At 54.3% G+C, this 57,671-nt stretch carries 51 protein-coding genes, 3 tRNA genes and 2 pseudogenes (1 of these 56 running past the window's edge); 11 read left to right on the top strand and 45 right to left on the bottom strand.

The annotated features are described in order from the left end of the window. The 3 genes from topA to fadB form a co-directional block, all read right to left on the bottom strand. Positions 1–1,673: the 5' portion of a type I DNA topoisomerase gene (topA, locus tag IBX51_RS03215; RefSeq protein ID WP_291828638.1), read on the bottom strand. The gene continues 967 nt to the left of window position 1, outside the view; only the first 1,673 of its 2,640 coding nucleotides appear in the window; it begins with the start codon at positions 1,671–1,673; its stop codon lies beyond the left edge, outside the window. Positions 1,674–1,938: 265 nt separating this feature from the next. Continuing rightward, a complete protein-coding gene (fadA, locus tag IBX51_RS03210; protein WP_291828636.1) occupies positions 1,939–3,114 on the bottom strand; it encodes an acetyl-CoA C-acyltransferase FadA in 1,176 nt (391 codons plus the stop codon). Positions 3,115–3,147: 33 nt separating this feature from the next. Further along, positions 3,148–5,295: a fatty acid oxidation complex subunit alpha FadB gene (fadB, locus tag IBX51_RS03205; protein WP_291828634.1), complete on the bottom strand. Its 2,148-nt coding sequence runs from the start codon at positions 5,293–5,295 to the stop codon at positions 3,148–3,150. A gap of 314 nt (positions 5,296–5,609) precedes the next feature. On the opposite strand from fadB, the gene IBX51_RS03200 reads away from it, so the two are divergent. Continuing rightward, on the top strand, positions 5,610–6,428 hold the full coding sequence (locus IBX51_RS03200; RefSeq protein WP_291828632.1) for a hypothetical protein: 819 nt from the start codon (positions 5,610–5,612) through the stop codon (positions 6,426–6,428). Positions 6,429–6,556: 128 nt separating this feature from the next. Continuing rightward, positions 6,557–6,988, top strand: coding sequence for a universal stress protein (locus IBX51_RS03195; RefSeq protein ID WP_291828631.1), 432 nt, complete (start codon positions 6,557–6,559; stop codon positions 6,986–6,988). 39 nt (positions 6,989–7,027) lie between these two features. Here the strand turns inward: IBX51_RS03195 and IBX51_RS03190 are convergent, their stop codons facing one another. The 5 genes from IBX51_RS03190 to IBX51_RS03170 form a co-directional block, all read right to left on the bottom strand. Continuing rightward, entirely contained in the window at positions 7,028–7,696 is a 669-nt protein-coding gene (locus IBX51_RS03190) for a hypothetical protein (protein WP_291828681.1), read from the bottom strand. Continuing rightward, entirely contained in the window at positions 7,693–9,630 is a 1,938-nt protein-coding gene (locus IBX51_RS03185; protein ID WP_291828629.1) for an ATP-binding cassette domain-containing protein, read from the bottom strand. Before IBX51_RS03185 ends, IBX51_RS03190 begins: the two co-directional genes overlap by 4 nt. A 5-nt stretch (positions 9,631–9,635) precedes the next feature. Further along, entirely contained in the window at positions 9,636–10,433 is a 798-nt protein-coding gene (locus tag IBX51_RS03180; protein WP_291828627.1) for an MOSC N-terminal beta barrel domain-containing protein, read from the bottom strand. Between the two features lie 129 nt (positions 10,434–10,562). Beyond that, positions 10,563–10,638, bottom strand: a tRNA-Gly gene (locus IBX51_RS03175). Positions 10,639–10,772: 134 nt separating this feature from the next. Further along, positions 10,773–11,375 (bottom strand): DUF924 family protein, encoded by a 603-nt coding sequence (locus IBX51_RS03170; protein ID WP_291828626.1) that lies wholly within the window; start codon positions 11,373–11,375, stop codon positions 10,773–10,775. Between the two features lie 95 nt (positions 11,376–11,470). Between IBX51_RS03170 and IBX51_RS03165 the strand changes: the two genes are divergently transcribed. The 3 genes from IBX51_RS03165 (at position 11,471) to IBX51_RS03155 (ending at position 12,942) form a co-directional block, all read left to right on the top strand. Further along, the gene (locus tag IBX51_RS03165; protein ID WP_291828624.1) at positions 11,471–11,848 is read left to right on the top strand and encodes a CbiX/SirB N-terminal domain-containing protein; all 378 of its coding nucleotides are present in this window, start codon (positions 11,471–11,473) and stop codon (positions 11,846–11,848) included. Between the two features lie 27 nt (positions 11,849–11,875). Further along, the gene (locus IBX51_RS03160) at positions 11,876–12,781 is read left to right on the top strand and encodes a TIGR01777 family oxidoreductase (RefSeq protein WP_291828622.1); all 906 of its coding nucleotides are present in this window, start codon (positions 11,876–11,878) and stop codon (positions 12,779–12,781) included. Between the two features lie 85 nt (positions 12,782–12,866). After that, positions 12,867–12,942 (top strand) — tRNA-Glu (locus tag IBX51_RS03155). A gap of 87 nt (positions 12,943–13,029) precedes the next feature. Here the strand turns inward: IBX51_RS03155 and ccoM are convergent. Continuing rightward, positions 13,030–13,122, bottom strand: a pseudogene (gene ccoM / locus IBX51_RS15055) (cytochrome c oxidase subunit CcoM); the annotation flags it as partial. A 253-nt stretch (positions 13,123–13,375) separates the two neighbouring features. Between ccoM and IBX51_RS03145 the strand changes: the two are divergent. The 3 genes from IBX51_RS03145 to pta are packed head-to-tail and all read left to right on the top strand — an operon-like array spanning position 13,376 to position 19,190. Then, the gene (locus IBX51_RS03145) at positions 13,376–15,796 is read left to right on the top strand and encodes an EAL domain-containing protein (protein WP_291828619.1); all 2,421 of its coding nucleotides are present in this window, start codon (positions 13,376–13,378) and stop codon (positions 15,794–15,796) included. 24 nt (positions 15,797–15,820) lie between these two features. After that, positions 15,821–17,008 carry an acetate/propionate family kinase gene (locus IBX51_RS03140; protein WP_291828618.1) on the top strand — a complete coding sequence of 396 codons (1,188 nt, stop codon included), beginning with the start codon at positions 15,821–15,823 and terminating at the stop codon, positions 17,006–17,008. A gap of 28 nt (positions 17,009–17,036) precedes the next feature. Continuing rightward, positions 17,037–19,190: a phosphate acetyltransferase gene (gene pta, locus IBX51_RS03135; protein WP_291828616.1), complete on the top strand. Its 2,154-nt coding sequence runs from the start codon at positions 17,037–17,039 to the stop codon at positions 19,188–19,190. A gap of 38 nt (positions 19,191–19,228) precedes the next feature. On the opposite strand, the gene der is transcribed toward pta, so the two are convergent. The 13 genes and pseudogenes from der to trmJ all read right to left on the bottom strand — a co-directional run bounded on the left by der (position 19,229) and on the right by trmJ (position 31,906). Then, positions 19,229–20,644, bottom strand: coding sequence for a ribosome biogenesis GTPase Der (gene der, locus IBX51_RS03130; RefSeq protein WP_291828613.1), 1,416 nt, complete (start codon positions 20,642–20,644; stop codon positions 19,229–19,231). Between the two features lie 65 nt (positions 20,645–20,709). Then, positions 20,710–21,876, bottom strand: coding sequence for an outer membrane protein assembly factor BamB (gene bamB / locus IBX51_RS03125; RefSeq protein WP_291828612.1), 1,167 nt, complete (start codon positions 21,874–21,876; stop codon positions 20,710–20,712). Then, the gene (locus tag IBX51_RS03120; RefSeq protein WP_291828610.1) at positions 21,876–22,532 is read right to left on the bottom strand and encodes a tetratricopeptide repeat protein; all 657 of its coding nucleotides are present in this window, start codon (positions 22,530–22,532) and stop codon (positions 21,876–21,878) included. The genes bamB and IBX51_RS03120 overlap by 1 nt, the downstream gene beginning before the upstream one ends. A gap of 47 nt (positions 22,533–22,579) precedes the next feature. Further along, positions 22,580–23,854, bottom strand: a complete 1,275-nt coding sequence (gene hisS, locus IBX51_RS03115; protein WP_291828608.1) for a histidine--tRNA ligase — start codon at positions 23,852–23,854, stop codon at positions 22,580–22,582. Positions 23,855–23,898: 44 nt separating this feature from the next. Continuing rightward, positions 23,899–25,017: a flavodoxin-dependent (E)-4-hydroxy-3-methylbut-2-enyl-diphosphate synthase gene (ispG, locus tag IBX51_RS03110; RefSeq protein WP_291828607.1), complete on the bottom strand. Its 1,119-nt coding sequence runs from the start codon at positions 25,015–25,017 to the stop codon at positions 23,899–23,901. Between the two features lie 34 nt (positions 25,018–25,051). Further along, entirely contained in the window at positions 25,052–25,999 is a 948-nt protein-coding gene (locus IBX51_RS03105) for a RodZ domain-containing protein (RefSeq protein ID WP_291828606.1), read from the bottom strand. Next, positions 25,989–26,795, bottom strand: a complete 807-nt coding sequence (gene pilW, locus IBX51_RS03100; RefSeq protein ID WP_291828605.1) for a type IV pilus biogenesis/stability protein PilW — start codon at positions 26,793–26,795, stop codon at positions 25,989–25,991. Before pilW ends, IBX51_RS03105 begins: the two co-directional genes overlap by 11 nt. A gap of 37 nt (positions 26,796–26,832) precedes the next feature. Further along, complete coding sequence (gene rlmN, locus IBX51_RS03095) at positions 26,833–27,942, bottom strand: 23S rRNA (adenine(2503)-C(2))-methyltransferase RlmN (protein ID WP_291828603.1); 1,110 nt, start codon at positions 27,940–27,942, stop codon at positions 26,833–26,835. A gap of 62 nt (positions 27,943–28,004) precedes the next feature. Continuing rightward, complete coding sequence (gene ndk / locus IBX51_RS03090; RefSeq protein ID WP_044385262.1) at positions 28,005–28,433, bottom strand: nucleoside-diphosphate kinase; 429 nt, start codon at positions 28,431–28,433, stop codon at positions 28,005–28,007. Between the two features lie 3 nt (positions 28,434–28,436). After that, a pseudogene (locus IBX51_RS03085) lies at positions 28,437–29,663 on the bottom strand (IscS subfamily cysteine desulfurase); the annotation flags it as partial. A gap of 22 nt (positions 29,664–29,685) precedes the next feature. After that, on the bottom strand, positions 29,686–30,183 hold the full coding sequence (gene iscR / locus IBX51_RS03080; protein WP_291828599.1) for a Fe-S cluster assembly transcriptional regulator IscR: 498 nt from the start codon (positions 30,181–30,183) through the stop codon (positions 29,686–29,688). 78 nt (positions 30,184–30,261) lie between these two features. Continuing rightward, positions 30,262–31,041 carry a serine O-acetyltransferase gene (cysE, locus tag IBX51_RS03075; protein ID WP_291828597.1) on the bottom strand — a complete coding sequence of 260 codons (780 nt, stop codon included), beginning with the start codon at positions 31,039–31,041 and terminating at the stop codon, positions 30,262–30,264. After that, complete coding sequence (trmJ, locus tag IBX51_RS03070) at positions 31,034–31,906, bottom strand: tRNA (cytosine(32)/uridine(32)-2'-O)-methyltransferase TrmJ (RefSeq protein ID WP_291828596.1); 873 nt, start codon at positions 31,904–31,906, stop codon at positions 31,034–31,036. The genes cysE and trmJ overlap by 8 nt, the downstream gene beginning before the upstream one ends. Before the next feature lie 206 nt (positions 31,907–32,112). On the opposite strand from trmJ, the gene IBX51_RS03065 reads away from it, so the two are divergent. Then, positions 32,113–32,913 (top strand): inositol monophosphatase family protein, encoded by an 801-nt coding sequence (locus tag IBX51_RS03065; protein WP_291828595.1) that lies wholly within the window; start codon positions 32,113–32,115, stop codon positions 32,911–32,913. Between the two features lie 99 nt (positions 32,914–33,012). Here the strand turns inward: IBX51_RS03065 and secF are convergent, their stop codons facing one another. The 18 genes from secF to IBX51_RS02975 form a co-directional block, all read right to left on the bottom strand. Then, positions 33,013–33,966 (bottom strand): protein translocase subunit SecF, encoded by a 954-nt coding sequence (gene secF, locus IBX51_RS03060; RefSeq protein WP_291828593.1) that lies wholly within the window; start codon positions 33,964–33,966, stop codon positions 33,013–33,015. Then, complete coding sequence (gene secD, locus IBX51_RS03055) at positions 33,959–35,833, bottom strand: protein translocase subunit SecD (protein WP_291828591.1); 1,875 nt, start codon at positions 35,831–35,833, stop codon at positions 33,959–33,961. Before secD ends, secF begins: the two co-directional genes overlap by 8 nt. A gap of 94 nt (positions 35,834–35,927) precedes the next feature. Then, the gene (gene yajC / locus IBX51_RS03050) at positions 35,928–36,230 is read right to left on the bottom strand and encodes a preprotein translocase subunit YajC (protein ID WP_367166334.1); all 303 of its coding nucleotides are present in this window, start codon (positions 36,228–36,230) and stop codon (positions 35,928–35,930) included. Positions 36,231–36,328: 98 nt separating this feature from the next. Next, on the bottom strand, positions 36,329–37,450 hold the full coding sequence (gene tgt, locus IBX51_RS03045) for a tRNA guanosine(34) transglycosylase Tgt (RefSeq protein ID WP_291828678.1): 1,122 nt from the start codon (positions 37,448–37,450) through the stop codon (positions 36,329–36,331). Between the two features lie 14 nt (positions 37,451–37,464). Beyond that, positions 37,465–38,565 carry a tRNA preQ1(34) S-adenosylmethionine ribosyltransferase-isomerase QueA gene (gene queA, locus IBX51_RS03040; protein WP_291828590.1) on the bottom strand — a complete coding sequence of 367 codons (1,101 nt, stop codon included), beginning with the start codon at positions 38,563–38,565 and terminating at the stop codon, positions 37,465–37,467. A 40-nt stretch (positions 38,566–38,605) separates the two neighbouring features. Then, positions 38,606–38,692 (bottom strand) — tRNA-Leu (locus IBX51_RS03035). A gap of 83 nt (positions 38,693–38,775) precedes the next feature. Beyond that, positions 38,776–40,017 (bottom strand): flagellar hook-associated protein FlgL, encoded by a 1,242-nt coding sequence (gene flgL / locus IBX51_RS03030; RefSeq protein WP_291828588.1) that lies wholly within the window; start codon positions 40,015–40,017, stop codon positions 38,776–38,778. A gap of 16 nt (positions 40,018–40,033) precedes the next feature. Beyond that, a complete protein-coding gene (flgK, locus tag IBX51_RS03025; RefSeq protein ID WP_291828587.1) occupies positions 40,034–42,064 on the bottom strand; it encodes a flagellar hook-associated protein FlgK in 2,031 nt (676 codons plus the stop codon). 6 nt (positions 42,065–42,070) lie between these two features. Next, positions 42,071–43,066: a flagellar assembly peptidoglycan hydrolase FlgJ gene (gene flgJ / locus IBX51_RS03020; protein WP_291828585.1), complete on the bottom strand. Its 996-nt coding sequence runs from the start codon at positions 43,064–43,066 to the stop codon at positions 42,071–42,073. A gap of 8 nt (positions 43,067–43,074) precedes the next feature. Then, entirely contained in the window at positions 43,075–44,169 is a 1,095-nt protein-coding gene (locus IBX51_RS03015) for a flagellar basal body P-ring protein FlgI (RefSeq protein WP_291828583.1), read from the bottom strand. Further along, positions 44,166–44,867: a flagellar basal body L-ring protein FlgH gene (flgH, locus tag IBX51_RS03010; RefSeq protein ID WP_291828581.1), complete on the bottom strand. Its 702-nt coding sequence runs from the start codon at positions 44,865–44,867 to the stop codon at positions 44,166–44,168. The genes IBX51_RS03015 and flgH overlap by 4 nt, the downstream gene beginning before the upstream one ends. 3 nt (positions 44,868–44,870) lie before the next feature. Beyond that, a complete protein-coding gene (flgG, locus tag IBX51_RS03005) occupies positions 44,871–45,659 on the bottom strand; it encodes a flagellar basal-body rod protein FlgG (protein ID WP_291828579.1) in 789 nt (262 codons plus the stop codon). 78 nt (positions 45,660–45,737) lie between these two features. Continuing rightward, positions 45,738–46,490 (bottom strand): flagellar basal body rod protein FlgF, encoded by a 753-nt coding sequence (locus IBX51_RS03000; protein ID WP_291828577.1) that lies wholly within the window; start codon positions 46,488–46,490, stop codon positions 45,738–45,740. Positions 46,491–46,563: 73 nt separating this feature from the next. Further along, a complete protein-coding gene (locus tag IBX51_RS02995; RefSeq protein ID WP_291828575.1) occupies positions 46,564–48,465 on the bottom strand; it encodes a flagellar hook protein FlgE in 1,902 nt (633 codons plus the stop codon). Positions 48,466–48,493: 28 nt separating this feature from the next. Continuing rightward, entirely contained in the window at positions 48,494–49,171 is a 678-nt protein-coding gene (locus IBX51_RS02990) for a flagellar hook assembly protein FlgD (protein ID WP_291828572.1), read from the bottom strand. Positions 49,172–49,188: 17 nt separating this feature from the next. Then, on the bottom strand, positions 49,189–49,638 hold the full coding sequence (gene flgC, locus IBX51_RS02985) for a flagellar basal body rod protein FlgC (protein ID WP_291828570.1): 450 nt from the start codon (positions 49,636–49,638) through the stop codon (positions 49,189–49,191). 32 nt (positions 49,639–49,670) lie between these two features. Beyond that, positions 49,671–50,069: a flagellar basal body rod protein FlgB gene (flgB, locus tag IBX51_RS02980; RefSeq protein WP_291828569.1), complete on the bottom strand. Its 399-nt coding sequence runs from the start codon at positions 50,067–50,069 to the stop codon at positions 49,671–49,673. A 239-nt stretch (positions 50,070–50,308) separates the two neighbouring features. Further along, positions 50,309–50,884, bottom strand: a complete 576-nt coding sequence (locus tag IBX51_RS02975) for a nitroreductase (protein WP_291828567.1) — start codon at positions 50,882–50,884, stop codon at positions 50,309–50,311. 157 nt (positions 50,885–51,041) lie between these two features. Between IBX51_RS02975 and IBX51_RS02970 the strand changes: the two genes are divergently transcribed. Together IBX51_RS02970 and IBX51_RS02965 are read left to right on the top strand one after the other, a co-directional pair. Continuing rightward, positions 51,042–51,353, top strand: coding sequence for a DUF962 domain-containing protein (locus tag IBX51_RS02970; protein WP_291828565.1), 312 nt, complete (start codon positions 51,042–51,044; stop codon positions 51,351–51,353). Position 51,354: 1 nt separating this feature from the next. Further along, complete coding sequence (locus IBX51_RS02965; RefSeq protein WP_291828563.1) at positions 51,355–52,782, top strand: adenylate/guanylate cyclase domain-containing protein; 1,428 nt, start codon at positions 51,355–51,357, stop codon at positions 52,780–52,782. 30 nt (positions 52,783–52,812) lie between these two features. Here IBX51_RS02965 and queF read toward each other — a convergent pair whose 3' ends face one another. From queF to IBX51_RS02940, 5 genes are all read right to left on the bottom strand, one after another. Further along, positions 52,813–53,631, bottom strand: coding sequence for an NADPH-dependent 7-cyano-7-deazaguanine reductase QueF (gene queF / locus IBX51_RS02960; RefSeq protein ID WP_291828561.1), 819 nt, complete (start codon positions 53,629–53,631; stop codon positions 52,813–52,815). A gap of 18 nt (positions 53,632–53,649) precedes the next feature. Next, on the bottom strand, positions 53,650–54,423 hold the full coding sequence (locus IBX51_RS02955; protein WP_291828559.1) for an ABC transporter permease: 774 nt from the start codon (positions 54,421–54,423) through the stop codon (positions 53,650–53,652). Further along, positions 54,420–55,370 carry an ABC transporter ATP-binding protein gene (locus tag IBX51_RS02950; RefSeq protein WP_291828558.1) on the bottom strand — a complete coding sequence of 317 codons (951 nt, stop codon included), beginning with the start codon at positions 55,368–55,370 and terminating at the stop codon, positions 54,420–54,422. The genes IBX51_RS02955 and IBX51_RS02950 overlap by 4 nt, the downstream gene beginning before the upstream one ends. Positions 55,371–55,766: 396 nt before the next feature. Next, the gene (locus IBX51_RS02945; protein WP_291828556.1) at positions 55,767–57,074 is read right to left on the bottom strand and encodes an HD-GYP domain-containing protein; all 1,308 of its coding nucleotides are present in this window, start codon (positions 57,072–57,074) and stop codon (positions 55,767–55,769) included. A 252-nt stretch (positions 57,075–57,326) separates the two neighbouring features. Then, complete coding sequence (locus IBX51_RS02940) at positions 57,327–57,605, bottom strand: PilZ domain-containing protein (protein ID WP_291828554.1); 279 nt, start codon at positions 57,603–57,605, stop codon at positions 57,327–57,329. Positions 57,606–57,671 lie beyond the last annotated feature (66 nt).

Genomic DNA, 57,671 nt, shown 5'->3' with positions numbered 1-57,671 from the left:
AGTCGTGCAGTAAAATCGTAGTTCATCAGATTAGGAAACGATTCAGCCAGGCGCTCGGTGACAATCTCGCCCATTTTTTCGGCGTAAAACCGGCGATTCTGCAGCCGAACATAGCCTCGATCCTGGATCGTAGAAATGATAGATGCGTAGGTCGATGGACGGCCAATCCCCTGCTTTTCGAGTTCCTTTACCAAGCTCGCCTCAGTGTAGCGAGGTGATGGCTTGGTGAAGTGCTGAGTCGGATCCAGCTTTTTCAGATCCAGCACCTCATCGACCTTGATGTCTGGCAACGCCACATCTTCGTCTTTCTTGCTCGACTGGGGTGCGGCTTTCAGAAAACCTTCAAATTTGACGATACGACCACGGGTTCGCAATTCATAATCGCCGTTTGCCACCACAATAGACGTGCTCAGGAATTCTGCGTCCGCCATCTGACAGGCAATGAACTGCCGCCAGATCAAGTCGTATAGCTTCTCTGCATCTTTTTCGAGACCGGAGATGTCGGTAGGCCTGCGGTCAACATCGGAAGGCCGAATGGCCTCGTGCGCCTCCTGAGCGCCTTCCTTGCTACCGTATAAACGCGGGTTGTCAGGCAAATAGCGCTCACCAAACTGTTTCTCGACAAATTCACGACAGCTGGCCACGGCATCCTGGCTCAGATTGGTTGAGTCAGTACGCATATAGGTGATAAACCCGGCCTCGTACAAACGCTGCGCCAGCATCATGGTCTTTTTGACACTGAACCCCAAACGGTTACTGGCCGCCTGCTGCAACGTCGACGTAATAAACGGTGCCGAAGGTTTAGAGCGAGTCGGTTTATCCTCACGTTTGGCAACCTTGAATCTGCCTGCCTCAAGACGCGCTACGTGCTCACTACTTTGGATTTCGTTGACCGGTCGATACGGTTTGTCATCGTGCCGCGTCACTTCAAACCGAACAGGATCCTTTGTGCCAGTCGCAGTTAAGTCGGCATGCAATTGCCAGAATTCTTCTGGTACAAATTTACGAATTTCGCGCTCACGCTCGACAATCAACCGGACAGCAACAGACTGCACGCGCCCCGCCGACAGCCCTCGGGCAAGCTTCGCCCACAGTAACGGAGAAACCATATAACCGACCACGCGGTCGAGAAATCTTCTGGCTTGTTGTGCATTTACACGGTGATTGTCCAGGCTACCGGGATCTTTGAATGCATCCTGAATCGCGCGCTTGGTGATCTCATTAAACACCACGCGGCGGTACTTTTCAGGCTCGCCGCCAATGGTTTCCTGGAGGTGCCAGGCAATGGCCTCCCCTTCTCTATCCAAATCCGTTGCCAGATAAATATGGTCGGCAGATTTGGCGAGCCGCTTCAATTCACTGACGACTTTTTCCTTGCCGGGCAGGATCTCATAACGAGCACTCCAATCCTGATCCGGATCAACTCCCATACGGGCGACAAGCTGCTCCCTGGCTTTACGTTTCTTGTGAGCTGCCTTTTCTTCCGGGTTAAGTTTGCGAGTAACGGCAGCCTGCTTGGCGCGTTCTTTCGGGTCAGACTGACTGCCACTGCCACTGACTGGCAGGTCACGAATGTGGCCAACGCTGGATTTAACGATAAAATCCGAGCCCAGGTACTTGTTGATGGTCTTCGCTTTCGCTGGCGACTCGACAATAACGAGACTTTTACCCATATCGGAGATCTGTATCCTTGGCGATAATTCGGTTAGGAGCTGTACAAACCGCAAACTCGCATAAAAATCAGGCAACTGGAAAACATTAAGGTTGCCATTGTGTATAGGCTCACTGTTTTACAGGGTCAAGAATAGCAAGACAACCCATTCTTTGACTTCAGTCCTCCTTTTTTTACAATTCCCGCACATTCTAGCGCCACTACAAACAGGAAGGCCCGGCAAAAGCCGGGCCTCCTGAGCAAGCATCAATGACCGTACCAGCGGATCAGAGACGCTCCCACACAGTGGCAATGCCCTGACCAAGACCAATACACATGGTAGAAACACCCAGTGTGCCGCCTTTGGCCTGCATAATGTGCAGCAGTGAGGTCGAGATACGGGCACCGGAGCAACCCAGCGGATGGCCAAGGGCAATCGCGCCGCCGTTCAGGTTAACCTTCTCTTCCATAACACCCAGCAGTTTCAGGTCTTTCAGAACCGGCAGGGACTGGCCAGCAAAGGCTTCGTTCAGTTCCCAGAAGTCGATATCTTCAACTTTCAGGCCTGCACGCTTCAGCGCCTTCTTGGTGGCCGGAACCGGACCGTAACCCATAATCGCGGGATCACAACCGGCAACGGCCATGCTGCGAACTTTCGCCATCGGGGTCAGACCCAGCGCCTGAGCACGCTCTGCAGACATCAGCAGCATCGCGGATGCGCCATCAGTCAGCTGCGAGGAGGTGCCGGCAGTGACAGTTCCGTTCTTCGGATCAAACGCCGGGCGCAACTGGCCGAGGGACTCAGCCGTGGTCTCCGGACGAATGGTTTCATCTTCTTCGATCAGCTTCACAAAGCCGTTTTCATCGTGGCCTTCAATCGGAACGATTTCGTTCTTGAAGCGCCCTTCGACGGTAGCTTCGTGAGCCAGGCGATGAGAACGTGCACCGAACTCGTCTTGCTGCTCACGGGTAATCCCGTGCATTTTCGCCAGCATTTCCGCGGTCAGGCCCATCATGTTGGACGCCTTGGCGGTGTACTTGGACGCAGCCGGGTTGTGGTCGAAGCCGGCAGTCATGGGCACGTGACCCATGTGCTCAACGCCACCCACCATAAACACGTCACCATTGCCCGTCTGGATAGCCTGGGCAGCGGTGTGGATCGCACTCATGGCCGAGCCACACAGACGGTTAACGGTCTGGGCTGCAGACTCGTGAGGGATACGGGTCAGCAGAGAAATCTGCCGCGCCACGTTAAAGCCCTGTTCTTTCGTCTGGTTTACACAGCCCCAGATCACATCTTCTACTTCTTTCGGGTCGAGCTTAGGGTTGCGCTCGAACAGTGCGTCGATCAGCGCAGCCGACAGCGTCTCCGCACGCACGTTGCGGAAACAACCGTTCTTGGCACGACCCATCGGAGTCCGCACGCAATCGACGACGACAACGTCTCTCGGATTAAGGCTCATAGATCTTTCTCCGTTCGGAAATCTCGTTCAGGGTTAGCCAAAGAACTTTTTGCCAGTCTTGGCCATTTCACGCAGCTTCTCGGTCGGGTGATACAAAGGACCAAGGTCTGCAAACTTGTCTGCCAGTTCAACGAACTTGTCTACACCCAAGTCATCGATGTAGCGCAGGGCACCACCACGGAACGGCGGGAAGCCGATACCGAAGATCAGACCCATATCCGCGTCGGCCGGATCTTCCACGATGCCATCTTCAAGGCAACGTACAGTCTCCAGACACAGCGGGATCATCATGCGAGCGATGATGTCTTCTTCGCTGAACTCATTCTTGCCCTGAACAACCGGCTCAAGCAGCTTGTAGGTTTCTTCATCAACAACCTTGTTCTGCTTGCCTTTGCGATCCAGTTCGTACTTGTAGAAACCAACGTTGGTCTTCTGACCGTAACGGTTGTTGTCGAACATCACGTCAATAGCAGTGGTTTCTGCATGCTTCATACGATCCGGGAAGCCGTCAGCCATGACATCGCCGGCGTGCTTGCCAGTATCCATGCCGACAACGTCCAGCAGGTAGGCGGGGCCCATCGGCCAGCCGAACTTTTCCATCACCTTGTCAACTTTCTGGAAGTCGGCACCGTCACGAACCAGGCCGACAAAACCGCCGAAGTAAGGGAACAGTACACGGTTAACCAGGAAGCCCGGACAATCGTTGACAACGATTGGGGTCTTACCCATTGCCTTGGCGTAAGCCACAGTGGTCGCGATAGCACGATCACTGGTCTTCTCGCCGCGGATAACCTCAACCAGCGGCATCATATGCACCGGGTTAAAGAAGTGCATGCCACAGAAGTTTTCCGGACGCTTCAGGTTTTTGGCCAGCAGGTCGATGGAAATCGTGGAGGTGTTGGAAGTGATGATGGCGTCATCGCGAACCATTTCTTCGGTTTCACGAAGAACCGCGTCTTTCACTTTCGGATTTTCAACAACCGCCTCAACAACCAGGTCTACGTTTTTGAAATCACCGTAGTTCAAGGTTGGCGTGATATTGTTCAGAACGTCGGCCATCTTGCCGGCATCCATCTTGCCCTTGTCGACGCGCTTGGTCAGTAGCTTCTTGGCTTCACTCAGGCCCAGCGTGAGGCCGCCCTGATTGATGTCCTTCATGATGATCGGCGTGCCTTTCAGCGCAGACTGGAACGCCACACCGCCACCCATGATACCAGCACCGAGTACGGCAGCCAGTTTCACTTCAGACGCTTCTTTTTCCCAGGCGCTGGCTTTTTTCTTCAGGGCCTGGTCGTTCAGGAACAGACCAACCAGACACGCAGCCACGTTGGTTTTGGCCATCTTGGCGAAGCCTTTGGCCTCTACTTCGATCGCCTTGTCGCGGGTCATGCCGGCATGCTTCTGCATGGTCTTAATGGCTTCCACCGGCGCCGGGTAGTTCTTGCCAGCCTTACCGGCCACGAACGCCTTGGAAATCTCGAACGCCATCATGCTTTCCATGGCGTTCAGCTTGATCTTGCCCTTCTTCTCTTCACGACGGGCCAGATTGTCCAGCTTGCCTTCGTTGCACTGCTTGATAATGGCTACAGCAGCATCGACCAGCTTGTCGGCTTCAACTACCGCATCTACAGCACCAACTTTGAGGGCTGCATCGGCGCGGTTTTCTGTGCCGCCAGCAATCCACTCAACAGCGTTATCTACGCCCACCAGGCGGGACAGACGAACAGTACCGCCAAAGCCCGGGAAGATGCCCAGCTTGACTTCCGGCAGGCCAACTTTGGCCTTCGGCGCCATAACACGGTAATCCGTCGCCAGACACATCTCGAAACCACCGCCCAGTGCAATACCGTTGATGGCGGTTACGGTCGGGAACGGAAGGTCTTCGATGGCGTTGAATACTTCATTCGCCTTCAGATTGTTGGCAACGAGATCTTCCTCGGAACCCGCAAACAGCTCGGTAAACTCGGTGATGTCTGCACCAACAATAAAGCTGTCCTTGGAGCTGGTTACCACCAGACCCTTAAGCTTCTTCTGGGATTTGAGTGCTTCAGCTGCGGCGCCCAGCTCTTCGATGGTGAGGCGATTGAACTTGTTGACTGACTCGCCTTGCAAGTCAAAGTCCAACTGAGCAATCCCACCGTCGATCTCTTTAACCGTGATGGCTTTACCTTCGTAAATCATCAACTGATCTCCAGTCTGTGTTTGAAACTGCTGACAGCCATTCGACGTTATCTGTCATCCTGACTGCTTTTGCAGCGAGATTTCGGTCACTGCCCGATCTTTCCGATCCAAAATTCATACAGTCGTTTGAATCGTGAGGGGACACCATGAAAAAAAATGGAGCGTTTGTCAATTTGTTTCTTGATGAAGCTGACAGAAATTAGAGGATACAACCTGTGAGAGCCGGAAACTGCTTGATTAGCCGGCACAGTTACTTTAACTTCGGAGTGCGACTTTAGTCCACAATAATAAACAGCATTACGGAGACTCATCCGATGAAAAACGCTCGCCTGCGCACTCAGCCACTGCTTGCCTTACTGATTTTGTTTTCCCTGACCGCGTTTGGCGCCAAGGCTCAGGACACCGGATCGGAATTTCTCTCTGACCTGCATGATTTCCGAATCAACAACTACTTAGCACTTGATTCCTTGTACGCTTTCAGTGCGGCCGGCGATTCCGAAGCCTTGAATCGAATCGTAGAAAGCATTAATGCTTCCAACGATGCCATGAACTCGATTATCACCAGCACAAGCGGTGCATTGACTGAGCAGCAAGTTGAAAGCCTCAATCAGGAATTTGACGTGTTCAAAGACCTGATGCGCGGCAACATCAACGAGGTACGGGAACAGGGATACCCTGATCTGCGCCTGATGGCCGATCTGGCTGATAACGCTATGAAACTCAATATTATTGCCACCGATCTTTACAGCGTCGCCCTGGATAACAGCAACGCACCAACAGATGCCCGAATCGAGTCTGCAAGATCCGCAGCGGTCGTGATGGCACAGATGATGGCCAGATACTCTGCCCGCACCCACTCTTCTGTGGCCCAGACCTTTCAGGGTTCGTCGGACGAAGCACCGCTGGATCAGCAGGCATTACAGTTCGACAGCCTGCTGGCGCAACTTCAAACTGGCAGCGCCAACCGTCAACTGAAGTCAGCGATTGACGATGTAAGCTCCAAATGGCAGTTCATTCGCGGATCGTATATCAATTACAACGAGAACAACGTCAGCTTTGTCATCGACCGTTATTCAAAGGGCATTATCCGCGGACTGACAACCACCATTGTACTGCTCCAAAACAACGTGTAATTGTCGGCCGGGTAAGCTCAGCGCCTGCCCGGCCAATCCCTCCCCGTTGACGCCCGTCAGAATCCCTCGACACCTTTTGGTATAAACTGATAATACTGTTCCTACCCAATGCGCAAAGGAGTGACTGAATGTCCGCCTATACTAAAATGCTGGTCGCTATCGACCTTACTGAAGAAGCACCTCAGGTTCTGAACAAGGCGAAAGCAATTTGCGATGCCTACGGAGCCGAGCTACTGCTGGTGCACGTTGTTGAGCCGGTTGGTTACGCCTACGGGGGCGATATCCCGATGGATCTGACTGAACTGCAGGATCAGTTGGACAAAGCAGCCCGGGAGCAACTGACCAAGTACGGTGACGAGTACGGTGTTCCGAAAAGTCATCAGATCGTAACCGTTGGCCGGCCGGAGTCCGAGATTCACCGTATTGTAAAAGACCAGCAAGTGGACTTGGTCATTGTGGGCAGCCATGGCCGCAAAGGCTTCCAACTGCTGCTGGGTTCTACCGCAAACGGCGTGCTGCACGGCACCCAGTGCGACGTACTGGCCATTCGGATCCACTGATCACCACCACACAGTGAAGCAGCATGAGAAAAGGGAGGCTTACGCCTCCCCATTCATTCTTGACTGCAACTTCCTGAGCTGACTTTCCAACGATACGCTGACGCTCGACGCCATCGAGAAGAAACTCAGCAAGGCTTTAAGGTTACTGTCACCGCGGCACACGGCATGAATCCTCTGCCAGAGCGCCTGATTAACAAGCTGCAGTCTTTGATTACGCTCCACCAGCCCCTTGAGCTCCCAATCCGCCTGTTCTTTATTGCGCGCCGCAAACAATTGCTGAAGCAGATAATAGCCAACACTGCGCATTACAAATTCGTCGCTGTTGGCAAATGGCAGGTGATGAAGCGCCATCGGCTTAAGCTCCGACAACACCGGGCAACCACTGGTTGCCATCTTTAAACCGAGCAGCGATCGAAGCGCCTCTTCCAGCGTTGTCTGCTTGGCATATGAGCGGCGCTCGTCGGTCACCATCACATCGACCTTCTGATAGGCATCTTCTGCCTGAAACTCTTCGACCACCGGTAAAATCTCAATCGCTGCCGGGCAATAGACCGTCTCCCCGGATTTCAGGGGACAGTTGGAGCATTGGCAATGCTCCAACCTGGTCCATGCAGGCATTTGAGAAACCGGCGGCCTGATCGGCTCCCCGGTTACTTTGAAATCGATAGTGCGGCCATCCTGAAACTTGAAATTGTAATTAATGTTCATTGATTCGCCTGTTCTTCCAGCTCCATCCACCGTTCAATAACCAACTCCAGACGGGACTCCGTTTCCGCCAGCAAATCCAGAGCAGCTGATACTTCCTCCGGTGGGCCTGAATAAAAGTTGGGGGCAGCAACAGTTTCCCGAAGGTCTGCCACCTCTTGCTCCAGCGCCTCGATCTGGCCGGGCAACTGTTCCAGCTCCAGTTTAAGCTTGTAGCTGAGTTTTATGGGCTTTTGTTTTGCCGACTGCGCCACAATCTGTGCAACTGGTGCCTCTTCTTTTTCTGCAGGAGAAGCTTTATCCCGCTTGTCCTGCTTGTCCAGGCGGCTGCCCGAGATCTCTGCGGGGAAACGTCCGCCTTGTCGACGCCAGTCTGTATACCCACCCACGTGCTCCTGAACGTTACCCGAGCCATCCAGGAAGATGGTTTCCGTCACCACATTGTCCAGAAATTCCCGGTCGTGGCTGATCACAATGACGGTACCCTTGAACTCAGCCAGCTGCTCTTCCAGCAACTCCAACGTTTCGACATCCAGATCGTTGGTCGGTTCGTCCAGCACCAGGATGTTGGCAGGCTTGCTGAACAGCTTCGCCAACAATAGGCGCGCACGCTCACCACCGGAGAAAACACGCACGGGAGATCGGGAACGCTCCGGTGTAAACAAAAACTCCTGCAAATAACCCAAAACATGCTTGCTTTGACCGTTGATATCGATGAATTCACGGCCTTCTGCAAGATTATCCAGAGCGTTTCGCTCAAGATCCAACTCTCCTCTGAGCTGGTCGAAATACGCCACCTTTAGATTGGTCCCGAGACGAATATCACCTTCGGTCGGCTGCAACTCGCCGAGCAGCAAGCGGACCAGGGTCGTTTTGCCGGTCCCGTTCTCACCCACCAGACCAATCTTGTCGCCCCGGATAATGGTGAGATCCATACCTTGCACCACCCTGTGCCCATCCGGGTAAACAAAACCGGCAGCCCGGGTCTCTGCCACCAGTTTTCCGGACTTCGCGGCCTCTTCGACAGAGAAATTCGCGGTACCTCCCCGCACGCGACGTTGACGGTGTTCCTCTCTCATGGCTTTGAGCGAACGAACTCGACCCATATTACGAGTCCGCCTGGCTTTAATGCCCTGACGGATCCAGGTCTCTTCCTGCTTCAGTCGCTTGTCAAATAGCGCATTCTGACGGTCTTCATCTTCAAGTGCTTTTTCTTTAAGCTCCAGGTAGCGATCGTAACTGGCCGCAAAACTGATCAACTGCCCCCGGTCCAACTCAACCACCCGGGTCGCCATTCGGCGAATAAACGCCCGGTCATGACTGACAAACAACATGGCGCCACGAAACTGTGCGAGCGCTTCTTCTAGCCAGGCTATGGCCGGCACATCCAAATGGTTAGTGGGCTCGTCCAACAGCAGTATGTCGGGCTCGGCAACCAGAGCTTTGGCCAGAAGAACCCGGCGCTGCCAGCCTCCAGACAAAGTATTCAGGGTACGATCGGGGTCTATTCCATACTGGCCAAGAATCGTGGTGACCTTTTGATCAAGCCGCCAACCGTCCAGCGCCTCAATACGTTCCTGGGCCTTCATCATGGCATCCATGCTTGCCTCGTCAGCCAGCTGAGACAGCCGATGGAATTCCGCCAGAACCGCCCCGGTTTCAGGAAACGCCGACGCCACAACATCATAGGCGGTACGTGGATCATCAGATGGCAAACTCTGAGGCAATACCGACAAAACCGAACCTTCTTCCAGCCGAACCACGCCACCGTCAGGAACCACCTCGCCACTGACAATCTTCAACAGCGTCGATTTGCCCTCGCCATTGCGCCCAAGCAAGCATACCCGCTCCCCCGGATCGATCATCAACGTCGCGCCATCGAGCAACGGATGCATACCGAAAGACAAGGCTATTTTTTCCAGTGTTAACAAAGGCACTTTGGTTATAACTCCTGCTGAGAAAGAGTAACGGTATCGCCCACCGACAAACGGTGACCGTCAAGGTGAATGGCGTTCTGGCCGAAGATAACGCCATTCGATGTTTTTCTGTAGGTCGATAGTGTTCTGAGCGGCTCGATCTGGGGATGCCTGTTGCCCGAATCGGGATCTACTGTGGTCATCACGCACCGGGAGCAGGGCTTGGCGACAAGGAAGCGTGCCGTGCCGATAACCAGAGAATGCCAGCCATCCTCAGCCCAGGGTTCAGCACCTGAAACAACAATATTGGCCCGGAAGTGCCGCATGTCCACGGGCTTGTCGAGTCTGGCGTTAAGTTCGTCCAACGAAGACTGGTTGGTCACAAGAAACGGAAAGCCATCGGCAAAACCGACTCGCTTCCAACCTGGAACACGCTCGGGGTCTACGCGCCGAAAGCTGTCATCGGGCATGTAAACAAAGCGAAGGTTTTGCCCACAATAACGACTAACCGCCGGGTTGACCATGCCTGTACCAACCAGAGCATCGACTCGATCCTGCCATACCCCAACAGAGACAGGCTCCTTGCCTGGCACCAAATCAAACGGACCTTCACCGGGGATAAATACCTTTACGGCACGACCATCAAGGCAGGTACGGATTGTGGCGAGCATAGGTAATTGGCGCTGGGTTACAAATTCCCCACCGTCGTTCACCAGCATCCAGCGTCGATCGCCGGCAGGGCCGAATTCATCCAGATTAAAGGACGACACCTCAATGCCTGCGAGAGATTTTACCGGATAGAGGTAGAGGGATTGGACGCGCATAATGCCACCCTTTAATGCATCAGTTTTGGATGGAGGGTAACGAGTATAACTGACGAGCCGGGGCTCATGAGGGAGAAATCAGGAACCGGATACGAAAAACCCGACGCATAAGGTCGGGTTTTCAAAATCTGGAGCGGGAAACGAGACTCGAACTCGCGACCCCAACCTTGGCAAGGTTGTGCTCTACCAACTGAGCTATTCCCGCTGATGTTGAACATGGGCGTTGCCTCTCAACGGATGCGTATTCTACTGATAGGATGTCGGTCGTCAACCAATTTATTGAAAAAACTTCCGCTTGCCTGGCCATCAACCATTTTCCGGTAATCATACCCGACGGCATTACTGTCCGAAGGTTGAAGCGCCATTCAAATAAATAAGCTCCTGCTCAGTAGAAGATCGACCAAGCGCTCGGTTTCTATGGGGAAACCGACCAAATTGGCTAACGATCTCTTGATGGGCCAAGGCAGACTCCAAAAAGCTTTCAAGAAATTCGGCCAACACACCATCAGCGCTTTTTACCAACTGCTGATAACACTCGACCGACAGTGCCTGATCGCCTGGCCGTTCTGAATGCTGCATCGGCATGTAGAGAAATGCCCTCTGGATTGGCGGCAGCGCCTGATCCTGCCCCTTCTGCATCGCTCGCCTGCACAGCTTTCGAGCCAGCGGATCGTTATCAAAGGCCAACGCGCCACCCCTGAAGATATTTCGACTGAACTGGTCCAGTAGCACTATTTCTGCCAAGGCACCACCGGCGTGTTTACGCCAGTGGTCCAGGCCCTGTTCAGACGCAAACAACACCAACGAGAGAAAACGCCGACGGATTTCCTGGTCAAACTTGCGATCAGAGCGAAACCAGCGGCTCCGGTGATCGCTGTCTGGCAACCCCATGTCGTCCAATTTGCCAAACCAGAAATCCAGAAGGTCTTTCCAATCGAACATTTAGCAACTCCCTGTTACATTAAAATCAGCAGGTGTATGTGCATCGCCAACTCGGATACGACCGATTTGCCCTATTTGACCACTCTGGAGAGAACATGACTACGTCGCATCAAATCATTCTGCTGGCCCATGGCAGCAGTGACCCACGTTGGTGTGAAACCTTCGAGCGCCTGGCTGCACCTACGCTGCAGTCTGTCGAGCACTCAGCTATAGCTTACATGGAGCTTGCCGAACCATCACTTGAGACTATTGTTAGCCAGGGCAAGGCTGCTGGCACGCTCAGCTATACGGTGGTGCCACTATTTCTGGCTGCCGGCAGACATTTACGCAAAGACGTCCCGGCCATGATCGGTGAACTGGAAAGCCAACACGGAGTCAGCATCAAACTGGCCGAGCCCATTGGCAAGAACCCTCAACTCGGTGAGGCCATCCGCAACGTTGTACTCGAGGAACTTGCGAGCCCAAGCTGCTGAGCAAATTTGTCATCAAAGGAGAAGACCATGGACAAGCGGGTACTGATTACGGGAGGCACTGGCTTTATTGGCAAGGTACTTTGCCGGGATCTGATCAGTAAAGGTTATTCGCTGACCGTTCTGAGCCGGCAACGCCCGGATACCGTGCGAGCGCTGTGTGGACGAGTAGAGGTTTGCTCAGATCTGAAAAGCCTCGAAGGCCATCCTGGCTTCGAGGCGGTGATCAATCTTGCCGGAGAAGGCATCGCCGATAAACGGTGGACAGACGCCCGCAAGCAAGCCCTTCGCAACAGCCGGATAGGGTTAACAAACACCTTGGTAACCGTCATCAAAACCTGGGAGAAACTGCCGGATGTCCTGGTGTCCGGATCGGCTGTCGGCTTTTACGGTAACCAGGGGGCCCACCTGGTTACAGAAGACACCCAACCCAACCCGGAATTCACTCATGTACTGTGCCGGGACTGGGAGCAGGAAACTCGAACACTGATGCAGAGTGGCGTAAGAGTCTGCTTGTCTCGCACGGGCATTGTCGTCGGCTCTGCAGGAGGCTTTCTGCAGCGTATGATTTTACCCTTCAGGCTGGGTTTGGGGGGCCGGCTCGGCTCAGGACAACAGTTTATGCCCTGGGTACACAGGGACGACGTGGTGGCAGGACTGATCTGGATGCTGGAAAACGAACGAGCTCAAGGCGCTTACAATATGGTCAGCCCCAACCCCGTAACAAATCGAGAGTTCACCCAGACCCTGGGGAAGGTGCTACACCGGCCCACCCTGTTTCCGGCGCCCGCACCGGTTCTTAAGCTGGCACTGGGGGAAATGGCAGGACTTTTGCTCACCGGTCAAAAGGCCGTACCCATGCGCCTACAAAACGAAGGCTTCGAGTTTAAGTACCCGGAACTGGCAACGGCACTGACTGAAAGCGTGGCCAGGTAACTTTTTCAAAAAAAACGTTGACAGGTCTGAGGCCCTTACTTAATATACGCGCCACCTCGACGAGGCAAGTTGTTGAAAACGTTGCGTCCCCTTCGTCTAGTGGCCTAGGACTCCGCCCTTTCACGGCGGCAACAGGGGTTCGAACCCCCTAGGGGACGCCAATTTTCAAGAGCGGATTATAGTCTTCACTGTTTAGCTCCATACCCCTTGTGGCGCGTTTCAGTATGATCGCCACCGTGAGCTTTCTGATCTTTTACGATAAAAACCCCGACTCCTACAAAAAATCCAACCACCAGCAACACGGTTACGATACCTGCGATAACGACAGCATCCATATACATATCAACTTCTCCCGGCCGTTCTGAAACTTGACTAAGCTCAGGTTACGCCCCTGCCACGCCGTTAGTATTGATCTGCATCAAAGTCAACTATTCGATTCGTGAATTCGAAACTGAGAATCACGCTCCAGATTTGTCAGGCATTTCCTGCCTATACAGCGCATTCGTAATAAACAGCTGCTATAGTCGGATACAGGATAAGTTCTCATAGTTCCACCCCATGTCCGATATCCAATGTGATGGCGAAGTTCGTAACATGCCTGAGATTACGACCCGATTAAGGCGCATTCGGAAAGCCTCGCCACTGTCCTTCCGGCTCCTGGCGTGGATTCTTCTGTTCAGTACTGCCTTCACACTGCTCGCAGCGGCTGTACAAATCTATTCCGACTATCGAAAAGATCTGGGCTTAATTGAAGAGCGCATGCAGGTCATTGAGTCTGGCTATGCTTCCAGCCTTGCCAGAAGCCTATGGGCTCTCGATCAGAAACTTCTCCAGACACAAATGGAGGGCATTCTTAGTCTGCCAGACATCACCCACCTGCGACTCAGAATAGAACCCGATTCTGAGTTGGTCATGGGTGAAATCCCCAGGCAAGCCGACACCCTGTCCCACAGTTTCGAGCTTATTCAGCGCGACGGCGCAGAATTCCGGCTGGGCGAACTGGCCATAACGGCCAATCTCGACAGAGTCTATGCGGAGCTTCGCCGGAAGGTGGGCGTCACTCTCGCCACTCAGTTTCTTACCGTCTTTTTTGTGTCTGTCCTGATCCTGTGGATCTTTCAGCACCTGGTCACCCGCCACCTGACCGCTATGGCCGACTACACGAAAGACGTATCACTACGAAACTTGTCACGACCGTTGGTGCTTGACCGCCCAGACAGCGTGGCCAATAACAAAGATGAGCTGGGCATGGTCACGGACGCCATAAACGAGATGCGGGAACGTCTGAATCAGGACGTCGCACGGCGTGAACGGGACGCCGCAGATATTCTCAAGTTCTCCAAAGCCATTGACCAAAGTCCCTCCTCTGTCCTTATCTGCGATCGCCAATGGCGAATCGAGTACGCCAACCAAAAATTCAGCCAGCTTACCGGCCACGGCATTGATGACATCGTTGGAAAGCATCCATCCAACCTTATTGAAAACAGCATGGATGTGCAGGAAGCCCGACAACTTTGGCAGTCTATACGGTTACAGGTTCAGCGCGTTGGCGTGTGGCAGGGCGAGGTTAACAGTATCCGCCGTAATGGTGAGCGATACTGGGAGCAGCTGGTGGTTACTCCGATCCGCGATAACAACGGCGAGACTAACGGCTACCTGATATTGGGCGAAGACATCAGCATCCGAAAGCGTTACGAACAGCAATTGTTGCGCCAGGCCAACTACGACATTCTCACCGGGTTACCAAACCGAATGCTGGCGCTCGACCGTTTGAAACTTGCACTGGCTCAGGCCCGGCGCGACAACTCCCAGGTTGGCGTCATGTTCCTCGATCTGGACAACTTCAAGCACATTAACGACACCCTCGGTCATGATGCCGGTGATAACCTCCTGGTGGAGGCTGCGCGACGCATCTCCAGTTGCCTGCGGGGCACCAGTACGGTTGCCCGCCTCGGTGGCGATGAATTTCTGGTGATACTGCCGGGCCTTACCGGCCCTGAGGCTTCATGCCAGGTTGCGGAGCGAATCCTGAAAACGTTTTCAACCGCCTTCATGCTCAACAACCAGGAAGTGTTTGTCACTACCAGCATTGGCATCGCCACCTTCCCTTCGGATTCAGACAACAGCGGCACTCTCCTTCAGCACGCCGATGCGGCAATGTACCAGGCCAAACACCAGGGAAAAAGTTCTTACGCACGGTTCACACCTGAAATGACCGAGGTCTCTCACGAGCGCCTGCAAATGGAATCCCACATGCGCAAAGCGCTAGAGCTGGGAGAGTTTGAACTTTATTATCAGCCTATTATTGAAACAGCGTCTGGCCGCTTCATTGGTGCAGAAGCCCTGCTGCGATGGAACAATCCAGCGATGGGCCTGGTCATGCCAGACCGTTTTATTCCACTGGCTGAAGAAACCGGCCTGATTATTCCCATTGGCGAATGGGTGATCCATGAGGCGTGCCAGGCTGCGATAAGCTGGCAGGCAATCACCGGGCTTGATGACCTCTCGATTGCGGTTAACGTTTCACCACGACAATTCCGTGACTCCGGCTTTACCGATGCCGTCATGCGGTCGCTCAATGCCAGTGGGCTGCGGCCTGAGTTGCTCGAACTCGAAATCACCGAACGTCTGATACTGGATAACACCATCGAAACCGCCGACATCCTTCGGCAACTGGACCGGTCCGGTGTGCGGCTTTCGGTTGATGATTTCGGGACCGGCTATTCCGCACTCAGCTACCTGAAGAGCTATCCGTTTGATACCCTTAAAATTGACAAATCCTTTATTCAGGATGTATTGAAAGAAAGTGGCGACGCATCTCTGGTGCGCGCCATTATCAACATGGCCCACAGCCTCGGCCTGACAGTCATTGCTGAGGGTGTCGAACAAGAGGCGCAGACCCACTTTCTTCAAGCGGAAGGCTGCGACTATTCCCAGGGTTACTTTTACAGTCGCCCCCTGCCCGAGCAGGACTTTATGCATTGGCTTGAAACCAGCCATCGGGCAACTTCCTGAACCACTGGCACGGCATTATTTGGCATGGACGAAACGATACTGGTCGTAAACTGCGGCAGCTCATCAATCAAGCTGGCTCTGTTTGACATTCACTGTGAGAGGAAAGCATCCGCCCTGGCTGAACGCCTGAACAGCGCCGACGCCAGCGCGCGTATTTCCGGGGATGACAACCCTATTCCTCTGCCTGCCCACGCGTCCCATGAGCAAGCCTTACAGGCTCTGGTGCATGCATTTGAAGACCGCAATCTGATGAACGGCAAGCCAGTGTCGATCGGTCATCGGGTTGTTCACGGAGGTGAGTCATTCCGCGAGGCGGTGTTGATTGACGACATCACCGTTCAGGCCATTCACGAATGCGCGGCATTGGCACCGCTGCACAACCCAGTCAACCTGGTCGGTATACGAGCGACCAGAAATATGTTCCCCGAGAGCCCTCAGGTTGCCGTGTTTGACACCGCGTTTCATCAGACTCTGCCACCGCGCGCCTACCTGTACGCTCTACCTGAACGCTATTATCGTGAGTGGGCCGTGCGCCGCTATGGCTTCCACGGTACCAGCCATTACTTCATGGTTCAGGAGGCGGCGCGCCATCTGAACAGAACACCGGCAACCACGTCGATCATCTCTGCACACCTGGGCAACGGCTGCAGCATTACTGCAATAGAAGACGGTATCAGCAAAGACACCAGTATGGGGCTTACGCCGCTGGAGGGGCTTGTAATGGGCACCCGCAGTGGTGACATAGACCCGGGGTTGTTTGACTACCTTGCCAGTCGCGGCGTTAATGCAAGCGACGCCCACCGGGTCCTGAATCAGGAAAGCGGTTTACTCGGTCTCTCCGGTCAAACCAACGATATGCGCTCGCTGTGCGAACTGGCCGATCACGGCCATGAACCGTCAAGTTTGGCCATTGATGTCTTCTGTTACCGGCTGGCGAAATATTTTGGTGCGATGATGGCCTCACTCAAACGTCTTGACGCACTCGTATTTACCGGCGGCATTGGTGAAAACAGTGCCCGAGTCAGAGCCCAAACACTCCAGCACCTGACGCTCATGGGCATCACGCTTGATTCAGACCTGAACGCCCATCACGGCCAGTTCAGTGAGGGCTATATCAGTGACGCCGACTCCCGCTTCCCGGTGCTGGTAATCCCGACAAATGAAGAGCTGGTCATCGCCAGGGAAGCAGGCCGGCTCGCCAATCCTCAATAAATCCGCAAGGATGAAATCGGAACCGACTATGGCAAAGAGTCTCTTTATCGCGCCCACATCCCTCGACTCAGGACTGACCTCGGTGTGCCTGGGCCTGTTACGAGCCCTGGAACGTGAAGGCGTGAGTGTGGGTTTCTACAAACCCTTCAGCCAATCTGTCCATCGGGGTGAAGCCCTGCACAACGAGGGCAAGGATTCCTCGGTAGAGTTTGTAAGGGCACGCAGTCACCTTAAAACACCTGAACCAATACCGCTCAAGGATGCACAACAACAACTGAATCAAGGTAGAGCGGACCTACTTCTAGAAAACATCGTTGGCGAGTACCACAAGGTGGCAAAAGATTTCGATGTGGTCATCATCGAAGGACTGGTACCCGATCGAAGCGAGGCCTACATTGCCAGGCTGAATGTTGAAGTTGCCCGTAATCTTGGCTCTGAAGTGATTCTGGTCAGCACACCCAGAGCCTGTAGCGCACAACAAATGGATGAGGAACTGGATTTCTCAGCGCGGCTGTTTGCCGCGCCGTCTGATCCAGACGTAATCGCCGTCATTCTTAACAAAGTCGGTGAACCCGAAAAATCCGGTATGGCTCTGGATCATCAGCCGGGCCAAAGCAGTCCTGCCATCGACTACCAAAAGTCCTGCGAAGTGTTCCGTTCCAAACGTTTTCACCTGTTAGGTCAGATAGCTTGGCAGCCCGAGCTTCTGGCACCTCGGGTGTCTGATGTCGCAAGGGAACTTGAAATTCAGGTACTCCACGAAGGCCAGATGCAGCAACGGCGCGTTCAACACGTGTCGGTCTGCGCCCGAACCATTCGCAACATGACCGATACCCTAAGACCCGGGACTCTGTTGGTCACTCCGGGAGATCGGGACGATATCGTGGTAACCACTGCAGTGGCCGCACTGAATGGCGTACCGCTTGCGGGCCTTATGCTCACTGGCGGTATGATACCTGATGATCGGGTTATCGAATTGTGCCGGCGCGCACTCGGAACGGGTTTGCCAGTGTTAAGTTCGCCCAACAACACCTATGAAACCGCCCACATGCTGGCCAACTTCTCCGCCACGATCCCGATCGATGATCCCGATCGCATAGAGCAAGCCATGGAGTCTGTTGCCACCCGCATCGACACCGGCTGGTTACAGGAGCACCTGAAGGTGGCTCGGCAAAGCCGGCTATCGCCACCCGCGTTCCGCTACCGGTTATCAGAGCAGGCGCGGGCCGCGAATAAACGGATTGTACTGCCGGAGGGCAACGAACCACGAACAGTGCAGGCAGCGATTATCTGTCACCAGCGCAAACTTGCCCGATGCGTTCTGATTGGCAATCCCCATGAGATAAGGTCTGTGGCGAGCTCTCAGGGCGCCGACATTCCCGAAGACCTGGAGATTCTGGACCCACAATCGGTGCGAGAACGCTACATTGCGCCGATGGTAGAGCTTCGCAAGCATAAGGGGCTAACCCACGACATGGCCGAAGCCATGCTCGAAGACAACGTCGTTTTAGGCACCATGATGGTTGCCCTGGATGAGGCCGACGGCCTGGTCTCCGGTGCCATTCACACGACCGCCAACACCGTACGCCCGGCATTACAACTGATCAAAACCCATGACAACGCCAAAGTGGTGTCTTCGGTCTTTTTCATGCTGCTCCCCCAGCAAGTGCTCGTATATGGCGATTGCGCCATCAACCCGGATCCCAATGCAGAAGAGCTCGCCGATATTGCCATACAGAGCGCTGAATCGGCAGAAGCCTTCGGAATAGAACCGGTAATCGCCATGATCAGTTACAGCACCGGAGAATCCGGGACCGGCGTTGATGTCGACAAAGTTCGGGAGGCAACCAGAATTGCCCTGGAAAGGCGCCCTGATCTGCTGATTGACGGCCCCCTGCAATACGATGCAGCGGCCATTGAGAGCGTCGGACGAGCCAAGGCACCAGACAGTAAAGTGGCCGGTAAGGCGACCGTATTTGTGTTCCCCGATCTCAACACCGGCAACACGACCTACAAGGCCGTTCAACGAAGCGCCAACGTTGTGAGTGTCGGGCCGATGCTTCAGGGCCTGAGAAAACCTGTAAATGATTTGTCTCGCGGTGCACTGGTTGAAGACATTGTCTTTACCATTGCGCTGACGGCCGTTCAGGCCCAACAAGTGGAGACTTCAGGGTTGGTCTGAGCGCCGCCAACCCTGGATTGTATTGCAGCTCCGGCAAATCAGCGTTTAACGCTCTTTTGCCGGGTTTTCCGGACAGTCCTGCCTTTCTTGATGTCGTTGTCCTTTTTGACCTTTTGCCGTGGCGTCATACGATCCACCTTGGCAGCGAAGGGGTTGTCGCCAGATTTGAACTCAAACCGGATCGGTGAACCAACCACCTTCAACACTTTACGGAATGTGTTCTCAAGGTAGCGTTTGTAGGCCCCCGGCAATGAATCGACCTGGTTACCATGAACAACGACCACCGGCGGATTCGAGCCACCCTGGTGGGCATAACGCAATTTGATGCGCCTGCCATGAACCATCGGGGGCTGGTGCTGTGCCACTGCATCCTGCAGAATCGCTGTCAGCCGATTGGTTGGCCACTTTGACATCGCAGATTCGTAACACGCCTGGACAGATTCATACATGGAGCCCACTCCCGTGCCATGCAATGCCGAGATGTAATACTTATCTGCATAGTCCAGAAAATCCAGACGTCGTGCCACTTGCTCTTTTACCTTCTCACGATCTTCGGGCGCCATTCCATCCCACTTGTTGATGGCGATTACCAATGATCGACCTGCGTCCAGTACAAAGCCGATCAGGTGCATATCCTGATCCACCAAACCATCGCGGGCGTCAATCACCAGAATCACAACATGCGCATCGTCGATCGCCTGAAGCGTCTTGATAATGGAAAACTTCTCGACCACCTCGTGAACGTTCTTGCGACGACGTACGCCGGCCGTATCAATCAATGTATACTCATGACCGTGGCGCTCATAGGGGATGTATACGCTGTCTCGGGTCGTGCCAGGCATATCGTAAACCACCACCCGCTCTTCACCCAGCATCCGGTTTACCAGCGTCGATTTACCCACATTCGGACGCCCTACTACACCAATACGAATACCTGGGTAACGGTCGGCCTGATCCTGGTCTTCCAAATCTTCCGGCAGCAAAATCTCCAACATCGACCTGATACCACGGTTATGGGATGCGGCGATCTGAAACGTCGTGGCATAGCCAAGTGAATGGAAGTCTGCAGACGCAATATCCGGGTCCTGGCCATCGGTTTTATTCACAACCAGATGCGCCACCTTGCCAGATTTCCTCAGGTGATCCGAAATCATCTCATCGCCCGCGGTCAACCCCGAGCGACCATCAACGATAAACAGTACGATGTCAGCTTCTTCCACAGCCTGCATTGACTGGCGGGCCATTTCTGCATCCAGACCCACTTCATCGCCGGTGAGACCACCGGTATCGATGACAATAAACTTGCGCCCCTCGTAGTTGCCCTCACCGTATTTACGGTCACGGGTTAAACCCGGAAAGTTCGCGACCAAGGCATCACGGGATCGGGTCATTTGATTAAAGAGGGTGGACTTACCAACATTCGGGCGTCCTACCAGGGCAATAACTGGGGTCATAAGTGTCTGCTATGTAAAAGGTCAAAAGCCCGGCTAGGGCCGGGCTGTTCGATAAATTGGCGGCACTACTTTTTCGTTTTTAACGTAAAAACGGCCATGCGCCCACCATTTCCGTATATTAACAGGTTACCACCTTCGATGATCTGGACCGGTACGCGGATACCGTCACTGTCAAACTTCATCTGGCCCTGAAGACTGCCATCGCTCAGCGAGAGTGCGTGCAGATAGCCTTCAAAATCGCCCGTAACCAGATGTTCACCAACCACAACCGGTTGCGTCAGCTGGCGCCACGACAGGCGATTCTGTTGCCAGAGTTCCCTGCGGTCATTACCACGAAACGCAACAATATCCCCATTTGCGGAGGCCAGAAAAATATTGCCAGCGCCAATGCTCGGCGCATAGAAGCTGGACGCCCGGCGGCTCCAGATCTCCTGACCCGAGCGAATATCGATCAGCGCCAGTTTACCCTGATAGCCGGCAACCATGATCGCGGAATCGAGCACCAGCGGTTGACCGCCAATGTCCACCAAACGCTCAAGCTCGGTTCTACCCTGCGGCTGACCGACTTCATACTGCCAGATTGGCTGGCCAGCATCGGCCGTGAGCGCAATCACCCTGCCGTTGGCAAAAGAGGCAATCACCACGTCACCGCCAACCAGCGGAGCTGCTGCGGTTCGCATCGCCAACACCGGCACCTGACCATCGTATTGCCAGCGTCGCTCGCCGTCGCGCGCATCAAATCCTATAACCCGACCATCGGTGGTTTGAGCAACCACCAGAGCTCCGTTGGACTGCGGCGCAGCCAGGCCTTCGGTGGGCAAAGGTGAACGCCAGATCTCTTCGCTGGTTTCCCGCGACAATGCCACTAATTCTGCATTACGGGTGATGTAGTAGAGCTGACTGTTATCGCCACCGATACCCGCAAAGATGCGGTCTTTCGATCTCCGCTGCCAGCGTGCTTTGCCGTTCTCGGGCTCTACCGCAACCAGAAGACCATCAGCCGAAGCCGCATATATGACGTCACCGGCATACAAGGGCGCCAAGTGAAGGAATTGGTCATCATGCCCTTTGCCAACGGACATGGTCCAAACACGTTTGAACTCAACCGTTGCATCAATGTCCGGAACCGGCAACGGCTGCTCGAACGTGTCTTTGGTGCTGCAACCGGCAAGCAAAAGCAGCAACAAAGACGCTATCGGAAATGTAACAAACCTGTTGCGGACAAAGCGCATCAGGCCCCCTCCCCGACGCCAAGGTCAGAAAGCTTCAGCTCAAGAATACTGTTACGCCCCTGTTGGTTTTGCTCGCGTGCTGCCAGGTACGCCTCACGAGCACCGTCTGCATCGCCTTTAACCAGCAGGATGTCACCTCGCAGTTCAGAAAATATGCCGGCAAAGGCATCTGCTTTTCCAGCGCCATCGAGCGTTGCCAGCGCATCATCATAGTGCTCAGCTGCAAACTGAGCGCGGGCAAGTCTGTTGCGAACCACCAGGCTCAGCGCCGGGTAATCAGAAGCCTGTTTAAGCGCCCACTGAAGAGAATCAATCGCCCCCTCAACATCGCTGTCGAGCATAATCTGCTGGCGAGCAAGCACCAGATTGCCATAAATGGCATAAGCGCTCTTGCTGTAATCATCACGGAGGGTCTGAGCCACATAAGTAATGGTCTGGCTGGCATTCTCGTCGCTTTCATCAGAGAAGGCGTTAAGCAAGGTCGCAAATTGATTCGCCGCTTCGGCGCGTTGCTGCGCTTGGTTGCTTTGCCATGCCTGCCAGCCAAATACGATTGCCAAAGCGGCACCGATACCAATCATCAAAGAACTTCCGTTCTTCTTCCACCAGTCCTTTATCGCCTGGACCTGTTCCTCTTCGGTGCGCAACTCAGCCATGTAAACTCCTGTTAAAAAATAGTGTCACTGTTCTTATACAAAAATATTCAAAACTTGTTGATCAATGCCTGTGCCAATTCAGCTCGCGGTACGTCTTGCTGTGGTTCGTCGTCTCGCAGCGACTTCAAACCGACGTTACCACTGGCCAACTCATTTTCACCAAGAATAATCGCGTACCGGGCGCCGCTGCGATCGGCTTTCTTCATCTGGCTTTTGAAACTCCCAGCACCGCAATGCGCAACAACTACCTTACCCGGTAAAGCATTCCGCAACTCCTCGGCAATGGCCATCGCAGTCGCAATCACCTTATCGCCCATGACAGTCACATACACATCCGCTTGATTGTTCACGTGTTCAGGCACCAGGTCGAGCGTTTCAAGCAACAGGATCAAGCGTTCAAGCCCCATCGCAAATCCAACGGCGTCGGTCGCCTTGCCGCCCAACTGCTCAACCAGACCATCGTAACGACCGCCCGCACACACAGTACCCTGTGCCCCAAGACTGTCAGTGATCCACTCGAAAACCGTCTTACCATAATAATCGAGCCCGCGCACCAGCGCCGGGTTAACGGTATAAGTCACACCTGCGGCATCCAGAAGGAGCTTAAGCTGCTCAAAGTGCGCACGGGAGTCTTCGTCGAGGTAATCGTCAAGACTGGGGGCATCCTCAAGGATCTTACGAGTGGCAGCGTCTTTGCTGTCGAGAATCCGCAGAGGGTTTGTGGACAACCTGCGCTTGCTGTCGTCATCCAGCTGGTCTTTGAACTGCTCCAGGTAGTCAACCAGTGCCTGTCTGTAAACTTTACGTGCGCCACTGGTCCCGATCGAGTTTATTTCCAGGCGGGTATGACCGGCTAGACCAAGAGCAGCCCACAAGCGCGCCGTCAGTATCAGCAGCTCGGCGTCAATATCCGGGCCAGTCATGCCAAAACATTCCACTCCAATCTGGTGGAACTGGCGATACCGTCCCTTCTGCGGGCGTTCATGCCGAAACATCGGACCTGTGTACCACAAGCGACGGGTTTGGTTAAAAAGCAATCCGTGTTCTTCTGCGGCGCGAACACAACCGGCGGTGCCTTCAGGCCGCAGAGTCAGACTGTCTCCATTGCGGTCTTCAAAGGTATACATCTCTTTTTCAACGATATCGGTCACTTCACCGATCGAGCGCTTGAACAGCTCGGTCTGTTCAACCACTGGCATACGGATTTCCTGATAACCGTATTGCCCCAGAACCCGACGAACGGTTGACTCCACATACTGCCAGACGGGTGTCTGATCCGGCAGAATGTCATTCATTCCGCGAATTGCCTGAATCTTAGCCAAGTTAAAACCCTGATGCGTTGTTAAATGAGTGTCTGTCCAAGCGATCAATCAGTTGAGCGCGCGATCACAGATTCCTCACGCTCCTGACGCTTCTTCACTTGTTCCCGGATGAGGCGCTCCAGATCATCGGTCAACGTCATGTTGTCGAGCTTCTGGTTTGGTTTGCCATCAAGGTAAAACAGGTTCTTCGGGCTGCCGCCGGTTAGCCCGACATCAGCCTCTTTGGCCTCACCTGGACCATTAACGATGCAACCGATGATCGCAACATCGAGTGCCGTGTTGACATCTTCCAGGCGCTCCTCCAGATCATTCATCGTCTGGATAACATCAAAGTTCTGACGCGAGCAGCTTGGGCAGGCAATGAAGTTGATACCCCGGCTGCGCAGGCGAAGGCTCTTGAGAATATCGAACCCGACTTTGATCTCCTGCACAGGATCCGCGGCCAGAGACACCCGGATAGTATCGCCAATGCCATCCATCAGAAGCATACCAAGGCCAATGGCAGACTTGACAGTGCCCGACCGAAAGCCCCCCGCTTCTGTAATACCCAGGTGCAGTGGCTGCTCGATCTGAGATGCAATCTGGCGATACGCCGCGACCGTCATAAACACATCAGACGCCTTCAGACTGACTTTAAAATCCTGAAAATCGTGCCGATCAAGGATATCAATGTGCCTCATGGCCGATTCGACCAGGGCTTCCGGTGTCGGTTCGCCGTACTTACGCTGCAGGCTTTTTTCCAGCGAACCGGCGTTGACACCAATGCGGATAGGAATATTTCGATCCCGGGCAGCACTGATCACCGCGCTCACCCGGTCATCTCGACCAATGTTTCCCGGGTTGATTCGCAAGCAGTCAACACCCAGTTCGGCAACTCGCAATGCAATCTTATGATCGAAATGAATGTCCGCTACCAGCGGTAAAGACACGCGGTCACGAATCTGGCCAAAGGCCTCAGCTGCCTCCATGGAAGGCACAGATACCCGCACAATGTCAGCGCCGGCATCCTGCAGAGCTTCGATTTGATCGACCGTTGCGCTCACATCGCAAGTATTGGTATTGGTCATACTCTGCACGGCAATCGGCGCATCGCCACCAACAGGAACATTCCCGACCATGATCTGGCGGGATTTGCGTCTTTTAATCGGAGATTCGTGTTTCATGTGCTGGGACCAACAGTTTATTCAGGCGTTCGGCCTAGAGTTCGAGGGTAAATTCGGACCGGTTGTTCACAACGCGCAGATCGCCAATATTCAGAGCGTCACCCTGAAACTGGATAGATTCAACTGCACTGACTGCGCCGATCACGACCCGCAGCGGTGCCTCTCCGGTCACATCCAGCAGATCACCGCTTCGGCGCCGCGAACTGACTAACCGGTTTCCGCCGGCATCAGTTACCTGAACCCAGCAGTCATCAGAAAACGTCATTTGCAGTCGACCTTCGGTTACCTCAGCGGCCACTACCTGCTCTGGCTCTGGCTCTGGTACTGGTTCCGATGACTGGATCATAACGGGCTGCTGATCGGCCGACAGGTCTTCGGGCCGGGCATCGTCCGGCAAAGCGTCTGCCGTTACGGTCTCCGGGTCAACAACGCCGTCACTCGTAACAGATCCGGTCATCTGATCTTCCTGCTCCGGCCGGATCGAAGGCTGGCTCTCCTCGGGAACGACGAGATCTGAAGCACTTTCCGTTCCTGACATAGGGGCGAGATCTGAGCCAACCTCCTGTTCAGCAAGATAACCGACAATCAGATACGCACCCACAGCAATCACCAATAAGATTGCCAAAATCTTGGCTAGCTGTCGCTTCCGACGTTTAGCTCGCTCAATCGACACCAACGGATTTGCTTGCTGTTCACGTTCTCTCTGCTGTCGCGCCGGTTCCAACTCCCGGTCGAGGTCTGCAATCACGGAGTCGGCATCAAGGCCGATCTGGCGCGCGTACGCTCGAACGTATCCTTTAAGAAACAGTTCGCTGTCAACTTTGCTGTAATCGCCATTCTCAATAGCCTGAATCACAGAAGGGCGAAGATGCTGCTCGGCAGCAATGGCTGAGAGTTCAAGGCCCAGGCGCTCGCGCCCAAGCCTGAGTTGCTCTCCGACCCGCACCGTTGCCGCTTGATCTGGCTTCACGTCACCGCTCATTGGCAATCAACACCTTATATTGTTGGTACTCCGCAGAATTCGGATACTCGTTCCTCAGCAGCAGCGTCAAGCTGACCTCCTGGTCCCGATCCTCAAAATGGCGCGCGATACGAATGCCCGTAAACAGGCTCTCCGGCGAATGGGTCAGGCGCGGATTGCGCTGAATCAGCGTCTGCAGGCGACTGTAATAAAGGGATGCCGCGGAGTAGTCGTCCATTTCAACCAGTACACGAGACAAGGAAAGCAAGGTTCTTGCCTCGCCCCGAGTCAGTTCGACTGACCGGCGATACGCTGCCTCAGCGGCAGGCCGGTTACCCAGACGTTCTTCAGTCATGCCCAGATTGTAAAATACTGCTCCGCGCTCACGGTAGCCGGTGTCTCTGGACGCAACACTGTATTGGTCTCTGGCTTCTTCAAAACGGGAATGACTGAAAAGGTAGCCACCGTAATAGACGCGAGCCCGGGTGTAGTTGCCATCTTTTGCGATCGCTCGCTTAAAGTTACGCTCGGCCAGTTCGGGTTCGTTCTCTGCATTATAAACCAACCCCATAGCAGCCTGTGCCTGAGGGCTATCCGGTGAGATTTCCAGTGCCCGATCAAGGTGATGGCGAGCACGATCAAGGTTGCCCTGGCCAATGTAGGCTGTCGCCAGCTGAACATAATTGCTGACGGCCTTGTCACGGTCTGCTTCCCGGGAAAACCGGCTATCGGTGGTGGTAACACAGCCCGAAAGCATCAAGCCAACGATCAAAAGGGCCGCTGTTAACAGAGGTGAACTTTGTGCTTTTCCTTTCACGAAACACCTTACCTTTGTCGCTTCCGGGGTATCGATATCAGGGGTTAACCTGTTGTACCGCTATGTATCTCTGACTCCTGCGCGTGCGGTCGTCTACCCGACCGACCAACTGACCGCACGCCGCATCAATATCGTCTCCACGGGTGGTGCGAATCGTTGCAACGTAACCAGCTTCGTTCAAAACCGTCTGAAACCTGCGCGTGGCATTCATGCTCGGGCGCTTGAAATCGCTCTCCGGGAATGGGTTAAACGGTATCAGATTAATTTTACACGGCAAATCCCTAAGCAGAACCGCCAGTTCGTGAGCGTGCTCCAGCTGATCGTTGACACCCTCAATGACAGTGTATTCGATCGTCGCCTTACGCTTCTCAGGTAACCTCGCAAAATATCGCTTTGTGGCGGCCAGTAATTCTGCGATCGGATACTTTTTATTTAATGGAACCAACTTGTTGCGCAATTCATCATTGGGTGCATGAAGCGAGATGGCCAGTGAAACATCGGTAACCTCAGCCAACTTGTCTATGCCTGGAACAACGCCAGAGGTACTCAGTGTTACACGACGCTTGGAAATCCCATAAGCGAGATCTTCCATCATCAGGTTCATGGCATCGACCACGTTATCGAAGTTCAACAATGGCTCCCCCATTCCCATCATCACAACATTGGTGATAGGACGGTCGTTGATATCGAACGGCATAAACGCTTTACGAGCCACCCAAACTTGACCGATAACTTCCGCAGCGGTCAGATTGCGATTGAATCCGCGTTTTCCGGTGGAACAGAAGGTGCAGTCAAGGGTACACCCGATCTGGGACGACACGCACAGAGTGCCGCGTTCGCCATCTGGGATAAGCACGGTTTCAACGCTGTTGCCGTTGTCCATCCGCATGACCCATTTGCGAGTACCATCCTTGGAGGTTTCATCAAACACCACCTCCGGGCCACGCACCTCTGCCACAAGCTTTAGCTTTTCCCTCAACGCCTTGCTCATATTGGTCATTTGATCGAAGTCATCAACGCCCCACTGATGGATCCACTGCAACACCTGCTGAGCGCGGAAGCGTTTTTCGCCCAGGGATTCAAAAAATGCCTCAAGCTTTTCTTTAGGCATCCCCAGGAGATTGATTTTTTCGGCAGCGCCTGTCATGCAATAACCTCGATCAAATAACCAATTCAGGGGTGGCAAATGCCGCCCCTGAAACAACAGAATCAACCGCGCGGGCAGATTTCGTTGTCATTAAAAAAATACGCAATCTCACGCTCGGCAGAGGCTGCAGAGTCAGAGCCGTGAACAGCGTTGGCATCAATGGATGATGCGAAGTCGGCACGAATAGTGCCAGCCGCCGCTTCTTTCGGGTTAGTCGCACCCATCAGATCGCGGTTCTTGAGGATGGCGCCTTCGCCTTCCAGAGCCTGAACAACAACCGGACCGGAAGTCATAAAGGCAACCAGATCGTTAAAGAACGGGCGTTCTTTGTGCTCAGCATAAAAGCCTTCAGCCTGCTCCTGAGTCAGGTGCATCATTTTCGACGCAACGATTTTCAGGTCCGCTTTTTCAAAACGGCTGTAGATTTCACCGATAACGTTCTTGGCGACTGCATCGGGCTTGATAATTGAGAGCGTGCGCTCGTTTGCCATGGTACTTCTCCACTTGAGTTCAAGAATATTCAGATCGGCGATTATACGCAGTCCGGGTGCTACTGCCTACCGCACGGCACGAAGTCGCCTGACAACATCAACGATGTGCGAACAGGCGAACTCTATATCTGTGACACTGGTGTAGCGCCCGAACGAAAAACGAAGTGCGCGGTGTGCTAACTCATCGCCCAAACCAATCCCCCTCAACACAAAAGAGGGCTCAACCGTCGCCGACGCACAGGCAGACCCCGAAGACACCGCAAGATTACGCAAACCCAGCATCAGCGACTCGGCATCAACGCCCTCAAACGCCAGATTGACAATGCCTGGCACCCGATATTCCCGACTACCATTGAAATGGACACCCTCAAGCTCGCCAAGACCAGACAAAAAAGCTGAACGCAGGCTTTCAAGATACACCATCTCTTGTTCAAGGCATTCACCCGCCAACTCAAACGCCTTACCCATCCCAACCAGTTGATGAGTTGGCAAAGTACCAGAACGCATTCCCCGCTCGTGACCGCCACCATGGATCTGAGCCTCAATCACCACGTCCGGAGAGCGCCGCACATAGAGGGCGCCAACACCCTTTGGCCCATAGACCTTGTGAGCAGACAGCGACAGAAGATCAACGTTGAGGCTCGCCACGTCTATTGGCGACTTGCCGGCTGCTTGCGCCGCGTCCACATGGAAAAGGACTCCGCGCTCGCGCAGCAAAGCACCGATAGCGGCGATATCGGTAACGCAACCCAGCTCGTTATTCACCATCATCAGGCTGACCAGCGCGGTGTCTTCACGGAGTGCCTCAACAACAGCCTGAGGCGCTACCCGACCGTCCGACTCCGGATGCAACCAGGTAACCTCCGCACCATGGTTTTCCAGCCATTTGCAGGTATCAACCACAGCTTTATGCTCGATAACCGACGTCACTATGTGACTTTTCAGGCCTCGGGCACTGGAACGCTGCCCAACCACACCTTTGATCGCCAGGTTGTCAGACTCCGTTGCACCGGACGTCCAGACAATTTCCCGCGGATCTGCGTGAATGAGTTCTGCAACCTGGCGCCGGGCGTTTTCCACAGCAGCTTCTGCCTGCCACCCATAACCGTGGGATCGGGACGCCGGGTTACCAAACACCCCTTCAGGATCGAGGTATTTCATCATTTCCATAGCAACAGACGGATCAACAGGCGTCGTCGCCGCGTAATCAAGATACACAGGTTTTTTCATAGTCACAGAGGTATAAGAATTGTCAGGCCGTAGCCTGGTCAATCAGGCGGCGGGTATTGATTGTATCGGAGCTGTTCTCGGACTGTATCCGGTTTTGCCGATCAGCCACTGTGCGGATCTCATGCTTGCGCATCAGATCCCCCAGACTGATCTCGCTGAGAAACTGGTGAATCTGATCACTGAGGTCAGACCACAAGTGGTGAGTCAGGCACTTCTCGCCGTTCTGGCAGTCACCTTTGTTGCCACATCGAGTGGTATCCAGGGATTCACTGACGGCGTCGACCACCTCAGCCACAAAAACTTCGTCGGCGGTGCGGCTCAAGCGGTAACCACCACCTGGCCCACGCACACTCTCTACCAGGTTCTGACGACGCAGACGAGAGAACAGCTGCTCAAGGTAGGACAGGGAAATTTCTTGCCGGGCCGAAATGTCCGCAAGACTCACCGGCCCCTGGCTCCCATGAAGAGCCAAATCCAGCATTGCCGTTACCGCGTAGCGGCCTTTCGTGGTCAGCTTCATACTCTCAGCCCCAAAGATGGGATTGAATCTCGATTCGAAGCGATGAGTATGAATTGACCAACCAAAGCAGTCAAGTATTCAGCCTTTACCGCTGATATCTTCATCATCCCGAACGCAATCGAAATCTTCTTCCTGCAACGGCGGTAACTCGCCATTTTGGTATTCACTGTTCACCTTATGAAGCGCCTTGCACATGTTTTCAATACGATCATCCACCGCATGCATGTGATCCAGTAGCGAGCGCATCGCCCTGGCTACGGGATCGGGCATTTCCTCGGTCACGCCATAGGCATCAAAGCCCATGCGCTCTTCCATTTCTTTACGCCGGACATCGTCCTCGGTGTGCCGTTTAACGATTACCCTGCCCGGGATTCCGATCACTGTTGCGCCCGCCGGCACGGCTTTGGTCACCACCGAGTTGGAGCCGATCTTGGCCCCTGTTCCCACCTCAAATGGCCCCAGAATTTTTGCGCCCGCCCCCACCACGACGCCATCACCAATGGTTGGATGCCGCTTTCCCTTGTTCCAGCTGGTGCCACCTAGAGTCACACCTTGGTACAGGGTGACGTCATCACCAATCACGGTCGTTTCGCCGATCACAACACCCATCCCATGATCAATAAAGAAGCGACGACCAATGGTTGCTCCCGGATGAATCTCAATCCCGGTTAACCAGCGCGCCAGGGTGGAAATTGTTCGGGCCAGCCATTTTAATCCCAGGCTCCACAACCAATGAGAAAAACGATGGAATAGCAAGGCGTGCAGGCCGGGGTAATTGGTGAGCACCTCAAAAGTATTCCGCGCTGCCGGGTCCCGATGGAACACACTTTGGATATCTTCCCGTAAACGCTCAAACATGGCTTGTGTCCTGCCCTTCACCCTCGGTGTCCGCCGCAGTGGTTTTTTTCTGCTCACTACCCGGTAGAGTGCCTGCGGCCTTCTGTACTGACGTTAGAATTCCGCGAAGAATATTGATTTCCATCTGATCGAGCCGGGCACGCTGGAAGAGTCGCCTGATCCGGGGCATCAATTGCCGGGGGTTATTCCGGCGATGAAAATCAACGTCTACAAGCACCTGCTCCAGATGCCCGAAAAACCCCTCAACATCATGGACGGCCGCCGGCGGCACATCCCAGCCGCGATCCCCCGGAGCAACCATAGATTCAAGGTAGGGGCTGGACTCCCCCTCTTCAAGGCTCCGCAAAAAATGCATCCGCAATTCGTAACTGATGACCTGCACCGCCATCGACAGATTCAAAGAACTGTAATCAGGGTTGGATGGAATATGAATATGATAATGGCAGCGCTGAAGCTCCTCATTAGACAAACCATGATTCTCTCGCCCGAACACCAACGCAACCAGGCCCTGCTGACTGGCCTCGCAGGCGGTAATGGCCGCCTGGGGCGGCGCAATGACGGGCCATGGCACCTTACGGCCGCGAGCACTGGTACCCATAACGAGAACACAGTCTGCCAGGGCCTCATCCAGAGACGCCACCACTTGCGCCCTGTCCAATACATCCGACGCGCCGGCGGCACGAGCGTATGACGTTTCATCCGGAAAAGACGCCGGATTGACCAGCCACAGATTCCCGAGTCCCATATTTTTCATGGCTCGTGCTACCGCGCCGATATTGCCGGAATGGGACGTTTCAACCAAAACGATTCGGATCTGGTCATTGAAGGTATCCGTGCCTTCCAGCGGCAACGCGGGCTTATGCATGGTAATCAGGCCTATGTATAGATAATCTTTGAATTGCGCAGGAGCGGAATGATAGCAGAAACAAGCGCTCGCCCGCCCTCCGGATATGCCGAAACACGGCCCTGGATCTGGGATATCCGTGCTTTTGCTGAGCCAAAAAACAGACAAGCGCCGGTAGTTTTTGCTATCATGCGCGGCCCTAACACACCCGGATAACGAACACTCAGATGCAACCAGCAATTAAGATGGCCCTGCGCGTTGCCCGCCAGGGATCCGATTACCTGAAAGCCCATTTTGAGCGACAGGAACCCAACGGCAAAGATCAGACCGACCGCTACCAGCAACTGGAGCGTGTTGAGCAATCTATCTATGATAACTTTGCCGAGCAACTGACGAAGGCCTATAAAGATCACACCATCGCACCGATGGGTGAGGCTGACGCTGGTGGTAGCGACAAAAGCTGGCACATATTCCCGGTTCTGGGTCGAGACAACTTTGTACGCGGCATACCCGAGTTTGCTCTGGCCTTGTCCCAGAAAAAGAACAATCGCACCGAGAACCTGCTTCTGGTCAATCCGGTGACCGGGGAAGAATACTCTGCAAGCCGTGGCCATGGTGCCGTACTGAACAGTCGCCGCGTGCGCACATCAGACATCAAACTACCAGCCCGGTCAGCCCTCGCCACCAACCTGTTGGATCAAGCCCGCCAGGGTGATGACCCGATGATTTGGGGCGAAATGGCAGCAACTCTGGCTCGCGAAAGCGGCATGTTCCGCACATCAGGCTGTGTAGTGCTCGACATAGCACGAGTCTCTGCCGGCTTACTGGATGCCGCCATCATTTTCCGTCCGGAGGCGTCCGATCTGGACCTGGGCGTAACACTCGCCATGGAGTCAGGCGCTCTGACTGGCGATTTCTCGGGCAACCCCTCTATTGGCAACGCTCGCCAATTGATTGTGGCAAACCCAAAGCTGTTCCGTGAAATCCTGAAGCTACTGCACCCCTTCCGGGGCCGCCTGCCTCGGTAATATTCGAGGCCAATAAAAAACCGCCATCTTAACGGATTGGCGGTTTTTTATTGGCTACAAAATACTGTGCCGGAATTCAATCCCGACACAGTGATCAGGTCACATCCGATTTAACCACTCGGGAGGCTGCTCTTCGTCGGCCTCCTCAGTCGCGCCTTCTTTTGTCGGAACCATCAGGTCCTCGCGGCTAACACCCATAACCATCAACATGTTCGCAGATACGTAGATGGACGAGTAGGTGCCCACAACGACACCAATGATCAGTGCAATGGCAAAATTATTGATTGCCTCACCGCCAAAGAAATACAACGCCATTAGCACAACGAGTGTTGTACCTGAGGTGTTGATTGTTCGCGTGATGGTCTGATGAATCGATTCGTTGATGATGTCCCAGGGCTCCCCTACCCGTATTTTCCGGAAGTTCTCACGGATACGGTCCGCCACAACAATGGTGTCGTTCAGGGAATAGCCGATAACAGCCAGCAGTGCCGCCAGCACGGTCAGATCAAACGTCCACTGGAACAGCGCAAACACTCCCAGAACAATGGTCACGTCGTGGGCAAGAGGAATCACCGAGGCAATACCGAACTTGAACTGAAAGCGCATGCCTACGTAGATGAGCACCACCGCAAGCGCGATCAACAATCCGATACCGCTGTCTTCTTTCAGCTCATCACCCACCTGAGAACCAACAAACTCAGACCCAACCAGCTCCAGCTCAACACCGGTTGAGGCCAACAAGTCAGCTACTTCTCGAGCCAACTGATCATTTTCAGCTTCCGCCATTCGGATCAGTATGGTCGTATCAGAACCAAAATTCTGAACCACAAACTGCTCGTAGCCTGCCCCGGACATCTCGTTGCGGATATCATCAAGATCCGGAGCCTCTACGTATTCCAGCTCCACCGAGGTGCCCCCGGTGAAATCCATGCCGAAATTCAAACCACGAACTGCCAGCAATGAAATGGAGATCACAACAAGGATTATCGAGAACACGGAAGCTATCTTCCGAAACCCCATAAAATCAAATGGTTGCTTCTGTGTATCAGCCATTGGCCAGCTTCCCCCCGATCGACAATTTCTCGACCCTGCGGCCGCCGTAAACAACATTCACAATGGCGCGACTGACCACAAGCCCACAGAACATGGACGTCAAAATACCGATGCACAGAGTCACCGCAAAGCCTTTGACCGGGCCAGAGCCCATGGCGAACAGGATGACCGCCACCAACAGCGTTGTGATATTGGCATCAAAAATGGAGATAAATGCCCGACCGTAGCCCGAGTTAATGGCATTCTGGGGCGATACGCCGGCCCTGAGTTCCTCTTTTATTCGCTCGAAGATCAGTACGTTTGCATCAACCGCCATACCCACCGTTAGAACGATACCAGCAATACCTGGCAACGTCAGCGTAGCTGAAAGAATCGACATGCAAGCCAACAACAGCATCAGGTTCAGGGTTAGCGAGATATTCGCCACCACACCGAAGCCCCGATAGAACGCCAGCATGTAGAGCAACACCAGACCGAAACCAAAGGCAACAGAGGTGACACCGGCATCAATATTTCGTTGACCAAGACTTGGCCCGATGGTCCGCTCCTGCACAAAGTACATAGGAGCAGCCAGGGCACCGGCTCGTAACAGCAGCGCCAGCTCTGCCGCCTCAGGAATGGAGTCCAGCCCGGTAATCCGGAAACTGCTGCCAAGAGCCGACTGAACCGTGGCCAGACTGATCAAGCCTTTCTCAACAATCCGCTTGTCAACCTGTTCGAGTTCGCCATCGACTTCGCGGGTCTCGGTCTCGGTTCGAAACTCGATGAACAGCACCGCCATTCGACGGCCCACGTTATTACGGGTCGCCCGATTCATGAGGTCGCCACCAACAGAGTCCATGGTGATATTGACCTGAGGCTGGCCATTCTCGTCAAACGCCTGCTGGGCATTGGCAACGTTATTGCCCGTGGCGATCACGTCTCGCTCAAGGCGGGCACTACGCTGTGGATTGTCACGGAAGCTGAACGGCTCGGTCTCCGCTGAAGACGTGTCCTGCCGAGCCTCCATTCGGAATTCCAGATTCGCCGTCGCGCCCAGAACCCGTTTTGCCTGGGCTGTGTCCTGTACGCCCGGCAGCTCGACAATAATACGGTCTGCACCCTGGCGCTGAACCAGCGGCTCAGCCACACCCAATTCATTGACTCGATTCCGGATGGTGGTCAGGTTCTGTTCGAGTGCGTATTCCTGGATAGAACGAACCTCAGCTTCTGACAACGTCAAGGTGATCAGAAACTCGCCGTCGCGAGTGCTCTCGCTCAGCAAAAACTCATTGTACTGCCGGCGAACCAGGTTAAAGGCTTCACTGCGGGTATCGGTATCACGGAAATTCAGAACGATTTCCCGGTCACCCTCAACGTCACCGCCCCGGTAACGAATCCGCTCTGCTCTGAGCTCTCTTTTGATTTGCCCTGACAGCGCCTCAAGACGCTGACCAACAGCGGTCTCCATATCCACTTCCAGCAAGAAGTGAACACCACCACGCAGATCAAGACCCAACTTCATTGGTCCTGCCCCCAGGCTGCGCAGCCAGTCAGGCGTTGACGGCGCCATATTCAGAGCAACCAGGTAGTTATTACCAACGGCAGCCTGAACAGCCGGGCGCGCTCGCAGCTGGGCATCTGAGCTATTCAGGCGGATCAATGCGTTACGATCTTCCAGAACACTGTCTTTGACCTCAATCCCACGAGCCTCAAGGGCACCAAGAGCCTGGTCCAGCACTCGCTGATCGACTTCGGTGCTTCCACGAGCACCCGTCACCTGTATGGCGTAATCATCAGGGAAGAAATTCGGTAAGGCGTAAACGAACCCGATAATCAGTGCGAACACGATAAGCAGGTTCTTCCAGAGCGGATACTTATTTAGCATGAGAATCCTTCGAGCCGGCAAAATCGCCGGCCTTGGTGTTTCAACCAATAAAAATCAGCGGGCGTCGTAGCACGTCCCCCGCTCAGAAATCGGCTCAGATATCTTTCAGTGTGCCCTTCGGAAGAGCCGCACCTACAGCCACTTTCTGGACCTTGATTTCGACATTGTCGGCCACTTCCAACACGATGAAGTCGTCAGTTACCTTGGTGATACGACCAGCAACGCCACCGGAAGTAACCACTTCATCACCCTTGTTCAGGCCAGACATCAGATTTTTGTGCTCCTTGGCGCGCTTGGACTGCGGACGCCAGATCAGGAAGTAAAAAATCAGGATAAAGCCGCCGAAGAAGATGATCTGACCCATCACACTCATGCCTTGGCCACCTTCTTGAGCCATAGCAAGAGTAGGCATCAGAGACAGCAGACCGGCGATAAGCAGTTTGATTGATTTCATTCAGGTTCTCCGTTTAGTAACTAATCTTGATTAATAGTTGATCAGGAATTACCCATGGGCGGCACATTTTCGCCACGTAAGGCATAGAATTCGCTTATAAAGTCGGACAATGTACCTGCTTCAATGGCCTCACGCAATCCACGCATCAGGTTCTGATAAAAACGCAGATTGTGGATGGTATTGAGCTGGGAGCCGAGCATTTCGCCACACTTGTCGAGGTGATGCAGATAGCTTTTCGAGAAGTGCTGACAGGTGTAACAGTCGCAACGCTCATCCAGCGGCCCCGTATCATAACGGTTCTTGGCGTTGCGGATTTTGACAATGCCGGTTGAGGTAAACAGATAGCCGTTGCGAGCGTTACGGGTAGGCATTACGCAGTCAAACATATCCACACCGCGACGCACCGCCTCAACCAGATCTTCTGGCCGGCCCACGCCCATCAGATAACGCGGCTTGTCTTCCGGCATCTTGGGCGGCAAATGGTCCAGAATGCGGATCATGTCTTCTTTCGGCTCACCGACAGACAGACCACCAATGGCATAGCCGTCAAACCCGATGTCCGTCAGCCCCTTCAGAGACTCATCGCGTAGCGATTCATACATGCCGCCCTGAACAATACCGAACAACGCTGCCGGATTACCGCTATGGGCCTGCTTGCTACGATCGGCCCAGCGCAGGGACAACTCCATGGATTCTTTTGCCTGCTTTTCAGTTGCAGGATATGGAGTGCATTCGTCAAAAATCATGACAATGTCAGAGCCCAAATCCCGCTGAACCTGAATAGCAATTTCTGGCGACAGCTCAACCTTGGCACCATCTACCGGCGAGCGGAACGTGACGCCTTGCTCGGTAATCTTGCGCATATCACCCAGACTGAACACCTGAAAGCCGCCGGAATCGGTCAGAATCGGGCCCTGCCATTGAGTAAAATCGTGCAGATCCCCGTGAGCTTTGATCACTTCCGTGCCAGGCCTGAGCATCAGGTGAAACGTATTTCCAAGAATAATCTCTGCGCCGATCGCTTCAATATCCCGAGGCAACATACCCTTGACGGTGCCGTATGTGCCCACCGGCATAAAGGCCGGGGTTTCGACTGTCCCGCGGGGAAAGGTCAGGCGGCCCCGACGGGCTTTGCCATCCTCACCCAACTTTTCAAACGACATATAACAGGGTTGACTCACAGGGATTCTCCACTGAATTCGGTGTGGTTAGCGCCTTTATCTTCCGCGCCCGCCAGCATGCCACGGCTGGGCTCCTGAGCCGTCAGGAACATGGCGTCGCCATAACTAAAAAAGCGATAGCGCTGCTCTACTGCTTCTCGGTAGGCAGACATGATGTTGGTGTACCCGGCAAATGCACTGACCAGCATGATCAAGGTCGATTCGGGCAAATGAAAGTTGGTGACCATGGCGTCAACGGTCTGGAACCGGTAGCCGGGATGGATAAAGATGTCGGTCTCACCCCTGAAGCTTCTCAAATGCCCTGCCCGACTGGCCGATTCCAGCGAACGCACAGAGGTGGTGCCTACGGCAACCACCCGGCCGCCTCTGGCACGAGCCTGATTGACCGCCTCAACGGTTTCCTCCGGCACGTGAGCGACCTCGCTATGCATGACATGGTCTTCAATCCTGTCAACTCTTACCGGCTGAAAAGTGCCAGCCCCGACGTGCAGCGTTACGTAAGCAAATTCAACACCTCTGGCTTTCAATAGGTCCAGCAACGCATCATCAAAATGCAGGCCTGCCGTGGGTGCTGCTACTGCACCGGCCTCCCTGGCGTAAACCGTTTGATAGCGCTCCCGATCTGACGAGTCATCTTCCCGCTCTATATAAGGTGGCAGCGGCATATGGCCGAGCCGCTCAAGCGCCTCCAGAATGGGATCAGCGCCATCATAAGCAAAGCGGAACAGCGCGCCGTCGCGGCCTGTCATGATTAAAGACGTGCCATCGTCGAGGATAACCTTCTGGCCCTCTTTGAGCGCCTTGGACGCACGTGCGTGGGCCAGCATCTCGCGCTCACCCAGCAGGCGTTCAACCAGCACCTCCACATGGCCGCCGGTTTCTTTCTTACCAAACAGACGAGCAGGAATCACGCGGGTATTGTTGAAGACCAGAAGGTCGCCGGGCTGTAGCAGATCCGGAAGATCGATAAATTTAAGGTGTTGGGGCTGGCCAGACAGGCCGTCGAGACTGAGTAGACGAGAAGCACTGCGTTGTTTGAGCGGGTAGCGAGCAATCAACTCGTCCGGCAAGTCAAAATGAAAATCGGAGACGTTCATGGGCCGGCTGTTCACGAGGCCGCAGATTGCGACCAATTAGTGGTAGCGGCGGGCGGACTCGAACCGCCACGGGTTTTACCCCAACGGATTTTGAATCCGTCGTGTCTACCAATTTCACCACGCCGCCATCGAGAAGTGGGAGGATTATACTTAGCCTGAGCCTGAAAGCAACCGGGGTAGCCAGCAAAAATTACCTATCGCCCCAGTTAATTACAGCCGGTCGAATAACGACAACCGGGAAATCTGGGCAAAGGACTGCTGAGCGGCCTGCAATACAAAGCTCTGGAAGCTGAGATTGCTGATAGCCTCAGCGTAATCCAGGTCCTGCAATTGGGAGCGAATTTCTTTGGTGTACAATCCAGAATCCTCAAGGAATGCGGTCGTAGACTCCACCGCGTTCATGCGCCCCCCGAGCTCGGTCTGCTTGAGAATGATCGATTCCTGGCCGTTATCCAGGTTTGCCAAAGACTCGGCAATCAGTGCGTCGTACTCAGCGCTGCTTTTCGGGGTCGCTTTGTCAATACCTTCGAGGCCGGCAATGAGTTTTTCGATGGTACCGAAGATCGATTGCTTGTCGCTGATGCCGAGAGTGAATTCATCACCTAACGCGGCATCATTGACGCTTAACCGAATACCCGCGACAACAAAAGCCTCCCCGGGCACCGCTGGTGAAGGCTGTGTAGTCAACAACACATTCGTGCGCAGGTCTTCCACTTCAATATTCAAATTGCCGGCACCGTCATCTACCACCCGAACCGTCAGGTCATCCGGGACCGCCGGACTGAACGCATCCTTCAGGTCTTGTGGCGCAATCAACTCCAGTCCGGAGATATAGCCTGTCGCCGGGTCTCCGGTGCCGTCGTCTGAACCGGTCACAGAAACCGCCGCTGGCACGTTCACAAAGATGCCCTTGCCATGATCGCTGATGGGCACCGTAACGCCATCATCAATTTCCAGAACCCGCTGCCCTTCATCACCCTGATACGTCCAGGCGCCGAACTCGTCTTTGGCAAAGGCGGGCGTGCTGCCCTGAAAGCCACTGAAGATATATTCACCGGAGGCATCCCGAGTATTGGCCACATTGGCCAATTGGCCAAGGCGCTCTTTTAGCTCGGCCGAAATGGATCGGCGATCATTAGCAGACAATGAGCCGTTACCGGCCTGCACCGTGAGTTCCCGGATTCGCTGAATGATATCCACGGCACTGCCCAGAGTGCTCTCTTGCTGTTTCAACCGGTTGTCGGCCAGGTTGGCGTTACGCTCGTAGGTTTCAATCCGCTTTACTTCCTGATTAAGCTTAAGAATGCGTGCAGCAGCAACCGGATCGTCAGACGGTCTGTTGACCCGTTTGCCGGTAGAAATCTGCTCCTGGGTCTTCACCAGGTTGCTGTTGACGTCTTGCATCCGGTTGATGCCGCCCGAAAAAATCTGTTGAGATGAAATGCGGATCATTATCGTTTACCTCACCTTACCGGAAGCTTTGCAGCAACGTGTTGAACAAGTCCTGCGCCACCGACATCACCCTTGCCGACGCATTATAAGCTGCCTGGTATTGGATCAGCTTGCCTGCTTCTTCATCCAGATTAACCCCGGAGACCGATTCACGCTGGTTAGTAGACTGCTCCAGCAGCGTCTTGCCAGCGCTTTTGTCGAGCTGGCTTTGACGGGTTTTCACACCAATGTCTTCAACCAGCCCGGCATAGCCCTCGGTAAAGTTTTGACGGCCATTGTTGAGTGTGTTTGCAGTCCCCAAACCCGCCAATAATTCTGCATTACGGTTGTCGGAGACTCCGTTACTGTTAAAACCAATGGTAAACACATCGCCGTTTGCCGGCTCCCCGGTCATTTCAAACTGATAACCCTGGTACTCGTCGCCGGCGGTCGGATCATCGCTGAAGATGATATTGATCTGTTGCGGATTGTAAGGCTGGTCAGCCGGGCCCAACTGGTCACCATTACCATCGAAAATAGTGAAAGTAACGCTGTCGCCATCGTTACTGAAACGAATCTCCAGCGGGCCGTTCGCCAGCTCTCCGCGTGTCTCAAAGCCCGGCAACAATGCATTGGTGTTCGGGTTACGAACGTTGAGCATCTTGCCCTGGTTGATCTGAGCCGTGCCTAAATTCGCGTCAGATGAACTTGCCCTTATGGGACTGGCAAACGCCAGATCCTCCTCCCTCAGAACATTCAGAGCAATGTTCTCTGCCGCGTTGCGGCTGGGCTGGACAAGGAAGGTGTCACCGGCATTGAACTGCCCACCCTCAACCCGGATATTGAACCCGGGCATCGATATTTCCGACTGCACCGGATCAGGTAGGCGCCCCTGATTAACGGTTTTACCAGTCGCTGAATCAATCAATTCAAAGTTGCGGCCATCACCACTAAACCTGAGCATCCAGGTGCCGGCGGGCAACTGACTGCTATCTGTAATTTCGACGGCCAACTGGCCGGTCTTGGGCTCTGCGTTGTTGGCGTTGGGCACAACCCGGCTTCGCTGCACAGCAAGGTTGTTAATGTCTGAGAAGAAGTTGCCACCAAGGTCGCCTTCAAGATCCATCCCGATTTCGTGCTGCTGGTTCATCGCTGCCGAGATGGCAATCGCGAGTCTGCCCAGCTCATCGAAGGCCGGTTTAAGTGCTTGCTCATCAAACTTGCGCAGCCCACCGAGTTTACCGCCACTGATTTGTTCATCTACCTGAACGGTTCGGCCACTGTTGGTCAGCGTAAACTCAAGGCGGGTCGGGTCTTCGGCACTGGCTCGGGTGGCAAATTGCGCGGCGTTGGCGCCAGTAACTAACGACAGACCGTTAGCCAGCGAGACATTGACCTGACCGCCTTCGGTCTCACTCACACGAATGCCGACCAGTTCAGAGAGTTGCCTGAGCTTTTCGTCGCGCTGATCCAGCAATTCCAGGGGCATTTTGCCCTGTGCCAGGCCAGGCGACTCCGAAATCGCAAGATTCAGATCGGCGATGCTGTTCAACAATGAGTTGGCGTCTTTTACGCCCTGCTGCATCTGGGTTTTCACCGATTCGCGCTGCTGAATAAACTGCTGATTCAGCGCCTGAAAGCGATTAACCACCTGCTGCGCCTCACTTAGCACCAATTGACGCTGGGGCAATGACGTGGGGTCTTCCGCTGCATTTTGCAGAGCCGCGAAAAAGTTGTTCAGCGCGTTGTTCAGACCGGTGTTTTCACCGCCCAGCAGATTGTCCAGGCGGGTCAGCTCTGCATTCAATGCATTCTGTTCACCAAAAAGCGTGCTGTCCTCACGAACCTGCTGGCTCAGATACTCGTCCGCCAGCCGTCGAATGTTAGAGATTGAAACACCACTGCCAATGGTGCCGGCACCGGTACGACGGCCTTCCTGAGTTTCAAACAATACTTCTTGCCGGCTATACCCCGGAGTATTGGCATTGGTAATGTTATTGCCCGTGGTATTCAGCGCGGTCTGATGACTGAGCACCCCGGTTAAACCGATTCCGATCAACCCTGCCATGATGCGTTACTCCCTCGGCCTGTCGCTGTTTTGTGACAGCGTCATCAGCGAATCTCTGTTCATGATCCGGCGAATCTTGGAGCCATATTCCGGATCGGTTGCATAACCTGCTTCCTGCAGCTTGTCTGCAAACACCTCAGGTTCATCCGCTGAGGCAAGCACGTCTTTATATCGGGGATTGTTGTTCAAAAAATCCACGTAATCCCGGAAGCTGGCTTCGTAGTCCGGGTAAGCCCGGAAATCTGCCCGCTCTCTCATTGGCACTCCACCCCGAAATTCGGTGGTGGTGATCGATACGGCCTCGCCGCCCCAACGGGTGTCGGCCTTGATACCAAACAAATTGAAGCTGGGCTGATCGCCCTCCCCCTTGATCATGTGCCGCCCCCAACCGGTTTCCAGAGCCGCCTGGGCCACCATCAATCGTGGGTCTATGCCGCTTTCCTGGCCGATCCTCTGGGCAAACGGCATGAGCTCGCTGACGAAATGCTCCGGAGACTCAAACACCAACGGCAAGTCGCCTGGGGCACTCACGTTTTCCGGTTTGTCACGGCCGGCCGATTGTGCCACTTGCTCAACGGCTTGAATCCGCTCAGGCAAATCACGTGAAATCGCCGGCATACTGCGGTCGTAATCGGCAAGACTGGCTTTGTGGCCCGCCAGCCTGCCGCCCTGATTATCCATGCCGGGGACGTCCCGGCTCAGCTGTCGTACCAAGGCTTCTGCCAGGCCGGTTCCGCTGCCATTGGCCATACTCAGGCTGACCTGACTATCAAACATATCGCGATAGAACTCTGATTCGTTGCTGTTCAGGTAGTTACCTTCAGCAAACACGTCTCCTGCTTTACGCATGGATTTCAGCATTTCAGCTAAAAACAGACTTTCAAACTGCTTGGCCACCTGCTCCAGCGCGGCTTGCTTATCCGTACGAGCCTGGGTCTTCATGGCATTCAGGCCACTGAAATCGGTGTAAATCTGGGCTTGCTTTACGCGATAGTCCTGCATGGCTACACCTAGATCACGATCAGTTCGGCACGCAGCGCACCGGCCTGTTTGAGAGCTTCAAGCACTGCCATGACATCACCAGGTGCTGCGCCTACCTGGTTCACCGCCTGGACAATTTCGTTCAGGGTGGTCGCAGGCCCAAACTGAAACATGCGCGCCGGATCTTCGGTAATCGCAATCTGGGTATTCTGCTGCAGGGCAGTTTCGCCGGCGGCAAACGGATTTGGCTGCACCACCTCCGGATTCTCTTGAATCGTCACCGTGAGGCTGCCGTGGGTAACCGCAGCCGGGCTGACCTTTACGTTCTGCCCGATCACGATGGTGCCGGTGCGACTGTTGATCACCACCCTGGCGGATTCCTGCGCTGGCTCGACTTCGATGTTTTCAAGAATCGATAAAAAGCTCACCCGCTGAGAAGGATCGCGCGGAGCCCTTACCGAAATGGCTGTCGCATCATGGGCGTAAGCCATGTCTGGGCCCAGCTGGTCGTTGATGGCCTCTACTACACGACGAGCGGTAGTGAAGTCAGGGCGCATCAGGTTGAAGGTGATGGTGTCACCGCGGCTGAAAGGCGATTCCACCTCCCGCTCAATGGTCGCGCCATTGGGAATACGACCTACACTAGGCACATTCACCGTAATTCTGGATCCATCCTGGCCCTGAGCACCGAAGCCACCCACGACCATGCTGCCCTGAGCCATCGCATATACCTGGCCATCGACACCTTTCAACGGAGTCATCAGCAACGTGCCACCGCGCAGGCTATCGGCATTACCAATGGAAGACACGGTGATATCGAGCTCCTGCCCGGCCTTGGCAAACGGGGGTAAGGTTGCGCTGACGGTCACCGCCGCAACGTTCGCAAGGTTCGGGTTAACACCGTCTGGCAAGGTAATACCGAACTGGTTCATCATGTTGCGGAAGGTCTGATTGGTGAAAGGTGCCTTATCGCCGGTTCCGTCCAGACCCACCACAAGGCCGTAACCGAGCAACTGATTGTTACGAACCCCTTTTACCTGAGCCATGTCTTTGAGACGGTCTGCCATAACCGGCGCAGAACAGACCGCCAGCAAAGCAAACACAACCATCAGTTTACGCATCATAGCGGCCACCACTCACTGTTAAAGAAGCGGGCCAGCCAGCCCATTTGATTGGCTTGATCAAAGTCACCAGTGCCACCGTATGCAAAGCGTGCATCTGCAACCCGGTTAGACGTTATGGTGTTGTCTGGTTGAATATCTTGAGGCCGTACCAGGCCCGTCAAACGGATGTATTCATCACCATTGGTCAGGGACAGCCACTTCTCACCACGAATGCGTAGCACCCCATTCGGCAGCACCTCTGTCACCGTTACGGTAATACTACCCGCCAGACTGTTGCTCTGATCAGCCTCGGCTGAGCCATTGAAATCCCGTTCAAAATTAGCCCTCGCATTCAGCCCGATGTTGGCATTGCCAAAGATGCTGGGCTCCGGAATGCTCAACTCCTGATCCTTGGTAATGCTGGTTTCGGCACTCTTGCTGGCGCGCGTGGATTCACGCAGTGTAACGGTCAGTACATCACCGATGTTCAGTGCCTTGGTATCGCCATACAGGTTGTAATTGCGTGCCGGCTGAAAAATGGCGCCAGAATCCAGATCGCGCTGCATCATGGCCTGAGCCCGCACCGGGGCATACGACGGATCATCCGGCATTGCTCTGGGTCGGCTCATGGCGGTACAGCCCTGAAGCACAATCAGCACACCCACCAGTGCCAGGGTGGCCAACCGTTCTGTTTTAAAGGTGTGATGAAGGATGTTCATGACTTACCCAATGTTGTTGGTGATGAACTGGAGCATCTGGTCGGTTGTGGACACCACTTTCGAGTTCATCTCGTAAGCGCGCTGGGTGGTAATCATGTTCACCAGCTCCTCCACCACTTCCACGTTGGATGACTCCACCGTGCCCTGCTCGATATTGCCCAAACCTGCCAGGCCGGGTTCGCCCTCGGCGGGATCACCGCTGGCGTTGGTTTCTTTGAACAGGTTGTTGCCGATGGCTTGCAGGCCTTGCGGATTGATAAAATCCACCAGAGTAATCTGGCCAAGGTTGATCGGAGCGGCCTGATCATCGGTAACCACGGTGACTGTGCCGTCTTTGCCGATGGTGATGTTGGTGGCATCATCAGGCACGTTAATGTTGGGCTCCAGCGGGTAACCATCCGGCGTTACAACATCGCCGTCCGCGTTCAACTGGAACTGGCCGTCCCGGGTGTAGGCAATCTGGCCATCCGGCATTTCAATCTGGAAGAAACCACGGCCGTTAACCGCCAGGTCCAGGGGCTGCTCGGTAATCTGCAAGTTGCCCTGACTGAACTGTTTGGTGGTGCCTACTACTCTCACGCCGGTACCCAGCTGCAGGCCCGACGGCAGCTCTGTGTTTTCTGTGCTCAAACCGCCCGGCTGCCGGTTGATCTGATACAAAAGATCCTGAAACACCGCCCGGTCCCGCTTGAAACCTGTGGTGTTCACGTTGGCCAGGTTGTTGGAGATGGTGGACATATTGGTGTCCTGCGCGCTCAACCCGGTTTTGCTGACCCATAGTGCTGGATGCATTGCTCTACTCCTTACCCGGCTGCCAAAGCGGCGATGGTTTGCCGCTCTTTAGCAGTGGGTGATGCTTGATCGGTGTTATCAGAGGTTCTGCAACAGTCGTGCCGCCGCCTCAGAATTTTCCTTTGCCGTGGACATTACCTTTACCTGCATCTCGTATTGCCGGGAGAGCTGCAAGTTAGCGATCATTTCTTCCACCGCATTGACGTTAGAACTTTCCAGAAATCCGGTGGCCACTCGCATGGCGGCATCCGGTGGTTCGGGACCATCAATGGCCTGGTCAGGCTTCCTGCGAATGAAACCATCAAGGCCTTTTTCCAGCGCCGTCGCTGGCGGGTTAACCATTTTCAGGCGGTCTACTTCAATGAGCTGATCCGGCGGACCGCCCACAGGCACGATAGAAATAGTGCCATCTGAACCGACCTGCAGGTTGTCAAAGGGGGGCAAAGCCACCGGGCCGCCATTACCGAGTACTAGCTCGCCACTGGCCAGCCTGACCAGACCGTTCACATCAATCTGCAAACTGCCACTGCGGGTAAACACTTCCTCGCCCAGATCGTTCTGAACCGCCAGCCAGCCGTCACGCTCTACTGCCACGTCCAGTTTGCGGCCGGTGTCCATCAAGGCACCGGCAGTGAGGTCCGTACCTGGCCGCTCTGTCATGGCGTAAGCACGGGTTGGGTGGTGCTCACCGAACACAGGCATACTGCGGGCCTGGGCAAAATCCTTCTTGAAGCCGGTGGTGTTGACGTTTGCCAGGTTGTTGGCATGGGCACGCTGGGCCAGCATGTTCTGCTTGGCACCAGACATTCCAATATAGAGAGCTTTATCCATGGGCAAACTCCTGCCGGAATTTTGACTGTTTACAGTCTTCCTGCAGGAGTCATGCCATATTTATGGAATCGCGTTAGCGGAGGTTGATAATGGTCTGAGTGACCGCATCGGAGGTTTCAATAGTCTTGGCGTTGGCCTGATAGTTACGCTGGGCAATGATCAGGTTGACCAGCTCGGCCGACAAGTCCACGTTGGACTCTTCTACGGAACTCGCCTTGATCGAACCCAGAGTTCCGGTATCCGGCGCACCAATGATCGGCTGGCCAGACTCAAACGTTTCTACCCAGGTAGTCTCGCCGACCGGCGACAGACCATTGGTATTCTTGAATGACGCCAAGGCAACCTGGCCGAGCGATTTTGACTGGCCGTTGGTGTAGCGGGCGAAGATCACGCCCTGATCAGAAACATCCAGGCCAGACAACCGGCCCGTGCTGAAACCGTTCTGGCGCTGATCGTTCACGCCAAAGGCCGCACCGAACTGGGTGGTGTTACCCAGATCAACAACGAATGCAGACGTGGTGGGCGGTTCCGGAATCGGTGTCACCACTTCCTGACCTGGCAACGGCGGACCATCAGCACCGTTAGGCTCACCATTCGGATCTTTCGGGACCCAATCCGCCACCACTATCTCGCCGTTAGGGTCTCCATTCACCGACTGCAACACACCACTCTCATTGAATCTTGCGGTGAACGGCGACGTGTCTGTGCCTGCGACCAGCTCGCCATCAATCTGCAGGTAGACCGACCATTCACTCACTCCGATACCGTTACCCGGCGACGGGTTTTTTACATAGAACTGGGTAAGCTCATGGGAATTACCCAGGCTGTCAAAAATAGTGGTGGATGTGGCGTGATTGTAGGTACGCTGGTCCAGCGGGTTGAAAGAATTAGTAATACGGAGATCGCCCCCCGCAAACGCGTCAGCGATTTCGCTGTTGGCGCCAACCGGCTGGATGTCCTGAACCGTGCGATCGGATTGAATGTTCACATCGCCCGCAAACGCCTCAAGAGGCTGATCCACGCCTGCAGCCACACTGGCAAAACTGATCCCGACGTTCGACCCGCGGTTATCAATGATGCGGATGTCATTGCCACCATCCACGAGAGAGGCAGACAGACTCGTAGCACTGGAGGCATTAATCGCATCCGCCAGACCTTGAAGCGAACTGACCCCGTTTAGAGAAAGGGGCACGTTCTGGCCGTCAAGTTCAAGCCGGAATTCCGTATCACTTTGTGAAAGTGCGTCATTTAGTGCACCGATATCAAACTCGTCACCAAGGATAACCGCCGTCGTTGCAGAGGCTGACAGGCCGCGCTGCTGGTTGATGATACCCGCCGCGTCTCTTGCCGAAAGGTTCTGATCAAGCGTGATATCCGGCGAACTGGTGCCGTCAGAATACACCACCCTGAACACATCATCCGCAGTAAGGTCGCCCATTGAAACGGTCTGAAAATCCACCACCCGGCTTTCCAGCACCGACTCTCGCGAATCCAGGTTCAGGTCAGACCGAAGGTTGGTGGTGCGGCGTGGCGCCAGGTTGTCCGTCTCGATCTGCAGGTCACCACGAATACCGGACAGATTACCGTCATCGTCGGCGGTGAAGCCTTGTACCCTCATGTTCTGATTGTTGGTGACAAAGCCGTCTTTATCGATGCCGAATTGACCGGCACGGGAGTAACGGATTTCGCCGTTGTTATTGAGAATAAAGAAGCCGTCACCACTGATCGCCATATCCAGGCCATTATCGGTAAAGCTGATATTGCCCTGCCCGAACGACTGCGTAACATCCTGCACCCGAACGCCGTCACCAATCGGGTTGGTACCACCACTGAGAAAGCCACTGGCGTATAAGTCGCCAAACTGTACCTTACTGCCCTTGAAACCCACGGTGCTGGCATTGGCAATATTGTTGCCGGTTACGTCCAGATCTACCGCAGCAGCCCTAAGCCCACTCAAACCTGTATTAAATGCCATGACTTATACCTCCTGGCCAGAAACCGGATCAGTTAATTTGTTGAACATCGGACAGGGCAATCGAGCCCATACCAGCCAGATTAAGAGTAATTGAGCCGCCCTTGCCCAGCGAAACACTGTCAACATTGGCACTAACCATCGTACCCAACTGTTCAGGACCAGAGGGATAAGAACCCTGGGCCACAATTTGATAGGGGCCCGGCGGCAAAGGATTGCCGTTGCCGTCCTGACCGTCCCAGCGGAACGAGGTTACGCCGGCCTGACTGGAGCCCATGTCAATCTGGCGCACCAGTTCTCCGTTCTGATTCATCACCGACAACCTCAGGCCACCGGTCGATGCAGGCACCTCGATGGTGCCGGTGATCTCACCTTTGCCACCCAGAATGCCGATATTGGAGGGCGCCAGAACGGTCTTGCCAACCATAGCGGACGCCTGTAGGGCTTGGCTGGAGCGGAACTGGCCCGCCACATCTTCAACCGTGCCAGACAGGTTTTGCATCTCTTCAAGCGAACTGAACTGGGCCAATTGAGAGATAAAATCGCCGTTATCCTGCGGGTCCAGCGGGTTCTGATTCTTTAACTGGGCAATCATCAGCTGCATAAAGGCGTCTTTACCCAGCTCACTACCACCGTTCGCTTTGTCATCCGGCTTGATCTGATACTGGCTCAGTACGTCTGAGGCCGACGCCGTATTGATTGCACTCATGACTTACTCCTCACGTTTTACTGCTGACCCAGTGTCAGGATGCGCTGCATCATGGACTTGGCGGTGTTCATGACGTCTACATTCATCTGAAAACTGCGCGAAGACGACATCATGTCTGCCATTTCTTCCACCACATTCACATTCGGGTAGAACACGTAGCCATCTTCGTTAGCGGCAGGATGGTTAGGCTCGTAGCGCATTTGCAGCTCGGCATCGCTTTCCAGAATGCCCTCTACTCTCACGCCGGCGCCCGGGCCGTCATCTGAAGCAAAGCCAAAGCCCTGCTGGTCCGGATTCAGCATGGCTTGCTGAATGGCCGCAAACACAGGCTTACGGGCACGGTAAGCATTGTCTGTGCTGGAGCTGGCGGTTTCTGCGTTCGCGATGTTAGACGCCGTTGTATTGAGCCGCAGCGACTGTGCGGTCATGCCGGACCCGGCGATGTCAAAAATGTTGCCCAGTGACATGGCAATCTCCTTAAATCTTGAGTGGCTGCGACTTACTCGCCCGTAATGGCTTTGGTCAGTCCGGCAAATTTGCTGCTCAGAAACTGGAAGCTGGCCTGGTAATCCATCGCGTTACGCATAAAGCGACTTTGCTCTTCCTGGGCATCAACCGTGTTACCGTCCAGCGACGGCTGGTGCGGCGTACGATACAGTAGCTCACCGTCACTGCCCGGGCTTGAAGTGTCCATGTGGCCATGATGAGTTTTGCTCATCGCGATCCCGCTGACGGACGCCTGTGCTTTTTGCATCATCGCCTGAAAATCAATGTCTCGGGCCTTAAAGCCGGGTGTATCAGCATTTGCCAGGTTGTTCGCCAACACTTCAGCGCGCTGAACCCGAGCCTGCAATGCATGCTCGTGGATACCCAATGCCTTATCGAATGAAATTGCCATGACTGCCTCCGGAATTCTGGACCGGCTGCGTTCTATCAAACGAATTGCCGGTTTTGCGCTCTTCCATAGGTAAAGCAAAGGCAATGCCAGCTTTTCAAAGCCCTTGCAGGGCGGGGAGTTCAGGAAAGGTTGTTCAGAATATGAGCGGCAATAAACGGTGTAGGGGGCAAAGAGCGGCAATCAACTTCCTTCAAGGGTTTGAAGGCATTGCCGCTGCCCCGCGCAGACAGACCCGACCGTTACCAGTCCTCGCAACATCCCGGGCCAGACCAGGTCGCAACAAACTGCCGGGTGTCGGGTCGAGGCACCGATGGCTTTTCACTTACCACCGTACCGGTGTACAAAAATCCAACCACCGACTCACCGGATTGCAACCCCAGGCCCTCGTGAACGATCGGGTGGTATGCCACGCCGCCTGTGCGCCACATAGCCCCGTAGCCAGCATCGGTCAGTGCAAGCGAAAGAAAACTCATTCCCGCCGCAGCAGACATCAACTGTTCGACGTCCGGCACTTTTGGGTGCGTGCGAGGCGACGCTATACCCACAATGATCATCGGCGCTCTGAGCGGCGCCTTTTGGGCTTTCTCAACTTCTTTTTCACTGGCCCCATCCGGACACGCCCTGGCAAACAGCTCACCCAATGCGATGCGGGCATCACCCTCAATGACCAGATAGCGCCAGGGCCGAAGCAACGCGTGATCGGGTGCCCGCGCAGCACATTGAAACGCCGTATCCACGATATCCTGGGCCGGGGCTGGCGCTTGTAACCGGGGCTCGGAGGTTTTATCCAGTAAAAAACGGGTAACTGTTGACATACAGGCTCTCCGACAGAATGGCGGACCAGGTTGCGCCGAGGGCAAAGGCACCTTAGTGAATTGTGGGTTGTACGTAATACTGTTAATCTTTGGTCGTATACGCGCCTACTATTAGATAGAGCGCGACCCACAATTATAAAGAATTCGGCTGCCTACAATGAGTGACCAACAAACTTTTCGCAACTTTCAAGAATTCTACCCCTACTACCTCGAAGAGCACAGCGACGTCATGTGTCGGCGCCTTCACTTCATTGGTAGTCTGCTTGTCCTCATCGTCGCGGCTTGGTCCCTGATCAGCGGGGCGCTGATTTGGCTGTTGGCATTACCTTTCATTGGGTATGGTTTTGCCTGGGTCGGCCACTTCAAATTTGAGAAAAATCGTCCGGCCACGTTTAAACATCCCTTTTATAGCCTTTTGGGCGACTGGGTGATGTTCCGCGACATGCTGACCGGAAGGATCCGGTTTTGACATGATGAGCACACCGGCCGACCTGCGCAATGTTGCCAGCAGCACGGGTAAGCTGAACCACGGCGATATCCAAGACTCCACCGTGGCTATTCCTCCGATGCCGGACTACAACGGTCGCATTATTGCCTACACGGCAACGGCAGCGATTATTGTTACGGGCGTTATTCAGGGTATTTTCCAGTCGAGCCTGCTTTGGGTTGTCGCCGGTGCCCTGACCTGGCCTCACCTTGTTCATCTGCTTAGCCGGCGCACGGTTCTGCGCAGATCGCCTCGTATTCGTCAAAAAATATTATTTTTTGACTGCGTTATCGGCGGAGCATTTATTGGTCTGATCGGCCTTGTCGCCATTCCCTCGGTATCGGTGGTCCTGATGCTGATGTTCAGCTGCCTTATTGTCGGCGGAATCCGGCAGTGGCTGCTTGGTACAGCTCTGATGTTTGCCGCACTCACTGCCTCTGCGGCGTTTCTCGGCATTGCGGATAGCCTGCAAACACCGTTGCTGACCAGCATCATGGCAATCGCCTCAACCGGCGCCTACATTTGCGTCACGGCCTATTATTCACATCAGCAGGCTCGCACGCTGCTGCTGGCCAAAACCCAGATTCAAAATCAGCGCGAACAGTCCATTGCCTTATCCCACAAGCTCTCCAAGTACCTTTCTCCTCAGGTCTGGCAATCCATCTTTACCGGCGAACGAGATGTCAGGCTGGAAACCCAGCGCAAAAAGCTCGCGGTATTCTTCTCTGACATTAAAGGCTTTACCGAGCTGTCTGAAGAAATGGAGCCAGAGGCTCTCACAGAACTGCTCAACCACTACTTCAACGAAATGTCAGAAGTGGCCCTTCGATACGGAGGCACCATCGACAAGTTTGTGGGTGACTCCATCATGGTTTTCTTTGGCGACCCCACCAGTCGCGGACAGCGGGAAGATGCCTTCGCCTGCGTGTCTATGGCCATCGACATGCGCAAGCACATGAAAATCATGCGCCAAAAATGGCGCAGCCAAGGCATTAAAACGCCCCTTCAGATCCGCATGGGTATCAGTACCGGCTACACCACGGTGGGTAACTTTGGTGCCGAAAACCGCATGGATTACACCATCATCGGAAAAGAAGTGAACCTGGCCAGCCGACTGGAATCGTTAGCCGAAGCCGGGGAAATTCTGGTGTCCTATGAAACCTTCTCGCTGATCAAAGACCGCATTATGTGCCGGGACAAAGGTGAAATTACGGTGAAAGGTTTCGGCAAACCGGTTGCCATCTACGAAGTTGTCGACTTCCGCCGTGACATGGGACCAAACCGTAGCTTTCTCGAACATGAGCACAGCGGCTTTGCCATGTACCTGGATTCGGACAAGATCACCGAACGGGAGCGCAAAGAGGTTCTCGCCGCCCTGGAAGACGCAGCCGATCGACTGCGCCAGGAATAAAACACCCACCAGGGCTTCCTGCCCCTGTTATTACTGCCTGACCAACCTTGGCCCCGCGTTATCCGTGGGGCTGGTGCTTCGTACCGGGTTGATATCCAGCCCACCGCGTCGGGTGTACCGGGCGCAGACCATCAACTCTTTGGGCTGACACCGCGCCATCAGATCAGTAAACAGTGTTTCCACACAGTGCTCATGAAAGTCCTGCTTCTGTCGAAAGCTGACGATGTAGCGCAGCAATCCTGCACGATCAATCTTCGGCCCGGAATAACGGATCAACACACTGGCCCAATCCGGCTGACCGGTCACCGGACAATTGCTTTTCAAAAGATGTGAACACAGCTGCTCTGACACATTTTCTGTTCCGGCCACCAATGAATCGGCCGAGTAGTCGTAGACCACGCTCTCAAGCAGCTCATCGTCAATCAACTCATAACCCGCTGGCCGTCCTTCGGCCGGAGCAGACTCATCCACACTCAACAGGTGCACGTGCACCGCAGCCCCGCAAGCACTCGACAGGTCGGCTGTAATCGTCTCTGCCACCTGGTCGGCAGACGAAAACACGGCCTGGTTCAGTGAATTCAGGTACAGCTTCAACGACTTGCTTTCAATAATGGAGGGCGACGCCGCCGGAAACCGGATCTCGCCCCAGGCAACGGCAGGCACGCCACCAGGCCGCAGCCAGGAAATCTCCCAAGCTTGCCAGAGGTCCTCGCCAAACCAGGGCCAGCGACCATCCTCAAGACCAATGCGACGCCGATTCTCCTCACGGGCCACAGGGAACAATAACGCGGGATCGTACTGATCCGGGTAGTCGCTGGACTTGCCCAGCGGAGCATTATGCAAAGCCATAGTGATTCCTGAAACCGATCAGTGACGAATACCCTTGCCTCGGGACAGCATACGCAAGGCAATCGCCGCCAAAAGGACAATGAAGAACAGAATCATACCAAGAGAGACAAACGGATTAACGTCTGATACACCCAGTATGCCGTAACGGAACCCGTTCACCATATACAGAATCGGGTTGATCATTGAGACACCCTGCCAGAACGATGGCAGCATATCGATGCTGTAGAAAACGCCGCCCAGATAGGTGAGCGGCGTCAGCACGAAAGTGGGCACAATGGAAATATCATCAAACTTGGTCGCGAGCATGGCATTGATAAAGCCTCCCAAAGAGAACAACGCAGAGGTCAGGAACACCGTAAGCACCACCATCGGCAAGTTATGAATTGCCAACCGGGTAAACGCCAGCGACAACAGCGTGACGATCAGGCCGATGCCTAGCCCCCTCGCCATTCCACCGGCCACATAGCCCGCTAAAATGGTCCAGTTGGGTACCGGTGAAACCAGCAACTCTTCAATACTGCGCTGGAATTTCATTGAGAAAAACGATGACACCACATTCGCGTAGGAGCTGGTAATCACCGCCATCATGATCAGCCCCGGCACGATAAACTGCATATAATCGAACCCGCCCATCTCACCGATGCGAGACCCGATCAGGTTGCCAAAAATGATGAAATACAGCGTCATAGTAACGGCTGGCGGCAACAACGTCTGAGGCCAGATGCGGGTAAAGCGGCGAATCTCACGAAGTACAATGGTGCAGAACGCTGTCCACAGAGCCTGAGCCGTCATGCGGTCACCTTCCCTTGCCCGGCTTCGCCACGGGCATTGTCCTCAACCATACGCACAAACAGCTCTTCGAGACGGTTGGCCTTGGTCCGCATACTCATTACCTTGATCCCTTTATTCTCCAGCTCAACAAACAATGCATTCAAGCCCTGGCCTTTGGCCACATCAGCCTCAAGGGCACCGTCGTCATTGATAGAACAATGAAATCCATCAAGCACGGGGGGTTGGTCGAGTGACTGCTCGGTATCGAGCACAAAGGTCTCAACACTCAGCTGCTGCAGAAGTTCCCGCTTACTGGTGTGCCGGATAATCTCACCGTGATCGATGATGGCAATGTGTTTACAGAGTGCCTCGGCTTCTTCCAGGTAATGCGTGGTCAGTATGATCGTGGTGCCCTGTCGGTTCATCTCTTCAAGAAACTGCCACATTGACCGACGAAGCTCGATATCCACACCCGCCGTCGGCTCGTCGAGTATCAACAACCGGGGCTCATGCACCAATGCCCTGGCGATCATCAACCGACGCTTCATGCCTCCGGACAGCATTCGGGAGGGAGTGTCACGCTTGTCCCACAACCCTAGCTTCTTCAGGTATTTCTCTGCCGAAATTCGGGCTTGCTTGAGCGGAATGCCGTAGTAACCCGCCTGAGTGGTCACAATATCCATGACTTTTTCAAACTGATTGAAATTAAACTCTTGTGGCACCACGCCCAGATTGACCTTGGCGCTGGACAATTCAGTATCGATGTCATGCCCGAACACCCGCACCTGGCCACCGGACTTGTTTACCAGCGACGACACAATACCAAGGGTGGTGGACTTACCTGCACCATTGGGGCCTAACAAGGCAAAAAAGTCGCCCTCACGAACCTGCAGATCAATACCCTTCAAAGCCTGAAAGCCATCAGCGTAGCTTTTGACCAGGCCTTCTATTTCCAATGCGTAGGTCATAACCAAACCGTAAATTGATGAAATCCCCGCCACTGCGGCAGACGTTAGATTGCTATGTGATTGTGGCGGATGTGAAACATTTCAAGGCCCGCATGACCTGCCCCACCAGCCGGGAAATGGGGCGCCGCTATTATCTGGCAGACCACAAGGCCAGTCATTCAGCCGCTGACACCAACATAAAAACCGTCTAAATACGCAAAATCGGCGGCAATCCGCACCTTGGGCAACTGGAGGCAGTCAGCAAACGGCCACAGGACGTGGTCGTGCATTGGTGGAGCTGGCAAGACGCCGATATGGATTATTTTGTAGCGAGGTCAGCAGGGGGAGAATCGGAGTTATTGATCAATTTCCGCCCCGCCAATACGTATGGTTGGGTACGAAAACAGATACCCATCATTATCGAGTGATCAGATTGCTTAACGACCACCTGGCCTCTGCACCGGTAACATCATAGCCAGAAGGGTCCAACCCCTCTGTGCCATGAGGCAGGCAATCGCTTACCGTGAGGGCTTCAGATGCCGGGCAGGATTCGTTATGCTTTGCCAAATCAATAACTTTAGCGGACTTCAAAGGCTGCCGATCACGCCCTTGCAGCACCATCACCTTCGGCCATAGCCGCCGCTCCGGCGAATGCGACACCACAACACCTCTCCGACCATCTGACAATTCAACCAAAGAACCGGTGGGATAGACGCCAATGGCCTGGATAAAGGCTTCAACCAGATCCTCCTGAAATTCGATGTTGCGCATGTCGTAGAGCAACGCCACCGCTTTGGCCGGTGTCATCGGATCTTGTCCATCACGGGGTGCCGTCATGGATTCAAAAAATTCAGCAATCCCCGCCACCTTGGCAAGCAGAGCGATTCGATCACCGCGCAACCCTTGCGGGAAGCCAGAGCCATTGTGCCGCTCGCGATGCCCCTGCACGACGTTCATTACCGCCCGGGACAGCCCGGTATGCTCGAGCATCTCGGTACCCTTCACCACATAGCTGCGATAGACAGCGTATTCTTCCGGATTCAGTTGATGCTCACGTACCAGCAAATCTTTAGGCAGCGCGGTCTTACCTACCTGAGATAAAAGGCAACCGACGCCAAGATGACCCAACAAATCCTCATTTAACCCGAGCTGGCGGCCGCACACCAGGGCCCACACAGCGGTGTTGAGCGCATGCCGGTAAACAAAATCATCGTACTGCCGGGTTCGGCTCAGCCACAGTAATGCGTTCGGCTGCCGAATCACACTCGCCACCATCTTGCGGGCAACGTCCGCCGCAGGCCGCAGATCAGGTAGCTGCCCGGTCTGCAACGAGGCAAACATCTGCTCCAGAGCCACTTCGGCATCATCCAGCAAGCGGCGAGAAGATTTGATTTCTTTTTTGAGCGGAGCGCTCAACGTGTAGGCAACGGGTTCACGGATACTCAGGGCCGGCAATTGCAACTCTTCACGCCCATTGCCCCGGTTTCGCGCCGTGCGACGGAACGCTTGACCGGCCTCTTTATCCTTTGGCGCTGAGGTTCGACGCTCGGCAACATCCACCATCACCCACTTACAGTGAGAGACCAGAGCATGCACATCGCTTTGGGACCGAATATAGAAACCCTGAATCGGGAAAGGGGTCTGGTGCCACGGCCTGTCGAGGTCTGACACAAACATGCCGACTTCCAGATCATGTACCGCAACTTTCTTCTGCTGGACGCCCACCACACACCTCAGTAAACAGAATTTTTGATAACTGACAGTTTGCCACTGTGGCGACAAGACTCCATTACGTTTTGGTAGTCAAACGTCACCAAACCGAAACACAAGGTAACTTATAATTTCAAAGCGCAACGGAATGTAGCAGTGTGATTGCCATCACAGAGCAAATGCCAGACCGGTCAGCCTTCTTTGCACTCACTCCCATTAAACGAGGGCAGGCTTGCACCGAGCGTGCCAAGGGGAACTTTTCACGGATTACTCTTCATTCCGCTCAAACTGCAAACCAAACCCATCCACCGTTTTACGCACAACGATCATATCCAACACCGGTGCCGGCATAGGCAAACCCTGCACCTGAACAGTCACATTATCACCCAGTTCCGGTGTAAAGGCCTCATCATTGATCACGATGAAAACACCTCCATCTGAGATGTCCCGAGTGGAGAATACAAACTCCCCAATTCGTTCGTGGACCACTTTTACTTTCGCAGTTAAGGCCGTGCGCATGTGCTCTCTGCGATCGTCGTCTGCCATATCCCAACGATCCTGTTTTTATAGTGTTATGAAGCATAACACCATTTTTACATAAATATCCCAACA

This window comes from Marinobacter sp., from assembly GCF_014859525.1.
Lineage (GTDB): Bacteria > Pseudomonadota > Gammaproteobacteria > Pseudomonadales > Oleiphilaceae > Marinobacter.
This window is presented reverse-complemented; position numbering and strand designations above follow the sequence as displayed.

Bases quoted from the DNA above. Each gene is read 5' to 3' on its own strand.
- fadA (WP_291828636.1), bottom strand. From the start codon at position 3,114: ATGAGCCTTAATCCGAGAGACGTTGTCGTCGTCGATTGCGTGCGGACT.
- fadB (WP_291828634.1), bottom strand. From the start codon at position 5,295: ATGATTTACGAAGGTAAAGCCATCACGGTTAAAGAGATCGACGGTGGG.
- IBX51_RS03200 (WP_291828632.1), top strand. From the start codon at position 5,610: ATGAAAAACGCTCGCCTGCGCACTCAGCCACTGCTTGCCTTACTGATT.
- IBX51_RS03195 (WP_291828631.1), top strand. From the start codon at position 6,557: ATGTCCGCCTATACTAAAATGCTGGTCGCTATCGACCTTACTGAAGAA.
- IBX51_RS03190 (WP_291828681.1), bottom strand. From the start codon at position 7,696: ATGAACATTAATTACAATTTCAAGTTTCAGGATGGCCGCACTATCGAT.
- IBX51_RS03180 (WP_291828627.1), bottom strand. From the start codon at position 10,433: ATGCGCGTCCAATCCCTCTACCTCTATCCGGTAAAATCTCTCGCAGGC.
- IBX51_RS03170 (WP_291828626.1), bottom strand. From the start codon at position 11,375: ATGTTCGATTGGAAAGACCTTCTGGATTTCTGGTTTGGCAAATTGGAC.
- IBX51_RS03165 (WP_291828624.1), top strand. From the start codon at position 11,471: ATGACTACGTCGCATCAAATCATTCTGCTGGCCCATGGCAGCAGTGAC.
- IBX51_RS03160 (WP_291828622.1), top strand. From the start codon at position 11,876: ATGGACAAGCGGGTACTGATTACGGGAGGCACTGGCTTTATTGGCAAG.
- IBX51_RS03145 (WP_291828619.1), top strand. From the start codon at position 13,376: ATGCCTGAGATTACGACCCGATTAAGGCGCATTCGGAAAGCCTCGCCA.
- IBX51_RS03140 (WP_291828618.1), top strand. From the start codon at position 15,821: ATGGACGAAACGATACTGGTCGTAAACTGCGGCAGCTCATCAATCAAG.
- pta (WP_291828616.1), top strand. From the start codon at position 17,037: ATGGCAAAGAGTCTCTTTATCGCGCCCACATCCCTCGACTCAGGACTG.
- der (WP_291828613.1), bottom strand. From the start codon at position 20,644: ATGACCCCAGTTATTGCCCTGGTAGGACGCCCGAATGTTGGTAAGTCC.
- bamB (WP_291828612.1), bottom strand. From the start codon at position 21,876: ATGCGCTTTGTCCGCAACAGGTTTGTTACATTTCCGATAGCGTCTTTG.
- IBX51_RS03120 (WP_291828610.1), bottom strand. From the start codon at position 22,532: ATGGCTGAGTTGCGCACCGAAGAGGAACAGGTCCAGGCGATAAAGGAC.
- ispG (WP_291828607.1), bottom strand. From the start codon at position 25,017: ATGAAACACGAATCTCCGATTAAAAGACGCAAATCCCGCCAGATCATG.
- IBX51_RS03105 (WP_291828606.1), bottom strand. From the start codon at position 25,999: ATGAGCGGTGACGTGAAGCCAGATCAAGCGGCAACGGTGCGGGTCGGA.
- rlmN (WP_291828603.1), bottom strand. From the start codon at position 27,942: ATGACAGGCGCTGCCGAAAAAATCAATCTCCTGGGGATGCCTAAAGAA.
- ndk (WP_044385262.1), bottom strand. From the start codon at position 28,433: ATGGCAAACGAGCGCACGCTCTCAATTATCAAGCCCGATGCAGTCGCC.
- iscR (WP_291828599.1), bottom strand. From the start codon at position 30,183: ATGAAGCTGACCACGAAAGGCCGCTACGCGGTAACGGCAATGCTGGAT.
- cysE (WP_291828597.1), bottom strand. From the start codon at position 31,041: ATGTTTGAGCGTTTACGGGAAGATATCCAAAGTGTGTTCCATCGGGAC.
- trmJ (WP_291828596.1), bottom strand. From the start codon at position 31,906: ATGCATAAGCCCGCGTTGCCGCTGGAAGGCACGGATACCTTCAATGAC.
- IBX51_RS03065 (WP_291828595.1), top strand. From the start codon at position 32,113: ATGCAACCAGCAATTAAGATGGCCCTGCGCGTTGCCCGCCAGGGATCC.
- secF (WP_291828593.1), bottom strand. From the start codon at position 33,966: ATGGCTGATACACAGAAGCAACCATTTGATTTTATGGGGTTTCGGAAG.
- secD (WP_291828591.1), bottom strand. From the start codon at position 35,833: ATGCTAAATAAGTATCCGCTCTGGAAGAACCTGCTTATCGTGTTCGCA.
- yajC (WP_367166334.1), bottom strand. From the start codon at position 36,230: ATGGCTCAAGAAGGTGGCCAAGGCATGAGTGTGATGGGTCAGATCATC.
- tgt (WP_291828678.1), bottom strand. From the start codon at position 37,450: ATGTCGTTTGAAAAGTTGGGTGAGGATGGCAAAGCCCGTCGGGGCCGC.
- queA (WP_291828590.1), bottom strand. From the start codon at position 38,565: ATGAACGTCTCCGATTTTCATTTTGACTTGCCGGACGAGTTGATTGCT.
- flgL (WP_291828588.1), bottom strand. From the start codon at position 40,017: ATGATCCGCATTTCATCTCAACAGATTTTTTCGGGCGGCATCAACCGG.
- flgK (WP_291828587.1), bottom strand. From the start codon at position 42,064: ATGGCAGGGTTGATCGGAATCGGTTTAACCGGGGTGCTCAGTCATCAG.
- flgJ (WP_291828585.1), bottom strand. From the start codon at position 43,066: ATGCAGGACTATCGCGTAAAGCAAGCCCAGATTTACACCGATTTCAGT.
- IBX51_RS03015 (WP_291828583.1), bottom strand. From the start codon at position 44,169: ATGATGCGTAAACTGATGGTTGTGTTTGCTTTGCTGGCGGTCTGTTCT.
- flgH (WP_291828581.1), bottom strand. From the start codon at position 44,867: ATGAACATCCTTCATCACACCTTTAAAACAGAACGGTTGGCCACCCTG.
- flgG (WP_291828579.1), bottom strand. From the start codon at position 45,659: ATGCATCCAGCACTATGGGTCAGCAAAACCGGGTTGAGCGCGCAGGAC.
- IBX51_RS03000 (WP_291828577.1), bottom strand. From the start codon at position 46,490: ATGGATAAAGCTCTCTATATTGGAATGTCTGGTGCCAAGCAGAACATG.
- IBX51_RS02995 (WP_291828575.1), bottom strand. From the start codon at position 48,465: ATGGCATTTAATACAGGTTTGAGTGGGCTTAGGGCTGCTGCGGTAGAT.
- IBX51_RS02990 (WP_291828572.1), bottom strand. From the start codon at position 49,171: ATGAGTGCAATCAATACGGCGTCGGCCTCAGACGTACTGAGCCAGTAT.
- flgC (WP_291828570.1), bottom strand. From the start codon at position 49,638: ATGTCACTGGGCAACATTTTTGACATCGCCGGGTCCGGCATGACCGCA.
- flgB (WP_291828569.1), bottom strand. From the start codon at position 50,069: ATGGCAATTTCATTCGATAAGGCATTGGGTATCCACGAGCATGCATTG.
- IBX51_RS02975 (WP_291828567.1), bottom strand. From the start codon at position 50,884: ATGTCAACAGTTACCCGTTTTTTACTGGATAAAACCTCCGAGCCCCGG.
- IBX51_RS02970 (WP_291828565.1), top strand. From the start codon at position 51,042: ATGAGTGACCAACAAACTTTTCGCAACTTTCAAGAATTCTACCCCTAC.
- IBX51_RS02965 (WP_291828563.1), top strand. From the start codon at position 51,355: ATGATGAGCACACCGGCCGACCTGCGCAATGTTGCCAGCAGCACGGGT.
- queF (WP_291828561.1), bottom strand. From the start codon at position 53,631: ATGGCTTTGCATAATGCTCCGCTGGGCAAGTCCAGCGACTACCCGGAT.
- IBX51_RS02955 (WP_291828559.1), bottom strand. From the start codon at position 54,423: ATGACGGCTCAGGCTCTGTGGACAGCGTTCTGCACCATTGTACTTCGT.
- IBX51_RS02950 (WP_291828558.1), bottom strand. From the start codon at position 55,370: ATGACCTACGCATTGGAAATAGAAGGCCTGGTCAAAAGCTACGCTGAT.
- IBX51_RS02940 (WP_291828554.1), bottom strand. From the start codon at position 57,605: ATGGCAGACGACGATCGCAGAGAGCACATGCGCACGGCCTTAACTGCG.